Raw genomic sequence first — 56,814 nt, forward strand, 5'->3', positions numbered from 1 at the left:
TGTCTATTCAGTTGTGCTTTGGTTTCCCCCCAAAGGGCGGCCGATCAGATCAGATGCTCTTGCGGCCCGTGACTGCACGAAGCAACCAGGCGATGATCGCGAGGACCAGGAGGACGACGCCAACCCACAGCAGGAAGTTGAGGGACTGCACGAACCCACCGGTCACAAGGAGGACAACGGCAATGACTGCAATGACGATAAGAAGAATGTTCATATCTGGACGCTATCAGCCGCAGACTTGCGGGGCTTTCAAAGCAGGGGGCCTTGACTCTGCACGATTTATGATGTTATGAGAGCGATGTGACGACGGATGCCGCGGCGCTCCTGATGGGGCGCCGCGGCATCCGTCGGTCAGCTGATCAGCGCCCGTGCAGCGTCGACTCCACGGCCGTCAGCAACGCACGGCGGCGGAGCAGACCGGCGCCTGCGAGCGTCAGAAGCACGCCGAGGAGAGCGAGTACTCCGACGTTCGCGCCTGTCGCCGCCAAGTCGGCGGGAGAGCCGCCACCGGGAGGGGTTGCCGCTGCCGCGAGCACGGTCAGCGCCGTCGGAATCGGCTCGAGTCCGACGGACGACACCTCGAGCGTGTGGGCGCCTGGGACGAAGTCCAGCGGCACCGTGACGGTGAACCGGGCGGTCCCCGTCGCATCCGCCGCAGGGATATCGTCGATGACGAGCGGCTCGGAGAACAGCGTGGCACTGATCTCCTGACCCTCTGTGAGACCGGTCACCACGACGTCGACGGACTGACCCTGGACGACGGTGGTCGACTCGACCGAGACAGTGGCCCAGTCCGTGCCCGCGACGACGGCGCGGCCCAGCGGGGCCGGGTCGACGACGTCGTGGGCGTCGAAGTATGCGACCGTCGCGGCGAGGTCGGCCTGTCCGGTGTCTGCCGCGTTCGCGCCCTGCGTGAAGGTCCCGAAGTTGTCGCCGCCACCTGCCAGGAACGAGTTCGTGGCGACCCGGTACACGTCGTCGTCAGCGATCTCGTCGCCGTTGAAGGTCATCGAGAGGATGTGGCTGCCGCGCGGGGCATCCGGGTCGTAGACGTAACCGAAGCCGTCAGAGATTCCGAGGTGCAGCTTGGGCCTGGGAGCACCGTCCGGCTGCCACTGTTCCTCGAGGATCGTCCTGAGTTGCGCACCAGTGAGGTCGAGCGTCCACAGCGTGTTCGCGAACGGCTGCACCGCTGCGGCTTCCTTGTATGTCACCACTCCGTCCGTGCCGTAGAGCAAATCGTCGCGCAGCCCGCCGGAGTTCATGATCGCGATCTGCGCCGGCTTTCCTCCGAAGTCCTCGTTGGACGTCGCCCAGAGCTGGATGTCGGCGACGAGGTTCCCGAGCGTCGATTCGACACCCCGGTCCGATCCAGCGGTTCCCCCTCGGAGGATGTCCCCGCTGATGCGGCCGACCGTCGTCGCACCGACGACGGCTGCGTCAGCTGCTGCCGCAGCGACGATAGCTGCCACGTCGGCGTCCGCCGAGTATGCCGCCTTGCCATCGACCACAAGTGGGAGCACTTCGGCCGAGAGGGACGCGACGGACATGTCTGCCTCATCCACCTCGATCGTGAGGCGGTCGAGGGCCGCGCCGTACTGACCGGCCTGGACGACGGGTCGTTCGAGGCCGTCTGCCCAGCCAGCGACGGGGTATGAGCAGGCGTACTCCTGGTGCGTGTGGCCGGAGAAGATGGCGTCGATGTTCGTGGATGCTCCACGCACGATCTGCGCGTAGTCGCTCGTCCCCGTCGCGATCGAGTCGCAGTCGGCGACGGCGGCACCGTCGTGGGTGAGCAGGACGATCACGTCTGCTTCACCGTTTGCCGGGTCGCCGTCCTGCAGTGTGGAGGCGACACGGTTCGCAGCCTCGAGTTGGTCACCGAATTCGATCGCGGCGATGCCTGCAGGCGACACCATGGTGGCCGTCTGTTCCGTCACTGTCCCGATGAAACCGATGGTGACTCCTCCGACGGTCTTGAGTGCATACTCGTCGAGCGCAGGCGTGGTCGTTCCCTTGAGGTAGACGTTCGCACCGAGAGCGAACTCCGGGCCACCGAAGGCCGGGATGACACGGTCCGTGAGGTCGTTCCAGCCGGCGTCGAACTCATGGTTGCCGACGGCCGACACCGAGAGTCCCGAGGCGACGAGCGCCTCGATGGTCGGCGCGTCCTGCTGTGAGAACGACGTGAAGGTCGAGGCGCCGATGTTGTCTCCCGCCGAGACGAACACCGTGTTCGGGTTCTCCGCCGTGAGAGCGTCCACCGCACCGGCGAGGACGGCGGCACCCGCTTCGCGCGAGCCGAGGTTCTGTTCGATCCGGCCGTGGAAGTCGTTGATCCCGAGGACCTGGACGGTCGTGGTGCCTGAACCGAGTGTGTCGATACTGAACAGGGTCGTCGTTCCCGATACCTCGTTGCCGACTGCGAGCATCGGTTCGCCGGTGGGTGAGGCGGTGGCAGGGATGAAGGCGAGGCCCTCGGGGCCGAGGTCGCCCGCTTCGGCGAGGTTCCCGCCGTCCTCGACGGACTCGTCGAAGTTCCGGTTGTTCTCGTAGGTCACGAACGTGGCGTCAGCTGGGTCCGTGATGTCGTACACAGCGACGCCACCGACGCGCTCCAGTCCGATGAATGCGTATGTGCGACCGTCGACGGTTCCGATGGTGAGATTCTCCGGCTCCGGTCCCTTGTCGTCGCTCCGGCCTTCGGCGTTCGACTCGGAGTGGTTCGAGTTGAAGAACGCCGGGTTCGCTTCTGCGGTGAGCCGTTCGAGGCTGTCGCCCGAGTCGTAGACGAGGTTCCCGTCCGTGGTCCAGACCGAGAAGGAGCGCCCGCCGAACGCGACGAGTTCCTCGTAGCACTCCCCGGATTCGCTGAGGCCGAGATCGGTGATGATGTTCAGGCGGCCGAGGTCGGCGTCCCCCGTGAGCCCGGCCAGCGAGCTGTCCTCACACACCGGTGGAAGGTCGTCGCCGAGGTCCTTGACCCTGGCTGCGTCGATGAAGTCGCCCCACTCACGCGAGTCGCCTTCGTTCGCGGTGACGAGGTACGTGGTTCCGTTCGAGTCGAATGCGTTGATCCCGTCCGGCATGTATGCGCCACGGAGTCCCTGGTACGACTCGATGTTGATCGTCGGAGCATCGCGCGGGTCCCGGTCGGACGCGTCGAGGCCGTTGCCTGCAACGCCATGGTCCTTGTAGCCGAGCGGCCAGATGTCGGTCACCGTCGCGCTGGCCAGGTCGATCACGGCGACAGCGTTCGCCTCCTGGATGGCCGCATACGCGGTTCCGCCGTCGATGGCGATGTACTCGGGCTCGAGGTTGCGTGAGATCGGGTTCCCAGCCTCAGGCGTGGGGCCGAAGACGCGCACGAGGGGGTCGAGGGTCCTGGACCCGCCGGCCTCGAAGTCGTGGAAGTCGGCGATCGCCACGGCATCCTGTGCGGGTGCTGCGACGGCGCCGGGAAGAGCCACAACGCCGACCGAGCCCTCGGGGTCGACCGTGAAGTCGTCGCTGGGCTCACCCTCGTTCGCGACGACCGCGTAGGTGCCGTCTGCCGAGATCGTGACCATGTCGGGCAGTGCGCCGACCTCGACGTCGCCGAGGACTGCATCCGACGTCGCGCTGTTGGCATCGAAGAAGACCAGCGATCCGGCGTCCGTCTTGACCGTCGACTCAAGGGCGATGACACCGAGCCCGTCCGACCGGATGGCGATCGAGTTGGCGATGCCGTCGCCCTCGATCGAATAGAGCTTCACGGGCTCTTCCGGACGGCTGACGTCGAGGACGTCGACGGCACCGGCCTGCGCGTTCACTGTGAAGACGCGCTTCCCGTAGTAGGCGACGATCTCCGCTGCCGACTCGTCGAAGAGCCCCGTCTCGTAGCTGCCGACGGCGGAGAGTCCCAGCGCGGCGTCGGGAGCCGAGAAGCTGATCGGCTCTGCGACGACACCGGCGACGGCCGGAGGGGCGAGGACGAGCGAGCCCCCGACGGCGAGGACGATCGCCGAGGCCAGGACGGGAGCGGGTGGGCGACGGCGGTGACGCCGGGATGCAGGCATGGGGACTCCGTGAAAGGGATGGAAGTGACGGGTGCCTGTCATGTCTATTGAGCCCAGGTGGCGGCAGGGTGAACGCACGGTGTCCGCATGGGGCACAGTCCCTTGAACCTGACCCCACAGCCGGGAACAATAGGCCGGACGCACACCGATGTGGAGGAGTTCAGATGGTCACCGTTGTCAGATCCGCCGACCTCGTGGTCGGCTCAGGTCGCACCGCGCGATTCGAGGGAGAGGGCTACGGTTCCGGGGTCTCCTTCTTCCTCGTCGACAACGAGCCCGGTCAGGGTCCCGGCCTTCACCGGCATCCGTACACCGAGACGTGGATCGTCCGTTCAGGCTCGGCCACCATCGTTGCGGATGGGGAGAGTGTGGATGCCGTCGCCGGCGACATCGTCACCGTGCCTGCGGGCGCGGCCCACAAGTTCACGAACACCGGCACCGGGCGACTCGAGTTGGTGTGCATCCACGCGTCACCGCGGATGATCCAGGAAAATCTGGAATAGGGCGTCGACATACGGATGCCGCCGGTCGCGGAAGGCGATCGGCGGCATCTCTCCTGTGCGTACCCGCCCCAGTCACCGTGTTCCCGCCTGATCCATCGACGCAACGAGGCACACCTCGATGTCGTGCTCGAGGCGGTCGGCGGGCCGGAATCCGCCCTGCCGTGCATCCCGGACGCATCCGGCGAGCGCGAGCGCGCGCGCCGAGAACTCCGCATCGGCGAGTTCTCGCACGTCCGATGCATCCTCCCGGCACCGTTCGAGAGCGCGTTCGACGCGATCGGCGACGATCGGCCCTGACGAACGCACCTCCTCCAGGCAGGTTCCGGGCCCTTCAGCCGCCGACGCCGTCGTCGGAATGAGCACGATGGCGCAGGCGACCGACATCCATCCGGCGGTCAGTGCACTTCGACTGGTCATGACATCTCCTGTTCGTTGATCTGGTCACTTTCCACCTCCATACCAATCCCGAATTGGTATTCAAACAAGAGACCAATTGCGATAAACTGGTCAGATGTCGGCAACATCGGTTTCGCTGCATCACCTCACCGAACTGCTTGGCGAGTGGCGCAGCACCGCGGGCAGCGACTACTCGGCCCTGGCGGAGCGGATCCGCCTGCTCGCCATCGACGGCCGCATCAAGGCGGGGATGCGGCTCCCGTCTGAGCGTCAACTCGCGGACCACCTCGGGGTCAGCCGCACGACAGTGAATTCCGCGCTCGAGCAACTCCGGCGCGCTGGATACGCGCAGAGCCGGCAGGGCTCAGGCACCGAGATCGCCATACCGGGAAGAACCGGCGATCTCCCGATACCGGGGGCTGGCGACCTCCTCGACCTCAGCCGCGCGACATCGCCCGCCGCGCCCGGCGTGCACGCAGCGGCTGAACGCGCGTTGGCGCATCTGCCGGCACGTTTGGCGACAGACGGTTATGAGCTGGCGGGTTTGCCTGCCCTGCGGGAACTGCTTGCCGACAAGTACAGCGCCGACGGCGTGCCGACGTCACCGGATCAGATTCTCGTCACCAATGGCGGCGCCGGAGCGATCTCTCTGATCGCGCGGACCCTGATCTCGATCGGTGACCGGGTAGTCGTCGAGACGCCAGGCTATCCGCACTCCAATGAAGCATTCCGCTCCGCAGGGGCCCGGCTCGTCCCCACGATCGTCGATGGCGACGACGGCTGGGACACAGCGAATTTCACGCAGACGCTCGCCCGGTCGCTTCCGACGATCGCCTACCTCATGCCCGACTTCCACAATCCGACGAGCCGCAGCATGACGACCGATGTCCGCGAATCGGTGGTGAACGCGGCCAGAGCGCACGGCACGATCATCGTCTCCGACGAGACCACCGCCGACCTCGACATCGACCGGGGGGCCGGTGGCGCGCCACTCGCCGCTTTCGACACCCTGGGCGGCACCGTGATCAGTGTCGGGTCCGCCAGCAAGACCATCTGGGGCGGACTCCGCGTCGGGTGGATTCGCGCGTCGCACGACCTCATCAATCGCCTGCACGCGGCCCGCTTCTCCTACGATCTCGGGGTCGGGGTTCTCGACCAGCTCACCGTCGCCGAGGTGCTCGAGGACTTCACCGCCATCGTCGACTACCGCCGCCGTGTGCACCGGGAGTCCAGGGGCGCCCTCGCCGGTGCGCTGCGAGAGCACCTCCCTGATGCCCGGCTCCATCACGTCGCCGGGGGTGTCGCCGCGTGGATCGACCTCGACGCACCGATCAGCTCGGCTCTCACGATCGCAGCCCGCACCCACGGGCTCCTCATCGGCGCCGGCCCCTGGTTCGGCCTCCACGGCGAGTTCGAACGCAACATCCGCATCCCGATCACAGCCTCACCCGACGATATCGAGCGGGCCGTCGCCATTCTCGCGAGGGCCCGCTTCGACCTTCCGCAGGCCTCAGGGCAGCCCACCCGGCACGTTCTCTGACCCCCGGACGCACGGATGCCGCCGTTCGCGTTGGCGAGTGGCGGCATCCGGCGGTGTGGCTGGTTGCGCTGACGGCTACTTCTGGACGAAGGCGAGCAGCGCGGCGGTGACCTCGTCGGCGTGCGTCCAGAGCAGACCGTGGGGAGCACCCTCGATCTCGACGTAGTCGGCGTCCGGGAGCAGCTTCGAGAACGGGCGGGCGGTCGAGTCGATCGGGAGGATCTGGTCGGCCGTACCGTGCAGGATCAGCGTCGGCACGTCGATCTTCGGGATGTCGCCCCTGAAGTCGGTGAGCCAGGACGGAACGACGGCTGATGCCGCGAACCACGACGACGTCACGGCGACGTTCCAGCTGCCACGCACTGCGGCTTCGCTGATCCGGGAACCGAGGGTGTCGTCGAGGTTGTAGAAGTTCTTGTAGAAGTCGTCGAACCAGGCGAACCGGTCGGCCTTCGCCGCTGCGGAGATTCCGTCGAAGACCTCCTGCGGAACGCCGGTCGGGTTGTCGTCGGTGTGGAGCAGGAACGGCTCGAGCGACGCGAGGAATGCGGCCTTCGCGACGCGACCGGTTCCGTAGGTGCCGATGTACCTTCCGACCTCACCCGTGCCCATGGAGAAGCCGACGAGGATGGCGTCGTTGAGGTCGAGCGTCTCGAGGAGCGTGTTCAGGTCTGCGGCGAACGTGTCGTAGTCGTACCCGATCGTGGGATGGCTCGACTGGCCGAAGCCGCGTCGGTCGTACGTGATGACCCGGTAGCCCGCGTCGAGGAGGGCGGCCGACTGCTTCTCCCAGGAGTGGCCGTCGAGGGGGTAGCCGTGGATGAGAACGACCGGCTGGCCTGAGCCGTGGTCTTCGTAATAGAGGTCGATGTTCGTCGAGTTCTCCTGGCCGACGGTGATGTACGCCATGAACTGTCTTCTTTCTCTCTAACCGCCTTGCGGCGTTTGGGTGGTTGTGAGGACATCCAAACACGAAAAGACCCAACCTGTCAAGACGTTTGATATGGTTAGGTCATGAACATCCCGGAAACGTTCGCCGCGACACCTCTCCTTCTCGACCTGGTGAACTCCCGGCTCGTGCTGGGGGACGGCGTCTACGACGAACTGGCCGACGAGACAGAGGCAGGGGCATGGCTCCGTGCCCGAGGCGGCACCGGCTCTTCTGCGGAGATCGCCGGCGCTCGGCAGGCGCGCGACGTCCTCGTGCCGTTCCTGCGTTCCGAGGCCCCCGCAAGCGCCCTCGATCCCTGGCTGACCCGGATGCACAAGTCAGCCACCCTCGCCGACGGCCGGCTGGCCTGGGGGCTCGACGTGCCGGAAGACATCGCCGTCGGAGCGCGCGCGATCGAGGAATGGTCAGCCCTGCAGACCCCGACCGGGTCGAGAATCAGGCCGTGTGCGAACCCCGAATGCCAGCACTTCCTCGTCGACAACAGCAAAGCCAATACGCGCAAGTGGCACTCGATGGAGTCCTGCGGTAACCGGATGAAGTCGCGCAGGCACTACGCCAGGACCCGCGACCTCTCGGCATAGGACCTTCTCGGCTGACGGCCAGCGACCGGGTGGCAGACTGGGGAACGGCGGACCCAGCCGCCACCGGAAGGAACCGCTGCAATGGCCGATGTCCATCGGGAGCTGAACGACTTTCGCACGATCACCGACGAGTTCACCCGTTTCATGCTGTCGTACAAGTTCGGCATCGACGAGGTGATGACGAAGATCAACATCCTCAAGGAGGAGTTCGCGCACCGGCACGATTACAGCCCGATCGAGCACGTGAGCTCCCGGTTGAAGTCGCCGGAGAGCATCCTCTCGAAGGCAGCGCGAAAGGGATGCGAGCTCACCCTCGACGGCATCCGGTCGGAACTCCACGACATCGCCGGCATCCGAGTGACCTGCAGCTTCATCTCTGACAGCTACAAGATCTTCGACATGATCGCCGCGCAGCGTGACGTGACCGTGCTCCAGGTGCGCGACTACATCGCCGAGCCGAAGGCGAACGGCTACAAGAGCCTGCACATGATCATCGAGGTCCCTGTGTTCATGTCCGACCACGTCGAGCAGGTGAAAGTCGAGATCCAGATCCGCACGATCGCGATGGATTTCTGGGCCAGCCTCGAGCACAAGATCTACTACAAGTACAACCGCGACGTTCCCGAGCGACTGCTCGGGGAGCTCCGCGAAGCGGCGCTGGCCGCGAACCGCCTGGACGTGAAGATGGAACGGCTGCACGACGAAGTCGTCGCACTCAGCGACGTCACCGGCACGGACGACGGAGTGATCGAGACGAAGGACATCGGCCGGATGGAACTACCGGACGCCCTGCTCAGGATGCTCGGAGCAGCGCGATCCGAGAGGCAGCAGTGAGCACGACGCGGATCAGGTAGGGGCTCCTACCCGCTCAGTTCGGCAAGGAATCCGGTCTCCAGCGCCACCCAGACCGTGCCGTCGGCCGCGACCGCGAGCCCATGGGGTTCACTCGACGGTGTCGGCAGGTCCGTCAGGTCGACTCCCCCGTGTGCGTCGATGAAACCGACCTGATTCGAGGCCCACAGCGTGAACCAGCATCCACCCGCCGGTGCCGCCGCAATGGCATGGGGCTTGCTCGTTCGGTCGGGCAGCGGGAACTCCGTGACCCGCCCGTCGCTGTCGATGCGTCCGATCTGGCCGGCGCCGATCTCGGTGAACCAGGCCGCACCGTCGTCAGCCACGGTGATCCCCACCGGTGCTGCTGCGGCTGTCGGCAGTGCGGTGACGACCACGGCGGAGTTCCCGCCACGGATGTAGCCGATGGCATCGGCCTGGTTGAGGGTGAACCAGACGTTCTCACCCTCGCACGCCACCATCGAGACCATGCCGCCGGCGGCACCGGTGGTGAATTCGTCCACGCGGCCGAGGATGCCGATCCGGCCGAGTGCGTCGCCGCCCATCTCGGTGAACCACACCTCGCCTCCTGCCGAGGCGGCGATGCCGAACGGGCGGGCGCCGGCGGTCGGCAGATCGGTCGCTCCACGGATGCCATCAGGGCCGACCCGCAGAATCCGGTCGCCCGCGGCATCCGTCACCCAGACCGAGTCCTCTGTGGCCGCGGCGAGAAGCGAGGGCTCGGTCCCCGCGCCGAGGGGCAGGGTTGTGAATGTTCCGTCCGAGTCGCGACGAACGAGTGCCTGTCCGTGGATGAGCGTGACCCAGATCGCGCCGTCCCTGGTCGTCGCGACACCGTACGGGCGGGCCTCAGGTCCCGAGATCCGATGCTCGGTGATGCGAGAAGTCATGGCTCCAGCGTATGCCGATCGTGCAACTCTCCGCCTTGCAGCGGCGTCTTTGTATTGCGACAATTGATGTCCATCGAAGGAGCGAACATGGGTTCACGATTCGTCATCGACGCGACCTCCTCGACGCCTCCTTTCGAGCAGTTGCGGATGCAGGTGATCGAGCGTGCGCGCTCAGGAGACCTCGTGCCTGGAGACAAACTACCGACGGTGCGCCGGCTGGCCGAGGAACTCGGTCTCGCCGCCAACACTGTCGCCCGCGCGTACCGCGAACTGGAACACGACGAAGTGATCGAGACGAGAGGACGCAACGGATCGTTCATCGCCGCGAGCGGTGACGCGGGGCATCAGCAGGCGCAGCTGGCCGCCGTCGCCTACGCTGACCGGGTGAAGTCCCTCGGGCTGGACCCGGATGAAGCGCTGGCCATCGTGACCGCCGCCCTCGGCATCCGCTCCTGACCCCTCACGCAGGCGTCGCTCAGGACGGCGGCGACTGCGCCTCGGTGAGCACCGGGTTCCTGATGCCTACGAACGAGACGGCACCGCCGAGAATGAGCATGATCGCTGTGGCGATCATGGCGCGGTGGAATCCGGCCAGGTCGAGGACGCCACCGAGGATGAGCCCGGCGCACGCGACGGCCACGAGGCCGGCGACGCGAGCGACGGCGTTGTTGACCGCCGAGCCGATGCCGGCCTGGCTGGGGTCGATCGCCCCGAGGATCGCGCTGGTGAGCGGAGCGACGGTGATGGAGAGCCCCAGGCCGAAGATCACAAGCCCGGGGAGCAGCTGCAGCCAGTAGTTGACATCCTCGGTGACGGAGAGCATCAGCAGGAAGGCGATCCCGGCGACCAGCGGTCCGACGGTCATGAAGAACCGCGGGCCGTACGTGCCGGCGAGGGAACCGATGCGGCTCGAGAGCAGGAGCATCACCAGGGTGGGCGGCAGCGTCGCCAGCCCGGCGAGGGTCGCCGGCCAGCCCGCGACCTGCTGGAGGTAGATCGCGATGACGAAGAAGCCGAAGCCGAGCGCGCCGTAGATGAACACCGTGGCGATGTTGCCTGCGGAGAAGTTGCGTGAGCGGAACAACGACAGCGGCATCATCGGGTCACGCGTGCGACCCTCCCACCAGATGAAGAGGACGAACGCGACCACGCCCACGACGAACGGGACCCACACCACCGGGCTCGACCAGCCGAACCTGGCCTGCTCGATCAGCGCGAACACCGGTCCACCGAGACCGATGGCCCCGAGGAACGCGCCGACCACGTCGACCCGGGGGCGGGTGAGTTGCGCCGGCTCCTTGTCCATCTTCATGAGCAGCCAGAGGGTGACCGCGATCGGCAGCACATTGATGCCGAAGACCAGCCGCCACGAGATCGTGTCGACGAGCAGCCCTCCGAGCAACGGGCCGACGATCATGGCGGTACCGGTCCACGCCGTCCATGTGCCGATGGCCTTCGCCTGGGCCTGGCCGTGGAACGTCGAAATGATGATGGCAAGCGAGCTCGGCACCAGAAGCGCAGCCGCCGCACCCTGCAGCGCCCGAACGACGATGAGGAACTCAGCGCTCGGTGCGAAGGCGCACAACAGCGACGTGACGCCGAATCCGATCAGGCCGATGGTGAGGATGCGTACGCGACCGAAGGCATCCGACAACGACCCGGCCAGCAGGATGAAGGCGCCGAGCGTGAGCAGGTAGGCGTCGACCACCCACTGCTGGACCGGAAGCCCGCCGCCGAACTCGCGGGTGATCGCCGGCAGGGCGACGTTGATGATCGTTCCATCGAGGAAGGCGACGAACGACGCAAGAATAGCGACGAGCAAGACGATGCGCTGCGTGGCCTGGTCGGTGCGGGGGACGGATGCCATGGCACAAGTATGCTCCGAAGAGCGCTCCGTCTGTCAGCCCCCGTGGCCTCTGCCATCGTTCCCCGAGTCTGACGAAAGGCTCTCCAGACGAGATTCGGGATCGTCAGCGCGGGAAGCCCCGATGAGAGCGAATTTCTGTGATCATAGGCATCGAGAACCCGGCCTTCGACGGGAAACACCGACCGAAAGGCCGTCATGGACGACACCTCATCGAAATTCACCCGCGCCCGGACGGCGCTCGGGCTCGATGATTCCCGCCTCATCGGCATGCTCGTTCTGCTCTGGACGACGACCGCCGCCTACATCGCGCTGCACCTGTCGCACCGGCTCGTCGGCGCACCGTGGAGCCCGTTGTTCGACCTCTCCTCCGAGCGGGGCTACGGCGAGGTGTTCTTCCAGACACTCACGGCGTGGACGATTCTCCTGCTGCTGATCGCGGCTGTCCGGCTGCGCGCAGGCGTCCTCCTGATCTGGGCGGGCGCTGCCGCGTATCTGCTCGCCGACGACTACTTCCTCATCCACGAACGCATTGGAACCTGGTTCGCCAGCACGGTGCTCTACGTCGGCAAGCTGTCCACTCACATCGGTGAGACGCTCTGGCTGGGCGTGGTGGGCGTCGTTCTGATCATCGCGCTCGCTGTGGGCTACAAGCTCGCGCGCCGCGAGGTGCGGCGGATCACCGTAACGGTCGGAATCCTCTTCGCCGCACTCGCCGGCTTCGGAGTGATCGTCGACGCCGTTCACAGCCCGTTCATCGACGTGCCGTTCTTCGACCCGCTCTTCATCGCACTTGAGGACGGCGGCGAGATCGCGGTCATGAGCGTCCTTGTCGTCTACCTCACCTCACTGGCGTTCCCCGCCGCCCAGGTGTCGGAAGCTGCTGGCGTCCTCGACTCTGCCGAACAGGACGCTTAGGCGACCGTCCTTCAGGCGAGGTGCCTTCCGGTTCGCACCAGGCGACCGTCGTCGATGCGGAGCACCCGGTCTGCGGATCCCTGCACGGAAACATCGTGAGTGGCGATGATCGCTGTAGCCCCCTCTGCATGGACCGCCGTGCGAATGAGGTCCATGATCGCCGCCCCGGTTGCGGCGTCGAGCTGACCCGTCGGCTCGTCGGCGATCAGCAGTCTGGGCCGGCCCGCGAGCGCGCGGGCGATCGCCACGCGCTGCTGCTGTCCGCCGGACAACTGATCGGGCTTCACCCGGCCGCGACCGGCCAGGCCGACGAGGTCGAGGAGCTCGGCGACCCTCTCCTCGCGCCGCAGGGGTTCCTCGCGTCTCAGCCGCAGCGGCATCCCGACGTTCTCAGCGATGGAGAGGTGGGGCAGCAGGCCGAAGGTCTGGAAGATGAAGGCCATCGATTCCCGGCGAAGCCGGGTGCGGGCGTCTTCGCTCAGGCCGGTGATCGGCTTGTCGTCGAGCGTCACCGTTCCTGAACTGGGCACATCCAGCCCGCTCACACAGTTCAGGAGGGTGGTCTTCCCTGAGCCGGACCGGCCGGAGAGTGCGACGATGGCACCCTTCGGAATGCTGAAAGAGACCTCGCGGAGCGCGGTGACGTCACCGGCCGGCGTGGGAAAGGTGCGCGTGAGGTTCTCGACCCTGAGCACATCACTCATGACGGTGTCTCCGTCGACTCCTGGTCATGCTCTGGCCACACCCCGACGTGATCATCCTCGAGGGTGAGCCTGACGCGTTCGCTCAGGTTGAGCGCCTCGCGGTAGTCAGCGGGAAGCTGCAATCGCCCCACCCTGTCGAGCACCGCGAACTCCTGCTCGGACAGTGTGGTTTCGCCCTCGGCATCGAGACCCTCCCGGCGCAGGGTCTCCGACGAGATGCGGCCGTCGCGGATCGCCACGGTGCGTCGAACCTGACCAGCGACGGCGACATCATGCGTGACGATGACGACCGTGCAGCCGAATGCGGCGTTTGCCGCTCGCAGGGCGGCGAAGACCTGGTCCCCCGTCGCAGCATCGAGCTGACCCGTCGGCTCATCGGCAAGAAGCACCCGGGGCGCCCCCGCGAGCGCTACAGCGATCGACACACGCTGCTGCTCACCACCCGAGAGGTGCTCCGGCCGGCGATCACCCTTGTCGACGAGGTCCATCACCGCCAGCAGTTCCTTCACCCGCTCATCGCGCGCGCGGCGACCGGATCCGGCCAGTGCGAGCGGGAGAGCGATGTTCTCGGCCGCGGTCAGGGTAGGAAGGAGGTTGCGGGACGATTGCTGCCGAATGAAGCCGACGGTGGAACGACGGTAACGCACGAGTTCGGCTCCCCGCATGGTGAGGAGGTCGTGACCGGCGACGCGGGCTCGACCGGCCGTCGGCGTGTCGAGACCGGAAAGGATGCCGAGAAGCGTCGATTTGCCCGAGCCGGACGCCCCGACGATCGCCAGCACGTCGCCCTCCTCCACGAGCAGATCCAGACCCTGCAGAGCCTGCACCTCCACACCGCCGGCGCGAAAGACGCGCACGACGCTGTCGCAGGCGATCAGCGCGCCGGCTCCGAATTCTCCATGGCCGCCTGTCGACAGCGCACTGACCAGAGTCATGAGTCCTCCCCGGATCGCAGAATAGCGGTTGCTCGAGTACGTCGCGAGAGCGGCGTGTCGATCAGCACGGCCAGGGCGAGAGCGGTTGTCGATGCGGCGACGATACCCACGAGGGACCATCCGGGCACGACGATCCCGACGGGTACCCCTTCGCCTGGTCCGGCGGGTTCCCCCACCCCGAAGGCCTGCCCTGCCGCCACGAGGATCGCCGCGGATGCCACGGCGCCACCGAGCACCGCGCCTGCGACGACCGGGGTCAGTTCCCCGAACGCGGCGGCGATACCGGCTCGTCTCGGTACCCCGAGCGTGCCGAGCAGCGCCAATGTGCGCCCCCGGCGCCTGGCGCCGAGCACGGAGATGAGGAGCATACCGAACGCAGCGAGAACTCCCGTTCCAACAAGTGAGAGCAGCGTTGCGTCTGTCACACCAGCCGTCAGGGCGCCGGCGCGCGCGTCGTCGAGCACCTCCCGCCGGTCGACGATCTGAGACCCGGCGTCGGCCGCGGCGGCAGTCGAGCCGACGGCAAGCACTGACGTCTCTTGCGATGTCGCAGGCAACGCTGTTCCCTGGGCGGTGACGAACGCTGCAAGGGCCTCAGAATCGACCACCATGAGCAGCCCTGTCGGAAAACCAGGAGGGGCGAAAGGAGCATCGATGACCCGGATCGGCACGCGCAGGCCGTCGAGCTCGAGCCTGACCGTTTCGCCCTCGAACGACGAGCTGAGTCGGGGATCGAGGAGCACGGGAACGGGTTCCTCGCTTCCGGCAGCGGCAGAATCCGCGCTCTCGTCGACCAGCCTGGAGACCGACGCGGCATTCGCCCGGTCCGGCCGATCGTCGGGCAGCGCCTCGAGCAGTTCGGCGTAGCGGTCGTCGACGGCGAGCATGCGTACGGTCGACGAGTGTCCATCCCCACGCAGGTCGGCCCTGCCGATCACGGTCACGGCGGCCGCAGTGCCTCCCTCGCTCTCGAACGCGGCCACGGCGGCATCCGGATCGCTGACGCCGTCGAGTCGTACGTCTGCGCCGACGTACTTCCAGGCTGCGGCGTCCTGTGCCGCCGACACGCTCTCGGTGAGAACCAGGGAGGTGATGGCGACGCTGACCGCGAGGGTCAGTGTCGTCAGTGTGAGCACAGAACTGCTTCGCCCGGTGCCGGTGACAGCGACCAGTGGACCTGCCCCCCTGGTTCGCTCGACGAACCACCGGAGTGGTGGCAGCAGCAACGCCGGAACGGGCGAGAGAACGATGGCGACCACAGCGGCCAGGAGCACGGGGGCCACGAGGGCGAGCGGGTCGACGGTCGCCGCACTGTCCGGCTCCCTCGACCGGAGGGCGATCACGGCCGTGCCTGCGAGCGTGACGACGACGGCCACGGCGATGGCGGGAAAGAGCCGTCGTTTCGCCGAAACCGTGCCTGCCCTGGTGTCGGCCATGATGGCTTGCCTGACCGCAACGATCACAGGGGTCACCACGGCGATACCGACGACGACGAAAACTAGCCCAAGCGTGTCTGGGGGGCCGAGAGCCGCGATGGCGACACCGGCACCGACGCCGACGCCGACGAGCACGGCGACGACAGCTTCCACACCGGCGTGCGCGGCGGTGAGCCCGAGCGGCGCACCCCGGGAACGGAGGAGTTCGATTTCACGCTCACGACGACCTCCGACCGCGACGAACGCAAGGATGAGCAGCAACATCGCGACTCCGAACAATCCGGCGCCGAGCGCTGAGAGTTGCGCCGAAGCGGCGGCGGCGGCGGACGCGAACGGCGCGAGCTCCTCTTCGAAGCCGGATGCCACCGTCACGGTCAGCGGCGCACTCTCGGTGAGGCCGCCGCTCAACGTTTCAAGCGCGTCGATGCTCTCACTCACCCGTGACAGGGTCGCCGTGTCGAACCGTGCGGCGTCGAACGACACCCGGATCACACCCGAGACGGAACCAGTGAAACGGGTGGAGAGGTCGTCGTACGAGCCGGCATCCGTCAGCACGGTGAAACCGAGGGCATCGCGGTCGCTCCCCGACTCGCTGGGAATCCAGACGTTCGGCAGGTCGAGCCACGACGCCGGAGATTCGGTGACCTGGTCGATGACTCCCACGACGATCAGCCGGACCGGAGGGTTGGCTGATGCACCGGCCAGCTCGAGGGTGTCTCCGACGCCGAGTCCGGCTGAATCGGCCACAGCGGGCGAGAGCACGACGGGGGTGGGCGCTGCCGAGCCGTCCTGCGCGCCCTGGCTGCTCTCCTCCGGCAGCACTCCGGTCACCGGTTCGATCACGTCACGGGCGGCAGCATCGAGCACTCCGACCTGCACCTCGACGCGTCCGATCGTCGTCGAACCGGCCAGAGTCGGACCGAGGATGCTTGTGGTCACCTCGCCGAGCACCTCTGAGAGCGATCGCGGGAGGCGCGACGGCAACTCCCCGCCGAACGTCGTCAGCCGCTCTGCTGTCGTGATGCCCGGCTCCTGTGTGCTTCCGACGGGTGCAGCGAGGAGAAGATCGGCCTCATGGCCGGCGACGGAGACGGCCTCGCTCGCCGCCTCATCGAGGGTCGTTTCGATCGTGCGCGGCACACCCACGGCGATCGACGAGGTCAGGGCGATGAGGGCGATCACACCGACGAGCGGAAGCGCATCCTGCCGCATACGGCGTATCACGAGCCGCCTGGTGCCGGTGAATGCGTTGAGGGCACCGCGGAGACCGCCGCCCTGACCGGCATGCCGCGTGCCACGACTGAACATCATTCCGAGGCTCCTGACCGCAGGAGGTCGGCGAGGGGGAGACCACGCTGTGCTCGCTGAATCACGAAGAGCGTGACCACCAGGACCGCAGCACCGAGCACAGGGAGCACGGCGATCATCTGCCACGGCAGCACGAGATCGACGGCCGTCCACCCCGGAGCGGTGACCAGGCGGGTTCCGACGAACGCCAGCGTGACCAGCCCGGCCACGAGTCCGATGACGGCGCCGGCGACGGCTGCCAGAGCTGCGTCTGCCAACGCGACGGCAGTCATCGCTCGCTGCGACATCCCGAGCGCCCGCAACTGCGCCGACTCGAGCCTGCGCGCCCGGATGGAGGCCGCGGTCTGCGCCGCGAATCCGACGAGAGCGAGAAGGAACCCCGCAGCGACGACGAGGACGAACGAGACCGGAAGCACCGCGCGAAGGGGGGCGTCGAGCATCCGCTCACCGAACGACTCGGCGTCGACCGCCCCCGTCCCGTCGAGGGATTGCGACGATGCGGCGGTGCCGTCCGTCCACACCTCATCGACGAGACTTCCGGGCGCCGAGGTCTGCACCAGTTGGTGCACGAGTGCTGTGCCGTCCACGACGATCGTCGACTCGGCGCGGGAGGGTGCGGGGAGGCCGGCTTCCAGTGCGGCGAGGTCCCCTGTCGATGCCGCTCCTGGGACGCCGGCCGTCGTCCCAGCCATGCGGAACGTGACCCGGCTCCCGGCGACGAACGACGTGATGTCTGCGCCGGCCGTCACATCCAGGTGGTCGGCCATGCTTTCGGGCACGACGGCTGCGATCTGTGCCACCGGCTCCCAGCCCACGGCGCCGAGCGTTGTCGGGAAACCGCCGAGGACGACCGGCGCGGCAATCGTGACGCCCGTCGCCGTGGCCTCCACGCCGGTGAAGTCGTCACCGTTGCTGCTCGACCCTGCCCATCCCCCCGCCTCACTGAGGTCGAGTGGGGTCGACGAACTCCCCCCTGCTTCCTTCGCCGTCGCGATCGAGCTGAGGATGATGCTCACTCGCCCGGATCCTTCCACATCCGATGCGACACGGGCCACCACTCCGACCAGTCTCGTCCCGGCGACATCCGGATCCAGTGTGGCCGCCATTTCGTGGGGCGGGAGGTCAGGCGCCGTCTCCCCGAGGCTGCTGACGGTGAGCACTCCTTGGTCGCTCGCGGTGACGACCGAGACCTCCACGTACACCCCGGCGGGCGCTGTGACATCCACGATTGCCCGCACCTCGCCCGTTCCAGTCGGCAATGTCGGCCCACTGTCCGGCGCACCAGCGGGCGGAAGCGCACCGATGATGTCTGCACGTCCGCTCGCATCGGTCGGGAGCAGCGACTGTGCGGCAGGGGACAGTCCGAGGACCTGGGCGGAGGCGAACGGGACGTCGATCTCGAGGCCGGGAATGATCACCCGCGAAATGAGCGATTCGCCGCGGGTGACGGGGGCACCGACTCCGGACGCGACGGCCTCTGCGGCAGCGTCGCCATGCAGCCGCACCGGTGGGCCGACCGCCACAGTGGCGAGCTCGCGGAGTGACTGCTGCCAGGTGGCCGCTGATCCGGCGACGACCACGGCCGCCCCGATCCCTGCCGCGACCACGAGAAGACCGACGCCGCGACCCGGCCTCCGTGCTGCGTACCAGCCTGCTACCGGTGCGACGGCCCCTCGCGTCCGCCCGAGGGCAGCCGCAACGGGCCGTAGAGCGGCCGAGACGATCCGTACTCCCATCATGCCGGACGCGAGGACGAGAGCGGCCGGAGTGGCGGCGAGAAGCGGGTCGCCCACCGTCGACGCCTGGGCGGCCGCTCGCCACAACAGGACGATCGACGAGACCACGGCGATCGTCTCCAGCGCGACCCGGGTGCTCGCACCGCGATTGGCGGATCTCCCGTCCCCCCGCCGAGCTGACGGCACACAGACAAGCACAGCCACGACGGCAGCCAGGGCGGCAACCGCCATCCACTCGTCTCGGCCCGGCTGCACCCACCGATCAAAGCCGGCTGTCGACAGAGACGGAACCGCGCTGACCATCGCGTGGACGACCGCCCCACCCCACGGACTCACTGCGGCAACGATCGTCCCCACAACCAGGGCGTCGACGGCGACCGCCCCGGCTCGCTGACCGACGGATGCACCCCTCTCGCCCAGCAGTTCGAACTCCGGCGCCCGCGCATCGGCGAGGAGCCGCGTGGCCGTCGAGAGGACCATCACCACAACGACCAGCAGCAGGAGGAGGACGGTGAGAGCGGCGGCTCGTGTGGCCTCCAACCCGGCGGACACATCGCTGAGTGCAGTCCCCAGGCTCGTGTCGATGATGACAGCGCCACGGGGCTCCGATACGGCAGCGCCGATCGTCGACTCCGCGTCGGCCAGCCGCACAGCCAGGGAATCGAGTCCCTCGACACCGACGCCGACGAAGGACGGATGTTCGGTGACTCCGAGCTGGGTCGCCCCCACCCCTGAGGCGTCGGCGCCGCCCGCCGGCAGAAGGAGTGGTCCCATGGCGTGGACGATGTCGCCGAAGGATTTCCCGGGCTCGCCGAATTGTGGCTTGTCGCCCGCCGCGAGGAGCGGGTCGTTCTCCCAGAAGATCCCGGACGCCGTGTCTGCGCGATAGATGCCGTCGACGCGCACGGCGAGCGACCGGTCGTCGTCATCGAACGAGAGGGAATCTCCGACCGATAACCCCAGTGACAGCGCCGCAGACTCCGGCACTGCAACCCCGGGCCAGGTGTCCGGCCAGACGCCGTCGACGAGAGAAGCTGCCGCCTGCGGATCGTCGATCTCGGCCAGATAGGAGAACACGTTCGACTCCGTGGTCACCCACGCCGTGGTGACCCACGCGGTGGATGACCACTCCGTCCCGGAACCGAAGGCGTCGGCCGTTGCGTCATCGACAGCGGTTCGGGTCCCCGAGACCGGTGTCGGCGGGTTCAGGACACGCACAGTGACGTCGACGTTTTCAGCTGGGATGGACGACAGCGCAGCGCGCACCCCGGCTTGCTCGCCGGAGCGGACGAGCAGAAGTGTTCCGGCCAGCACGGATCCAGCAACGATGGCGACGACCAGGACGAGGGCGAAGAGTTTCCATTGCGACGCCCACCGCCGAGCCGCAAGCGACAGCACCCACGTCTGAGAACCCGGGAAATGAGAGGAGATGACCGCGCACCTCCATTGGCGATGGTTCGAACCGTTCCGGGAAAGTATAGGTCCGGTCCGACGGTCGCGACCTAGATGACTCTCTCACTCCACGGGTCGAGGTTGCCGAACCGATGCGCGGTGATCGAGATCGCCTGCTCGTGGAGGAACGGCAGCAGCTCGATCCGTCCGGCCTGGGTGACCGCACCGGAGTAGATCGCGAGGTCGGGGTTGCCGTCCGCAGCGACCGCGAGCTGCCGGTGCAGGGAGGAACGGGATGCGTCGGCGCCGATCAGGCGGACCCGGGGAACATCGCTGGACGCTGTCCTGGTCACCCACTCGTCGTCGCTCTCGACGGACACCGACACACCGAGATCGCCGAGCACTCCGCGGATGGCGGTCGGAAGCCCGGATGCCACGCTCAGGGTGAACGCCGAACGGGAACGAACGGCGGAGAGCACGACCCGCAGCACCTCACCGAGGTCGGCATCGACTGTGGCGCGGACGGCGACGGGAACCGGGCGGTACCGGAAGAGATTCCGCTCGACGGCGATACCCGATGCGTCCTTCGTCTCGCCGTATTCGTTGCCCCAGGCGATGGCATCCGACAGCGCGGAGCGACGCAGGAGGTCGAACTCCTCGTAGCCGAGCGACGGCTGGGCGGCTTCGATCAGCTGGGTGACCCGGGCGTCGAGCCCACGGAGATGCAACGTCTTGCTGCTCGAACCGGTGTCCGGCAGCCACGAGCCGAGCGTGAGCAGGTAGTTCGGGCCACCCGCCTTGGCACCCGCGCCGACCGCTGACCGCTTCCAGCCGCCGAACGGCTGACGCTGGACGATCGCCCCTGTGATGCCGCGGTTGACGTAGAGGTTGCCTGCTTCGACGGTGTCGAGCCACTCGGCCAGGTCATCCTGGTCCTGGGTGTGCAGGCCGGACGTCAGTCCGTAGTCGATGGCGTTCGTCAGCCGGATCGCCTCGGTCAGGGTCGCCGCGTGCATGACGCCGAGGACCGGACCGAAGAATTCGGTGAGGTGGAAGTAGGAGCCGGGGGCGACATCCGCCCGGATCCCAGGGGACCACAGCCGGCCGGTGTCGTCGAGCTTGCGTGGCTCGACGAGCCACTTCTCGCCGACGCCGAGTTCGGTGAGGGCGTGCAGCAGTTTGCCGTCGGCCGGTTCGATGATCGGACCCATCTGGCTCGTCGCGTCGTCGGGGTAGCCGACGCGAAGCGACGTGGCTGCGTCGACGAGCTGGCGGAGGAACCGCTCGCTCCTGGCGACGGACCCGACGAGGATGACGAGGCTGGCAGCAGAGCACTTCTGGCCGGCGTGGCCGAAGGCGCTCTTCACGACGTCGGCTGCGGCCAGGTCGAGGTCGGCGCTCGGGGTGACGATGATGGCGTTCTTGCCGCTGGTCTCCGCGAGCAGGGGCAGCTCAGGGCGCCAGGAGCGGAACAGTTTCGCGGTCTCCCAGGCCCCGGTGAGGATGACCCGGTCGACGGCGGGGTGCGAGACGAGCTTCTGCCCGAGTTCGCGCTCGTCGAGGGAGACAAGGGTGAGCAGCTCCTGCGGGATGCCTGCCTCCCAGAGCGCCTCCACCATAACGGCGGCGGAGCGGCGGGCCTGGTGGGCCGGTTTGATGATGACGCCAGACCCTGCGGCGAGCGCTGCGAGCACCCCGCCTGCCGGGATCGCGACAGGGAAGTTCCACGGCGGCGTGACGACGGTCAGCTGCGATGGCACGAACCGCGCACCGCGGACGGCGTCGAGTTCACGGGCCTTGGCGGCGTAGTAGTGGGCGAAGTCGATCGCCTCGCTGACCTCGGGGTCGGCCTCGGCGATGGTCTTGCCGGTTTCGGATGCCATCACTTCGATCAGGCGGTCCCTGTTGGCAGCGAGGGCGAGCCCCGCCCGGTCGAGCACTGCAGCGCGGTCGGCTGCGGGCAGCGCGCCCCACGCTGCGCCGCGGGCGCGGACGCCCTCGACGATGAACTCGAGCGTCTCAGCATCCTCGACCGTGCAGGCGGTGATCGTCCTGTTGCCGAGTTCGCTTCCTGGCACGCGAGCGAGGATCCGGCCCGCCCACGCACGGTTGGCCGGAAGGGCCGGGTCGGTGTCCCTCGTGTTCACGAACCCGGGTGCCCCGAGGTCGGTCGCTGGGACGGTGTTGAGCGTGGTCGTGTCGAATACTCGGACGGTGTCGAACGGCGACTCCGTCTTCGAGCCGCGCGACAACCCGAGCACCTGCTGGGTCATGCCGAGTTCCTCGGTCTCCGGCCTGGTGAAGGAATCCGCCTGCTTCGGCGTGACGAGCTCGTCGGCCGTGCCGAGGGTCCACTCCGTCTCACGGTTCTGGGTCCGGCGGGGCGACGGAATCTCGTGCGGCGTGGCATCGAGCTGGGCGGCAGAGGCGAGGAAGCGCTGCTTCTCACGCTCGAACAACGCGGTGTTCTCGTGCAGCTCGAACACAGCGGACATGAAGTTCTCCTGTGACGCGTTCTCTTCGAGACGGCGGATCAGGTAGGAGATGGCGACGTCGAATTCGCGCGGATTCACGACGGGTGTGTAGAGCAGGAGGTTGCCGACGTCACGCTTGACAGCCGCGGCCTGGCCTGTGGCCATGCCGAGGAGCATCTCGAACTCCACCCCGTCGGTGACGCCGCGGGACTGAGCGAGGAGCCACGCGAACGCGAGGTCGAAGAGGTTGTGACCGGCGACACCGACCCGCACGTTCTTCGCGCGCTCAGGGGTAAGTGCCCACATCAGCACGCGTTTGTAGTTCGCGTCGGTGTCCTGTTTGGAGTCGTACGGCGCCGTGGCCCAGTCATGGATGGCGGCGTCGACGCCTTCCATCGCGAGGTTGGCTCCCTTGACGAGCCGCACCTTGATCGGGGCCCCACCGGATGCCACGCGCGCAGCGGTCCAGTCCTGCAACGTCTGCATCGCGGCGAGCGCGTCAGGCAGGTAGGCCTGCAGAACGATGCCCGCCTCGAGGTTCTTCAGCTGCGGCTGGTCGAGGATCCGTGTGAAGACGGCGACGGTGAGGTCGAGGTCGCGGTACTCCTCCATGTCGAGGTTGATGAACTTCTCGGAGCCGGAGCTCGCGGCCAGCTCGTAGAGGGGGGTGAGGCGTTCGACGACCCGCTCGACGGCATCGTCGAACGACCACATCGAGAGCTGCGATGCGATGGCGGAGACCTTGATGGAGACGTAGTCCACGTCGTCGCGGGCGAGCAGTTCGCGGGTTCCCGCGAGGCGCTTCGCCGCTTCCTGCTCGCCGAGGACGGCCTCACCGAGCAAGTTGAGGTTGAGGCGGGAGCCCTCTTCCTTGAGGTGGGCGATGGCCGGGCCGAGCTTCTCGGAGGTGGCGTCGACGACGAGGTGACCGACCATGTTCCGCAGGACGCGACGGGCGACCGGAATGACCACCCATGGGATGACAGGCCCGAGGATCCCACCGGCGGTGATCGCCGCACGCAGGTACCAGGGCAGGAACGCCGGGGTGAGCTTCGCGACACGCTGCAGGTTGTATCCGGCGACGAAGAGGTCCTCAGGTCGCATGACACCGTCGACGAAGCCGACGGTGAAGTCCAGGCCGTTCGGGTCCTTGAGGACTTCGGCGAGGCGCTGGGCTGCCGGGGCGACGGGGGCACCTGCGCTCTCGTCCACCCATTTGCGGGCGAGGGTGACGGCATCCGTTGCGAGCTGGTTGGCGCTCAAATCGGCGCCGGCCGAGGTGTGAGGCATGATCACGAGACTATTCCCTCTGAAGGTCGTGGACGGTGAGTCGCTTCGGTCTGGCGGCAACTCTCAGTCTCAGTGTGCGCCCCCGCCTCGATTCAGAAAAGCGAATCTTTCTAATGGATATTCATCACTTCCTCTGACGGGTAGGCTGGCGCCATGCTCGACATGAGACGGCTCCGTCTGCTCCGTGAGGTCCAGTTGCGCGGCACGCTCGCCGAGGTCGCCACCGCCCTGGCCTTCAGCCCGTCGTCGGTCTCCCAGCAACTGGCACAACTGGAGCGCGAGGCCGGAGTGAAACTGCTGCAGAAGAGCGGCAGGCGGGTGCAACTGACCCCGCAGGGTGAGCTGCTCGCTAACCGGGCGGCTGAGCTGCTGGACGGGCTGGAACGGGCGGAGGCCGAACTGTCCACCTCCCTCGACGCGGTGGTGGGAACGGTGCGACTGGCCGTGTTCCAGTCGGCGGCGCACGCGGTGATCCCCGAGGCCCTGTCGCTGCTGCGGGTCGAGCACCCGCAGCTGCGGGTCGAGATCGTCGAGCGCGAGCCGGAGGCGGGTCTCTTCGACCTCGCCGCCCGCGACTTCGACCTCGTGCTCGCGGAGCAGTACCCGGGGCACACCCGGCCTCACCTCCCCGACCTCGATCGGGAATTCCTCGCGACGGATGCGCTCAGGCTCGCCCTGCCACCGGCATCCGCCGCAGGTTCGCTCGCGGATGCCGCGACGCTCCCGTTCGTGATGGAGCCGGAGGGCACTGTTGCCCGGTTGTGGGCGACACAACTGTGCCGCGCCGCCGGGTTCGAGCCCGACGTGCGGTTCGAGACGGCCGACCTGATCGCGCACATCCGGCTGATCGAGTCAGGCAACGCCGTCGGCATGCTGCCCGACCTGGTCTGGGCCGGCCGCGAACCCGGCCTGCGGCTCGCCGACCTGCCAGGGACCCCGTCGCGGACCGTCTTCACGTCGGCCCGGCTGGTGAGTGCGGCGCGGCCTGCGGTCACCGCCGTGCGGGGGGCGCTCGCGCGGGCGACGGGCTTCCTGGTCTGATCCGACCCCGCGAGTTGCTGGGTTTGTGGGGGTCCTCCCGTGGCCGCACCCCTGCAAAGTCAGCAACTCGCGGTCGGTGCCCGGCGTGGAAGAATCGCAGCATGACGACAACGAAGACGTACGACGCGATCATCGTCGGTGGGGGCCACAACGGGCTCGTCGCCGCCGCATACCTCGGCAAGGCCGGCAAGCGGGTGCTGCTGCTCGAACGGCTGGATGCCGTCGGTGGCGCCGCCGTCTCCGCGCAGGCCTTCGAGGGCGTCGAAGCATGGCTGTCGCGCTACTCGTACCTCGTCAGCCTCCTCCCGAAGCGGATCATCGACGACCTCGGACTCGACATCACCCTCGTGCGCAGGCGTTACTCCTCGTACACGCCTGACCCGGCCGACCCGACGCGCGGACTACTCATCGACAACGACGATGCCGCTGCCACCAAGGCATCCTTCGACCGGATCGGCGCGCCGGCTGACGAGTTCGAGCTCTTCGAGTTGTTCTACGAGCACTGCAGGCGGCTCACCGAAGTGCTCTGGCCGACGATGACCGAGCCGCTGCCGACCCGGTCGGAGGCGAAACGCCTCGTGACGGATGCCGGAGGGGCGCGCGAGTGGAAGGCCATGATCGAGACGCCCATCGGCGACGTGATCAGGCACCTGCACACCGACCTCGTGCGCGGCGTGCTCCTCACCGACGCGCTCATCGGCACCTTCGCCCGCGCGGACGACACGGATCTGCAGCAGAACATCTGTTTCCTCTACCACCTCATCGGCGGCGGGACGGGGGACTGGGATGTCCCTGTCGGCGGCATGGGCGCCGTATCGGCGGAACTCGCCAGGGCCGCCCGCGACGCCGGCGCCGACCTGGTCACGGGCGCGGAGGTCACCGCCGTCGACCCGGCCGGCACTGTGCGGTTCTCCGCGGATGGCGTCGACCGCGAGGTGACGGCCGACTGGATCCTCGCCAACGTGGCCCCTGCCACCCTCGACCGCCTCCTCGTCGCGGGCACAGAGGTGTCGTACGGCCGCGAGCAGCTCGCCGCAGGAGAACCATCCGCCGGCGTCTTCGAGGCCCGCCCGTTCGGCATCGGCTCAGACCCGAACCCGAACCACGCCCGCGAGGGAGCCCAGGTGAAGGTGAACCTGCTGCTGAAGCGGCTGCCGCGCCTCCGCGATGAGACGGTGAGCCCTGAGGCCGCGTTCGGCGGGACGTTCCACATCAACGAGACCTGGACGCAGCTCGACGACGCGTACGTCACGGCCGCTGCCGGCGGCATCCCGAACCCGCTGCCGTGCGAGATCTACTGCCACTCGCTCGCCGACCCGACCATCCTCTCCCCCGCACTGCGCGACGCAGGCGCGCACACACTCACCGTGTTCGGGCTGCACGTCCCTTCACGCCTCGTCACCCCCGAGAACAACGAAGAGATGCGTGACACCCTGCAGGCCGCCGCACTCGCCTCACTGAACTCGGTTCTCGCGGAGCCGATCGAAGGAGTTCTCATGACGGATGCCACAGGGCAGGCCTGCATCGAGACCAAGACGACACTCGACATCGAACGGGCCGTCGGCATGCCGAACGGCAACATCTTCCACGGCGGCCTCGACTGGCCGTTCCTCGAGGACGATGCCCCCGCATCCACCCCGGCCGAACGGTGGGGCGTGGCGACGCCGCACCCGCGCGTGGTGCTCTGCGGCTCTGGGGCACGACGCGGCGGTGCCGTTAGCGGCATCGGCGGGCACAACGCGGCGATGGCCGTGCTCGAAAGCGAGTAGCCCGGCACGTCGGGGCCTGGGCGGCTCAGTGCCTGCGGTGGTCCTGGATCGTGATCTTCGGACCCCGCCTGGGTTTGTGGATACCGCTGGCGAGGATGAGCCGGAGCACGCGCTGACGCTGGCCGACCCACGGCGACAGCAGCTCGAGCATCCCGTCGTCGTCGACCGGTGAGCCGGTGAGCGCCATCCCGACGGTCGACGCGAGGTGGTAGTCGCCGACGCTCACGGCGTCCGGGTCTCCGTGCGCCCTGCTCGTCACTTCGGCGGCCGTCCACACACCGATGCCAGGCAGGCTGCGCAGCTTGACGGATGCGTCGGCCGCCTCGGCGACGACACCACCCGCTCCTGTGACGGTGCGCTCGAGCGCAGCGGCCACCCGTGACGCACGGACGGCGGTCTCCGAGCGTTGCGGCCCGACGCCTGCGGTGTGCCATTCCCAGCTCGGGATCCGGCGCCAGCTCTCGGCGGAGGGCGCGACGACCATTCCGTCTGGGGCGGGCCCTGGGGCCGCTTCGCCGTGGCGACGGACGAGCAACCGCCAGGCCGCCCACGCCTCGACGGCCGTGACCTTCTGCTCGAGGATCGACGGGACGAGCATCTCGAAGACGAGGCGGTTGCGGCTGAGTCTCAGCCCTGGGTTGCGGCGACGCACCTCGGTGAGCAGCGGGCTCCGCGACAGGTCGATGTCGTCCCAGTCGTCGCGTGAGCCGAGAAGCTCGGGGACACCGTCGGCGGCCCACGCGGCACCAGGACCCCAGGCGAACACGTCGACGCCCGAGGCGTCCTGGTCGAGCCGCAGTGTCGCGGGGCCGTGAGGGGTACGCATCGTGATCCATGCGCCGGTGGCCGTGCGCCTGAAGCAGGGACCGTCACCTCCGCGAGCCAGCGGGGTGAGCGTGCGATGCAGCTGAAGCGGATGCCTCGGTGTGTACCGCATGCGGATCGCCTGCACCCCTGGGTCGACCGCATCGTCGGGCGCGATGCGGGATGCGACGAGTCCATCCATCCCGTTCACCCTACGTCAGCTCCCCCGACATTCCCGTGGCATGAGGATTCCTCAGATACCACTGGCACAGACCCGACGGCGTGCGTAAAGTGTGGCGCATGACATTCTCCGACCACGACCTCAGCGAATTCCGAGCCGCCATCAGCGGCGACGTCATCGAGCGGAACGACCCCGCTCTCGCGGCCGAGGTGGCCGCCCAGAACACCCGGATCCTGCACTCGCCAGACCTCGCGGTGATCCCCCATTCCGAAGCAGATGTGCGGGCGGCCGTGCGGTTCGCGTCCACGCACGCGCTCGTGGTGCGCATCCAGGCCACCGGGCACGGAGCCGAGGTCCCGGTGACCGACGGCCTGCTGCTGCTCACCAAACGGATGCTCGACGTCACCGTCGATCCGACCACGCGCATCGCGACCGTCGGCGCAGGCGTGCGCTGGGAGGCGGTCATCCGCGCGGCCGCCGAACACGGTCTCGCTCCGATCACCGGGTCATCCACCCACGTCGGCGCCATCGGCTACACCCTCGGAGGAGGTCTCGGGCCGCTTGCCCGCAGCCACGGTTTCACCTCCGACTGGGTACGCGGGTTCCGCGTGGTGCTCGCCGACGGATCTGTCGTCACCGCGGACGCCGACGAGCACCCCGACCTGTTCTGGGCTCTCCGCGGCGGCAAGGGCGGACTCGGGGTGGTCACCGAGATGCGGGTCGAACTCGTCCCGATCCGCACCCTGTACGCGGGGAGCCTCTTCTTCGACGGCCCGCACGCCGAGACCGCGCTGCGGGCGTGGACGGACTGGCTGCCGAGCGCACCGGCCGCAGCCACGACATCCGTGGCCCTGATGAACATGCCACCGATCGAGGAGATCCCCGAACCCTTCCGCGGCCGGTTCCTGCTCAGCCTCCGTTTCGCGTGGGTCGGCGACCCGGCAGAGGGCGCGCGGATCCTCGCGCCCCTCCGTGCGGCCGCACCCGTCTACATCGACACGGTCTCCGAGATCCCGGCATCCGCCGTCGGCGCGATCCACGGGGATCCAGACGAACCCGGGCCGGTGTGGACGCGTGGTTTCCTTCTCAAGCCGATCGACCAGGACTTCATCGACGAGCTCCTCGCCCACTTCGGGCAGCAGGCAGGGGCGCCGTTCGCCGGCGTCGAGGTGCGGCACCTCGGTGGCGCGACAGCGACGGACGTCTCGGGCGGTTCAGCGGCAGGAGGCAGGAAGAGCGCGCACACCCTGACGATGATCGGCGTCGCCCCGCCCCTGTTCGAACGGATGCCTGTGGCAGCGGATGCGTTCCTGGCTGCTGCGGCGCGCTGGGTGTCGCCGGAGACGAACATCAACTTCGCCGGCACCGTCGCCGATTCCGAACACTTCGCCAGCGCGTGGCCAGGGGACACCTTCGAACGCCTCGCGAAGACACGGGCGCAATACGACCCTGACCGGCTCTTCGCCTACGGACCGGCCGCGGTCTGACCCGTCGTCGACGACCGGTCAGGAATCCGAACCGGCCGGAACCGCATCCGGCCATTCGCTCGGCGCCGCTGCCGACGTCGACGGCAGGGCGACGTCCTTGCCCCACCGCACCTGCCAGTCCGGAATCCGGAGCTCGGGAGGCACCGTGCCGATGGCGTCGATGAGTTCCGCGACGGCGACGGTCCCACCGGTCTTCCTGAGGAACCGGGCGCGGATCACCGCCTGCGCGAAGATCTCGCCGTCGACCACGATGCGCTGGTCGACGAACACGGCCCTGTCGTCGTAGCCGGACACCCGGGTCTCGATCACGAACTTCTGCCAGAGCGTGAGCGACTTGCGGAAGGTGATCGTCTCCGAGACGACGACGGGGTACCACCCCTGCTCCCGGACGATGTCCCAGATGCCGTTGCGGATGAGCAGGTCGAACCGGCCGAGGTCGAGAACGGAGAGGAACACACCGTTGTTCATGTGGCGGTTGAGGTCGAGGTCGGTGGGGAGGACACGCATCTGCAGACGGCCGACGTCGTAGTGGCCGAGCGCCGATCCGCCGCGCCTGGCCCTCCTGGCACGGGCGAACAGCAGGAGGGTGCGGAAGATCATGTGCATTCCCGGATGCTACGCGCTCACCCGCCGACAGGCATCCGACCTGTAGGTGACGGACAAGCCGTCACGACCCGGCCGGGCGCGGTGCTGCACCCAGCCGACAAACACCCGCTCTCCTGCGGTCAGGAGGGCAGGTGGCGTTCGTCAGGCCCGTTGTACTCGGACAACGGGCGGATGAGCGCGTTCGAGGCCGCCTGCTCCATGATGTGCGCCGTCCAGCCGACGACGCGCGACGCTACGAAGAGCGGGGTGAACGTCAGCGTGTCGAACCCCATGAGGTTGTAGGCCGGACCGGACGGATAGTCGAGGTTGGGCTTGATGTTCTTGCGCGACACCATGGCCTCTTCGAGCGTCGAGTAGAGGTCGAGGATGTCCTGGCGGTCGTAGTGATCGACGAGCGTCTCGAGCGCGGCCCTCATGGTGGGCACCCGCGAGTCGCCGTTCTTGTAGACGCGGTGTCCGAAGCCCATGATCTTGCGCTTGGTGGCGAGCGCGTCCTCGAGCCACGCCTCGGCCTTGTCGGCTGAGCCGATCTCGTCGAAGGTGTGCATGACGGCCTCGTTGGCGCCGCCGTGCAGGGCGCCCTTGAGCGCACCGATCCCGCCGACGACGGCGGAGTACAGGTCGCTGAGCGTGGAGGTGATCACGCGGGCGGTGAACGTCGACGCGTTGAAGGAGTGCTCGGCGTACAGGATCATCGACACGTTGAAGGCGTCGACGACGACCTGGTCGGGGACCTCGCCGAAGGTCATCCAGAGGAAGTTCTCGGAGTAGCCAAGGTCGTCACGCGGCGGGACGAGGTCGTCTCCGTGGCGGCGCCGCTGGTCGTAGGCGACGATGGCCGGGAGCTGGGCGTACAGGCGCGCGGCCTTGTTCAGGCTGGACTCCTCCGTGGCGAGCTCGGCGTCCGGGTCGGATGCTCCGATAGCGCTGACCGCGGTGCGGATGACGTCCATCGGGTGCGCCGTCGTGGGAATCAGGTCGATGACGGCCTTGACGTTGTCGCCGAGGGCGCGCTGCCCGCGCTCGACATCTTCGAAGGCCGCGAGTTCGTCATCCGTGGGGAGCTCACCATGCCAGAGCAGATACGCGACCTGTTCGAAGCTGCACTGGGCTGCAAGCTCCTGAACCGGGTACCCGCGGTAGAGCAGGGAGTTCGTCTCCGGGTTGACCTTGGAGACCGCCGTGTAGTCGACGACGACTCCAGCGAGACCCTTCTTGATGTCGGACTCTGTCATTCCGTGCTCCTTTGCTCAGGGCGGACGCTGAGTCTCTACCCTATTGACTGGCGGGGCGACCGCCTATGTCGTTGTGCGGTCGCGCTACCTGGCCACCGTGAAGTTGAACACCGAGGTGTCGAAGTGGTTGTAGCCCTCGTAGTCGATGAGCTCGTACAGGTCTGCACGGTGCTGCATCTCACCGAGCCTCGAGGTCAGCGACCCCTCGTCGGTGATCGTGTCGAGCGCGCGGCCGGCTGCGCCCATCGCGATGCGGAGCAGTGACACCGGCCAGATCACGATGTTGATGCCGACGTCCGCGAGCTGTGCACTCGTGAACAGCTCGCTCTTGCCGAACTCGGTCATGTTCGCGAGGATCGGCACGTCGACGGCGTTGCGCACCGCTTCGAACTCGCTGAGGTCGCGCATCGCCTCGGGGAAGATGGCATCCGCACCGGCATCCACGAGTTTCTTCGCACGATCGACGGCAGCATCGAGCCCGTCGACGGCACGGATGTCCGTGCGCGCCATGATGAGGAAGTTGTCGTCGCGACGCGCGTCGGCTGCAGCGCGGATGCGCTTGAGCGCCGTCGCTTCGTCGACGACCTGCTTGCCGTCGAGGTGACCGCACCGCTTCGGGTTGACCTGGTCTTCGATGTGCATGCCGGCCAGACCGGCATCCTCGAGCTCCTGGATCGTGCGGGCGACATTCATCGGTTCACCGAATCCGGTGTCGGCGTCGACCAGGGCGGGGAGTTCGGTCATTCTGGCGATCTGTTTCGCCCGGCCTGCCACCTCGGTGAGTGTGGTGAGGCCGATGTCGGGCAGGCCGAGGTCCGCGCTGAGCACGGCGCCGGAGATGTAGATCCCGTCGAAGCCCTTCTGCTCGATCAGCCGCGCCGACAGGGGATTGAATGCACCGGGGAAGCGGAGGAGCTCACCGCTGGCGAGCCGCTCACGGAAGATCCGCCGCTTGTCCTCTGGCGTTGTCGTCGAATACAGCATCAGAAGAGTCCCTTCGGCGACTCGACGGAGGAGAGTACCCCGGCGGCCGCATGGATGGTGAGTCCACCGAGCTCGTCGGCGGTGAGTTCGGGGAGACGCTGGACGAGGTCGAGGAACCGCTCGATCTCCTCCGGCTCGAGGACGTCCGCCGCGAGAGTGCGGAACTTGGCGATGTAGTCGTCGCGGGCGAACGGGCGGGCGCCGAGCGGATGCGCGTCGGCGACGGCGATCTCGTCGACGATCGTCGAACCGTCGGTCAGCACGATCTCGACGCGGCCGCCGAATGCCTTCTCGGCGGGGTCGATCGAGTGATACCTGCGGGTCCACTCCTCGTCCTCCTGCGTGGTGACGCTGTTCCACAGCGCGACGGTGTCTTCACGGCCAGCGCGGGCGGGAGCATACGAGTCGACGTGGTGCCAGCTGCCGTCCTGCAGGGCGACGGTGAAGATGTACGGGATCGAGTGGTCGAGCGTCTCGCGCGACGCCGTCGGGTCGTACTTCTGCGGGTCGTTGGCGCCTGACCCGATGACGTAGTGCGTGTGGTGCGAGGTGTGGATGACGATGTGGTCGATCGAGCCGGGCTCGAGGATCTCCGGATTTTCGTGATGAAGCTTCCTGGCGAGATCGATCCAGGCCTGGGCCTGGTACTCGGCCGAGTGCTCCTTCGTGTAACTGTCGAGGATCGCGACCTTCGCCTCGCCCTCCTCGGGCAGAGGAACCTCGTATGACGCGTCAGGGCCGTCGAGCAGCCACGCGAGCACGCCGTCCTCGCCCTCATAGATCGGCTCGGGTGACGTCTGGCCGCGCATGGCACGGTCGACGGCTTCTACGGCCATCTTGCCGGCGAAGGCGGGGGCGTGCGCCTTCCAGGTGGAGATCTGGCCCTTGCGGGACTGCCGGGTGGCTGTCGTGGTGTGCAGTGCCTGGCCGACCGCCTGGAAGATGGTCTCGACGTCGAGTCCGAGCAGCGTGCCGATACCGGCAGCGGCCGACGGGCCGAGGTGGGCGACGTGATCGATCTTGTGCTTGTGCAGGCTGATCGCCTTGACGAGGTCGACCTGGATCTCGTAGCCGGTAGCGACGCCGCGCACGAGGTCGCGGCCTGTCGCACCGACGTGCTGGGCCACAGCGATGATCGGCGGGATGTTGTCGCCAGGGTGGGAGTACTCGGCAGCGAGGAACGTGTCGTGGTAGTCCAGTTCACGCACGGCGACGCCGTTCGCCCACGCCGCCCACTCTGGGCTGACGCGACGGGCGGCATCCACACCGAACACGGTGGCGCCGTCACCTCCCGTGGTGCACGGATGCGCGAGCGCCTGCGACCGCGCTGCGACGACGGGCGCGCGGGTGAGGGATGCCGCTGCAACGGCCGCGTTGTCGATCACGCGGTTGATGATCATTTCGGTGACCTCGTCGGTGACCTCGACCGGGTCGGCGGCGACCTCGGCGATGGCCCAGGCGAGCTGGCCGGGGCGCTCGAGGTTCTCTTCGCTCTTGTGTACCCGCAGGTGGTGGGTCTTCATGGTGTTCCCTTCGTGGAGGACGAGTCTGAGGCGCCGAACGAGTCGGCGGAGTCGAGAAGATTGGCGAGGCTCCTGCGCAGGTGGACCGCTGTGGCCTGCGCAGCGAGCATTTCGTCGCGGTCGAGGATCGCCTGGACGATCAGGAGGTGCTCGGAGACGGACTCGGCGAGGCGTGCGGGGTTGTCCTGCGCCAGTCGGCGGGCCCTGGCGAGGTGGCTGCGCAACCCGGAGAGGGACGCGAGCAGGAACGGGTTGGCCATGGCGGCGTCGACGGCCGCGTCGAGGCGGGCCACGAGTTCGTAGTAGCCGGCAGTGCCGCGTTCGAGCACGGCTGGCGCGGCGAGGAAGTCGTCGCGGAGCGCCTGGAAGACCCGGGTGCTCCTGCGGCGCGCAGCCAGTCGCGCCGCCTGCGTCTCGAGTGCTTCGCGCAGCTCGAACAGTTCGGTGAGGTTCGCCGGAGACACGTCGGTGACGACGCCTGCCCGTCCGCGCTGGGTGTCGACGAGACCCTCTGCGGCCAGGCGGGTGATCGCTTCACGCAGGGGCGTTCGGGAGATGCCGAGTCGCTCGGACTGTTCGGTCTCTCCGAGCACAGTGCCGGGCGCGAGTCGCCACGACAGGATGTCATCCTTGAGGACGTCATAGGCCCGATCGCTTGCACGCACGGCCCCATCATACGCGGCTTCGTGAGCGCCGGTATACAGAGAGTAGACAATTCCTCAGAGAACAGGCTCGACGATGGCCTTGTGTATACCGGAGTCAGTGTCGGGGTGGGTGGTGATGCAAGGCTGCCTCGACCACTGTGGACGGGACCGCTGCGAGCGTCGACGGCATCCAGCGCGGTTTCCTGTCCTTGTCGATGACCTGGGCACGGATGCCTTCGGCGAGGTCGGGCTGTTCGGCCAGCCAGGCAGACACCCGGTACTCCTGCTCGAGTGCATCGCGGAGGGACCCGAGCGACCGTGCGTGCCGCACGACGGCGAGCGCGATCGTCAGCGCGAGGGGAGACAGCCTGGTGAGCTCGTTGGCGGCTGGACCGGCGGCCAGCTCGGACTCGGCACCGAGAAGTTCGATGATCCCCGCGACGGTGTCCGGTGCGTAGCAGCGGTCGATCCAGACCCGCTGTGCCTCGAGCTCGGACGGCGGAGGGGTCTCGTCGAAGAGCAGGACCACTTCGGCGGGCGAGCCGGGGTCCGCCCGTTCGCCGAGTGCCTGGTAGAGGTGCGGAAGCCGTTCGGACGGGACGTAGTAATCGGCGAAACCGCACGCGATGGCATCCGACCCGGTCATCGTCGCACCGTTGAGCGCGAGATACGTGCCGAGCTCACCGGGGGCGCGGGAGAGGAGGAAGGTGCCGCCGACATCCGGCGAGAAACCGATCCGGGTCTCGGGCATCGCCACCCGGCTGCGCTCGGTGACGATGCGGATTCCGGCGTGCGCCGAGACGCCGACACCACCGCCCATCGTGATGCCGTCCATGATCGAGACGATCGGCTTGGGGTACTCGGCGATGGTGGCGCAGAGCGCGTACTCGTCGTGCCAGAAGTGTCGGGACAGGTCGTTGCGGCCCGAGACCGCGTTGGCGTGCAGGGCCCGGATGTCTCCGCCGGCGCTGAGCCCGCGGTCGCCCGCTCCGTCGACGACGACGAGCGACACTTCCGCGTCGTCCAGCCAGAGGGCGAGGGCGTCTCGGATGCCGAGGATCATGCCGTGATTGAGCGCGTTGAGCGCCTCAGGGCGGTTCAGTGTGATGCGGCCGACGCCGTCGGACACGCTCGTCAGCAGCTCGCCCACACCTGCTCCCCTCACGTCGCTTCGAGCCTATCGCCCGGCGCACTCACCCGTTCCGGACCTACTCACCAGGTGCGCGGGGTGAGGAGGTCCGGAACGGGTGAGTGGATGGCTGATCAGTCCCCGCCACCACCGCCGCCACCGTCACCACCGCCATCACCGCCGCCGTCGCTGTCGCGGGAGTACCCGGCGCCCGATCCGTCGCCACCCGAACCGTCGCCGCCGTCCCGCCGGTGCTTCCCGAGCCGGTACTTCTTGCGAGGAACGTAGCGCCCGTGCAGCAGGATGCCCCAGCCGGCCCACGCGACCATGGCGCATACGACCGCGATGCCGAGGATCGCGCCACCGGCCGAATTGTCGGTATGACCGACCTGCTCGAAGTTCGCCGACCCGTTGGAGATGAACACGCCGATCACGAGGAGCGTCGTCAGGGCGCCCGCGACGAGAAGGACGGCACCCAGCGCCATGAGGCCGAGGCGGAGGATCAGCGGACGCGTATCGATCGCCGGTGCCGCCGTGCGTCTGCCCATCCCCGCAGCGTATCTGAGTTCAGCCGCTGATCAGCGACTCTGCAGCCGCCGCGCCGACAGCATCCGTTCCGGTCCAGGGTTCCCCGCAAGCCGGATACCGTCGTCCGGAACTGATGCGTGTCGGATGCCGTTACAGGAAGATGTCCGGGAACAGGTCCTTCTCGTCCACACCGGGCGAGTACTGCGCGAAGTCGGTCACCCCTGCGGCGATCAGAACGTCCTCGACGATGAGGGACTGGCCGGTGTACTCACGCGACGGCTTGATCAGGACCTCGTATGCGGCATCCGCGTAGATCTCCGGCGTCCTGCTCTTCGCGAGCAGCGCTTCGCCGCCGAGGATGTTGCCGACAGCAGCGGTCTTGATCGTCGTGCGCGGCCAGAGCGTGTTCGCGGCGATTCCGTCGCGGGCGAATTCGGCCGCGAAACCGAGGGTGGCCATCGACATGCCGTACTTGGCGAGGGTGTATCCGGTGTGCGCGCCGAGCCATTTCGGGTCGAGGTTGATCGGCGGACTGAGCGAGAGGATATGCGCGTTGTCGGCCTCCTTGAGGTGCGGGATCGCCGCCCTCGAGAGCATGAACGTCCCGCGTATGTTGACGTCCTGCATGAGGTCGAAGCGCTTGGGCTCGAGTTCGAGCGTGCGCGCCAGGCTGATCACGCTGGCGTTGTTGACGACGATGTCGATGCCGCCGAACGCCGAGACGGCCTGCGAGACCGCGTTCGCGATCGACTCGTCGTCGCGAACGTCGCCGACGACGGCGAGCGCCTGCCCACCCGCCCGGTGGATGGCATCCGCTGCCGTGTGGATCGTTCCCTCGAGCCGCGGGTCAGGGGTGTCCGTCTTGGCGAGGAGCACGATGTTCGCGCCGTCGCGGGCGGCCCTGAGGGCGATGGCGAGGCCGATGCCGCGGCTTCCGCCAGACATGAGCAGGGTCTTTCCTGCGAGGGGTGCATTCATGGGAGTTCCTTACGGGGTGGGGAGCGGGGGCGGATGCCGCGGTCGATGGCAGCGGTTCCGGCCGGAGCACCACGTGCGTGAGGTGCTCCCGGCCGGAAGTCGGGGCTGTCAGCGGCGGGCGGAGCGGGCGAGGAACGCGCCGATGCGCGCCTGGGCATCCGGCGTTTCGAACGCGGCGCCGATGGTGCGTGCCTCGTCGTCGAGGGCGGAGGCGTAGTCGCGACCGACCCCGCCTCGGAGCAGGCGCTTCGCCTGACCGAAGGCTGCGGTCGCACCCGAGAGCCAGCCCGCGGCGATCTCGCGGGCGCGGGCATCCGTCTCACCGTCGGCGACGACCTCGGTGACGAGCCCCCAGTCCAGCGCTTCGGCGGCCGTGAGCGACCGGCTGGTCAGGGTCAGCTGGAGGGCCCTGCGCATGCCGACCGCCTCGGGCAGGAGCGTCGAGACGCCGCAGTCGGGAGTGAGCCCGATGTCGGCGTACTTGGAGACGAACTTCGCCGATTCGGCGGCGACGATGTAGTCGGCGACGAGCATGAAGCCGAGCCCGCCGCCGGCGACGGCGCCGTTCACGGCTGCCACGATCGGCTTGGGCATGGCGGCGAGCGTGCGGTGACCTTCGTGGATGATGTCGGCGAATCCGCCGATCGAGCCTTCCCCGCCGTTCATGGCCGACATCTCGGCGACGTCGCCTCCGGCGCAGAACGCCGGTCCGACCGCATCGAACAGGACGGCACCGACATCGGACCTGTCGGCCACCTCCGCGGCGATGTCCCGCCAGGCCTGCGCGGCTTCAGCGTTGATGGCGTTGAGCCGCTGCGGCCGGTTGAGGGTGATGTGGGCGAGTCCGTCGTCGACGGACAGGAGGATGCTGTCGCTCATGAGCGGCCTTTCGGTTCGGGTCTGTCGTGGGGGTCGCGGGCGTGTCGGGCCGGCGCAGGTTCGCGTGCTACTTCGGCGCCATCCGGATGGCCCCGTCGAGCCGGATGGTCTCACCGTTGAGGTACGGGTTCTCGACGATGTGCTGCACGAGTGACGCGTATTCGTCCGGCCGGCCGAGGCGGGACGGGAACGGCACCTGCTGGCCGAGCGAGTCCTGGGCCGCCTGTGGCAGGCCCTTGAGCATCGGAGTCTCCATGATCCCAGGGGCGATGGTGTTGACCCGGATGCCGTACCGCGCGAATTCGCGGGCGAGCGGCAGCGTCATGGCGTGCACACCGCCCTTCGATGCGGCGTAGGCGGGCTGTCCGATCTGCCCGTCGAATGCGGCGACGGATGCCGTGTTGACGATGACACCACGTTCTCCTTCGGCGTCAGGCTCCAACTCGGACATGGCGGCCGCAGCGAGCCGGACGACGTTGAACGTGCCGATCAGGTTGACCTGGAGAACGCGGCTGAAGTCGGCCAGGGCGAGGATGCCGTCTCGCCCGAGGACCTTGCCCGGGGTGGCGACACCGGCGCAGTTCACCACGATCCTGAGCGGCGCCAGCGAGACGGCGGCGTCGACGGCAGCCTGCACATCGCTCTCGTTCGCGACGTCTGCAGCCACGAATCGGGCGTTCGCGCCCAGCTTCGCCGCGGCATCCTCCCCGGCCGATGACGGCAGGTCGACGATCACCACGGAGACGCCTGCTGCGGCCAGCCGGGTGGCGGTGGCGTTGCCGAGACCCGATGCTCCCCCGGTGATGAGGGCGGATGCTCCGTCAAGCTTCATTGCTGGATCCTCTCGATTCTGAGCGGTGTGCTGCGAGCCTAGGGGGCGGCGCGGTGGCGCTCCACCCCGGTTGTCGTCGGCGACGGTCGAGACCCTGCCTCCCCGCGGCGCCCTTGTGCCGTGTCTACAACGCCGTGTGGGACGCTCGACAGGAACCAGGGCCAGAAATCAGCGGTTTCGTCCTGTTGAGTGTGCGTCTGAACGGATTTCTCCTGTCGGGCGCCGGCAAGCCGGGTCAGATCCGCTCGATGAGGGTCGCGTTGGCCATGCCGCCGCCCTCGCACATCGTCTGGAGACCGAACCGGCCGCCGCCGGTCTGGAGCGAGTTCACGAGCGTCGCCAGGATGCGGGTACCGGACGCACCGAGCGGATGGCCGAGCGCGATCGCCCCTCCCCACGGGTTGAGCCGGGCAGCATCGACGTCGAACTCGCGCTGCCACGCGAGCGGTACGGAGGCGAAGGCCTCATTCACCTCGAAGACGTCGATCTCGTCGGTCGGGATGCCGGTGCGCTCGAGGATCCGCCGGGTGGCCGGGATGACGCCGGTGAGCATCTCGATCGGGTCGCTGCCGACCTGGGCGAATCCGACGAAGCGTGCCAGCGGGGTCAGGCCGAGCTCTTCGGCCTTCTCCTCGCTCATGATCAGGGCGGCCGAGGCGCCGTCGGTGAGCGGCGACGAGTTGCCCGCCGTGATGTCCCACCGGATCTCGGGGAACCTCTCCGCGTACTCATCGGTGCGGAACGCCGGAGGCAGGGTGGCGAGCGCGTCTGCGGTCGTGCCCCTCCTCACCGTCTCGTCGACGGTGACGAGGGACAGCCTGCCGTCGGCATCCGTCACGGTGACCGGCACGATCTCCTGCCCGAACAGGCCGCGGTCGATCGCCGACGTCGCGCGCGCATGGGACTGGGCGGCGAATGCGTCGAGCTCGGCCCGGTCGATGCTCCACCTGGCGGCGATGAGTTCCGCCGAGATGCCCTGGTGGACGAGGCCATCCGGGTACCTGTCCCTCACCATCGGGCCTGCCGCATCCTCGCCGAGCCTCGCGTAGCCGATCGGCTGCCTCGACATCTGCTCGACGCCGCAGGCGATGACGATGTCGCTCGTCCCCGCGAGGATCGCTTGCGCGGCGAACTGCGCGGCCTGCTGGCTCGATCCGCACTGCCTGTCGATGGTCGTGCCTGGCACGCTCTCAGGGAACCCTGCGGCCAGGACCGCGTTGCGGGCGATGTTGGAGGACTGCCGGCCCGCCTGGGTGACGCAGCCGGCGATGACGTCGTCGATGAGGGCCGGGTCGATCCCCGTCCGGGCGACGAGGTGCTGCAGGGTCTGCGCGAGCAGGTCGACGGGGTGGATGCCGCTCAGCGACCCGCCCGGTTTGCCGCGCCCCGAAGGGGTCCGGATGGCGTCGACGATGACGGCGGGTGACATGGTGCTCCGATCGGTCGGTTCCCTCCGAGCGTACGACGGATGCCGCGTGGCGGGCCAGCGCCCGATCCCCCCTTTGACCGAAGACGCATCCGGTGAGACGGTGGTCCGGACGACAGAATGCGAAGGAGCATCCGGATGGGCAGGATCATCGTTCAGCAGCTCGTGACCCTCGACGGTTTCGCGGCGGACAAGGACGGCGACGTCAGCTTCTTCGAAGCCGTCCCTGACTGGACCGACTCTGACAGGGACCAGCTCGATCGGCTCGACTCCGTCTCGCTCATGGTCCTCGGCAGCGTGACCTACCGGATGTTCGCGGGGTTCTGGCCCACGGACCAGTCCAGGGGCGAAATCATCGCCGACAAGCTCAACTCTCTCGACAAGGTCGTGTTCTCCCGCTCGCTCGATCGGGCACCGTGGGGTGAGCATCCGGATGCCACGATCGTGGCGGGCGATGCGGCGGCGACCCTGCGCCGGCTCGCGGACGAGACACCAGGAGACGTCGTCGTCTGGGGCAGCCTGTCGATCACCGGTCAGCTGTTCGAGGCCGGGGGTGTCGATGAACTCCAGTGGCGGATCTGCCCGATCGCGATCGGTGAGGGGCGCCGGGCGTTCCCTGACGGCTTCTCGACCGGTGCCATGCGGCTCGTACGAAGCAAAACGTACGACTCGGGCCTGCTCACCGCCGACTACGCCCTGACAGGATGAGCCCATGGCACTCCAGCTGAAACGCGTCTACGACGACCCTGACGACTCAGACGGATTCCGGGTGCTCGTCGACAGGTTGTGGCCGCGCGGTGTCACGAAGGATCGCGCCGCGGTCGACCTGTGGCTCAAGGACGTCGCGCCGAGTCCCGAACTGCGCACAGAGTGGCACCACCACCAGGACCGGTTCGTCGAGTTCGCAGACCACTACCGTGCCGAGCTCGCGCAGAACCCCGCCACCGCCGAGGTTCGTGAGCTGATCGCAACGCATCCCACCGTGACCCTGCTGTACGGATCGAAGGACCGGGAGGCCAACCACGCGCTGGTGCTGAAGGACTTCCTCGAATCGGCCTGATCCGCGCCCGGCCTGCATCCAGCGAGCAACGGCTAAAATCGAACCGTGGCCATCTCGAAGATCCTTCTCTACTACGTCTTCACGCCACTCGCCGACCCGGATGCCGTGAGGCTCTGGCAGCGAGACCTCGCCGAGTCCCTCAACCTGCGTGGCCGGATCCTGCTGTCAAAGGACGGTCTCAACGGCACCATCGGTGGCGAACTCGGCGCGGTGAAGAAGTACCTCCGCAAGACCCGCGAGTACCCGGCGTTCAAGAACCTCGACGTCAAGTGGTCGGAGGGAACCGGGCTCGACGCGAACGGGGCGAGCCTCGACTTCCCCCGGCTCGTGGTCAAGGTGCGCGACGAGATCGTGTCGTTCGGGGCGCCGGGGGAACTTCAGGTGGATGCCGACGGCGTCGTCGGTGGGGGAACCAAACTGCAGCCGGCCGAACTCCACGAGCTCGTGGCAGACCGCGGCGACGATGTCGTCTTCTTCGACGGCAGGAACGCGTTCGAAGCCGAGATCGGGCACTTCCGCAATGCGGTCGTCCCCGACGTGTCGAACACGCGGGAATTCGTCGCCGAGCTGGACAGCGGCAAGTACGACCACCTCAAGGACAAGCCCGTCGTCACCTACTGCACCGGCGGCATCCGCTGCGAGGTGCTCTCAGGGCTGATGAAGAGCCGCGGTTTCGGCGAGGTCTACCAGCTCGACGGCGGAGTCGTCCGCTACGGCGAGACCTTCGGCGATGACGGCCTCTGGGAGGGCTCGCTCTACGTCTTCGACAACCGCATGTCGATGGACTTCTCCGACCACGCGGCCGTCGTCGGCACCTGCGCGGTCTGCGGGACGCCAAGCAAGCACATGCAGAATTGTGCGGATGCCTCCTGCCGCACCCAGCTCGTCCTGTGCACGGAGCACGCGGCCGCGGCGCCCCTCTGCGAGACGCACGCGGCCGTCACGGGCTAACCGTCGGTACGGCCGTCGATCTGGTCGTTGAGGATCTCGTCCGCAGCCTCGGGGTCGGCATCGTCGGCGTTGTAGTGCTCCTTGAGCAGTTCGTTGTCTCCGCCGTACTCCTGGCCGCGCATCTCGGGCGATGAGACGATGTCTTCGCTGTAGCCCTGTTCGACGAACTGGGCGTCGACGACCTCGGGCGTGGCCGAGAGGCCGTCTGGCAGGGCGTTCTTGGGCGAACCGTTCTCGATGTCACTCATCTGGTGTCTCCTTCGTTTTCCCCGACGCTAGGCGCGTGGGCTCCGTGCGGGCAAGGCCTTGCGCTGTCGGCGGAACGTGACGGGACGGCGGGGCGGGCGGCGCACCGCGCGATTGTCAGGAGATCGCACGATTATCAGGATGCTTTCCCGACTTTTCGCCTGACAACCGTGCGATCTCCTGCAAAACGTGCGGCGGAATGCAGGCCGGGCGGCTACGCCGCAGCGAAGGCGGTCAACCGCGTGATCGCGGCCGGTTCGTCGACGATCTCTTCAACCCCGTCGAAGGCGGCATCCGCCGGGTAGACGAGAAGCGGAACGCCGGCCACGAACTGGGCGGTGACCTCGATGACCACGGTCGGGTCGGCCGTGTAGCAGCGCATGGTGAAGAACTGTCCCTGTGGCTGGCCCGTTTCGACGAGGTGGTTCAGGTAGCCGACCAACGCCTCTGCATAACGATCCGAGACGGTGAATGAGCGGCCGTAGTAGTCGATGCGTTTCATGTGGCAACCCTATCCGCGCCCGGTATCGCACTCTGGCCGTAGCCGAACTAGCGCCGCGCAGCGACCTCTGCACCCGCGTGCGACGGCATCCGCGCTGCCTCGATCGCCGGGAACAGCAACAGCACCGCGACGACCGCGAACGCCCAGCTGTAGCCGAGGTCCGGCTGCGCCGGGTCGACAGCAGACGCGGCCAGAGTGGTGACCCTCACGATGAGGGCGGCTGCCGCGATGCCGAGCCCGATCGCGACCTGCTGCATGGTCGACGCGAGCGTGTTCGCCCGTGAGGTGAGCTCGGGGGGCACATCCGCGAACTGGATCGAGTTGTACCCGCTGAACCCGATCGACCGGAACACGCCGCTGGCGAAGAGCACGAGCGCCGTGACCAGGAGCGGGGTGTCCGCCGTGAGAAACACACAACCGACGTAGACGAGTGCGCCGCAGAGGTTTGCGCCCACGATCACCCGGCGGAATCCGAACCGTCGGATCAGCGGACTCGTCACCGGTTTGATCAGGATGTTGCCGAGGAAGACCGCCATGACCAGGAGCCCGGCCTGCGACGCGCTCCAGCCGAATCCCGACTGGAAGAGCAGGACGAACAGGAACGGAGCGGCACCGATGAGGAGACGGTACGCGCCGCCTCCGACGTTTCCGACGCGGAACGTGTGCAGTCGCAACGCAGAGAGGTCGAGAAGAGGATGCCGCGCGCGCAGCATCCGCCGGACGGCCAGCACCCCGACACCGGCGGCGACGACGAGCAGGATGCCGACCAGCAGCCAGTCGGTCGGGCCGCCTCCCACCTGCTCCATGCCGAGGACGAGCGCAGCGAGAGCCACCCCCACGAGCACAAACCCCCACCAGTCGAGCCGGTCCGTCGAGCGTTCGTCGATGGCGGGCACGAACTTCAGCGCCGCCAGGAAGGCGATGACGCCGATAGGGATGTTGATGAGGAAGATCCACTGCCAACCGACGGTGTCGGTGAGGACGCCGCCGATCACCGGCGCGAGCACCGGTGCGAGAAGCGCCGGCCAGGTCAGGTAGGCCATGGCATCCAGCAGGTCGCGCTTGTCGATCGCCCGCAGCACCGCAAGTCGGCCGACGGGCACCATCATCGCACCGCCGATGCCCTGCAGCACGCGCATCGCGCACAGCATCGGCAGGGTGGTGCTGACCGCGCAGAGGGCAGACGCCACGGTGAAGATCACGATGGCGATGCAGAAGATCCGTTTCGTGCCGAACCGGTCGGCGAGCCAGCCGCTGACAGGCACACCGATCGCCAGGGTCAGCAGATAGGCCGTCATCGCCACGTTGATGTCTACCGCGCGCACGCCGAAGTCGGCGGCGATCGCCGGAGCGGCCGTCTGGATGATCGTGCCGTCGAGCGTCTCCATGAAGAACGTGCCTGCGACGAGCAGCGCCAGCGGCCGGTTGAGGGTTCCCGAGCGCGGCATCCACCCATTCTCCCCCGGCCTAGGCTGGCCGTATGACGACGACGTTCAAAGCCTGGTGGGTGGAGAAAGAGGATGCCTCCCTCCGCGACCTCACCGACAACGACCTCATGGCCGGAGACACAACCATCACGGTCGCGTACTCGAGCATCAACTTCAAGGACGGCCTTGCCCTCAACGGCCGGCCGGGCGTGGTGCGCACGTGGCCGCTCATCCCCGGCATCGACCTGGTCGGCACGGTGGAATCGTCGGATTCCGGCGACTGGTCCCCCGGCGACCGGGTCCTGCTCAACGGCGACGGCCTGGGTGAGAGCCACCACGGAGGCCTGGCGCAACGGGCACGTGTCGACGGCGCGAATCTCGTCCGTGTTCCGGATGCCGTCGGTCCCCTGCGCGCGGCCGCCATCGGGACTGCGGGGTTTACCGCCATGCTCTCGGTGCTCGCCGTCGAGCGCCACGGAGTCGAACCGGGTGACGGCCCGGTTCTCGTCACGGGTGCCGCCGGCGGTGTCGGGTCGGTCGCCGTTGCGCTTCTCTCCGCACTCGGCCACGAGGTCGTCGCGTCTACCGGCCGGGTCGAGAGCCAGGGCGACTACTTGCGCTCGCTCGGCGCCACCGAACTTCTCGACCGATCCACGTTGTCCGATCCGGGCAAGCCGATGCAGTCCCAGCGCTACGCAGCCGTCGTCGACGCGGTCGGCAGCACGACGCTCGTCAACGCCATCGCGCAACTCAGGTACGGCGGTGTGGCCACGGCATGCGGACTCGCCCAGGGAGCCGACCTGCCCGCTACGGTGCTGCCGTTCATCCTCCGCGGCGTCAGCCTCGTCGGGATCAACTCCGTCGACGCCCCGCTCGCCCTCCGGCAGGAGGCGTGGTCCAGGCTCGAGAGCGATCTCGACCTGAGCCTCCTCGACCGGATGACCGAGGTCGTTCCCCTCGACGCAGCGAAGGATGCCGCCACGCGCATTCTGGAGGGCGACGTTCGCGGCCGTACCGTCGTCGACGTCAACGCCTGACGGCCGGACCCGCCTCGTGGCGCGGGCGGATCGGCCTCACGCGGGTGGAAAAACACCCGCGCGACGCCGAAAGACCCGCGCGTGCAGCCCGGCCGTGCGACCAACCGGGTCGAGCCGGCGTCGTCAGATCGTGTCTGGCTGGGTGTCGACTGGTGCGGGAGGCTGCTCGGAAGATGCAGATGGCTTGCTTTTCCGTGGTGCGCGGGCCTTCGCGGCCGCCGTCGCCGTGTCTGTGGTCACGACGGCGTCGCCGTCTGCGGTGACCGGCGCTGCGGCATCCGTCAGGGCCTCGGCATCCGTCCTGGGCTTCACCACGCGCTTGGGCTTGGGCGTCACCTGCGGTGTGGTCTTGCGCACGCGCGGCGACTTCTTCACCGGCTTCACATCGTCCTGCAGTTTGGAGACGAGCTCCATCCCATGCTTCGTCGTGATGATGACCCTGGCGAATTCCTCGTCGGCTATATCGATGACCACTGAGGGCTTCGTGCCCTTGAGAACGAGAAAGTCCTTGCCTCCGTGGAACTTCCACTGTCCGACGGCGAGGGTCAGTGGGATGGCTGTTCCCGGCGCGCGGATGCCACGGACCCAGATCCAGGGATCGTCGGTGAGCGTGGCCGAACGGATCGACGAGCGAGGCACGATGATGTTCTCCCGGCGAAGTGCGAGCGTCTTCTCGGCCGTCGACAAAACAACTTCGAGACGATCGGAATGCAGCAGGAGGCGAGCCATCACCCTAGTCTGCCGGTGCCCGAAGGAAAACGCCGTCGTGAAACCTCACAAAGAGGTAACACCCAGCTTGTCGCCGTCCTCACGGCCGTAACCGGTCAGGCCGGTTTCACGGCCGACGCAGCAGCACGGGCCGCAGCGGGCAGGGCATCGACGATCCGGCCGATGACCCGCTCGTCGTGGGCGGCGGAGACGAACCACGCCTCGAACACGCTCGGCGGAAGCGACACGCCGCCGTCGAGCATGGCGTGGAAGAACGGTGCGTACCGCCAGCTCTCCTGCGCCTGTGCCTCGGCGTAGTTCCGCGGGCGTTCCTCGGCGAAGACGAAGCTGAAGAGGTTGCCCGCCCGCTGCACGACGTGGGCGACACCCTCATGGCTGAGAGCGTCGGAGACCGCGGCGGACAGTGCAGCGGATGCCTCATCGAGGCGGGCATAGACGGCCGGGGTAGCCCGCTCGAGCGTCGCGATGCCTGCGGCCACAGCCACCGGATTGCCTGAGAGCGTTCCGGCCTGGTACACAGGGCCGACAGGGGCGAGATAGTCCATGATGTCGGATCGGCCACCCAATGCCGCCAGCGGCATACCTCCGCCGATGACCTTCCCGAAGGTGAACAGGTCGGGCTGGTAGACCGGGCCGTCTGCGAGCGAGAGACCCCAGTAGCCGGAGGAGCTGACGCGGAAACCGGTGAGCACCTCGTCGAGAATGACGAGTGCGCCGTTGTCGTGGGCGAGCTCGACGAGCGCGGCGTTGAATCCGCGGTCGGGGGCGAGCACGCCCATGTTCGCGGCGGCCGCCTCGGTGATCACGGCGGCGATCTGGTCGCCGCGTTCGGCGAACACGGCGCGCAGGGCGTCGTGGTCGTTGTACGGCAGAACGAGTGTCTGGGCGGCTGTTGCCGCCGTCACTCCGGCAGAGCCCGGCATGGCGAGAGTGGCCAGGCCCGAACCTGCCTCCGCCAGGAGACCATCGGAGTGGCCGTGGTAGTGGCCGGCGAACTTCACAAGCAGGTCGCGGCCGGTGAAGCCGCGGGCGAGCCTGATCGCCGTCATGGTCGCCTCTGTGCCTGTGGAGACGAGACGCAGCTTCTCGATCGGCGAGACGCCGGCAGCGGAGACGCGTTGCTTCACCAGTTCGGCGAGTTCCGTTTCTGCGGGGGTCGATGCACCGAAGGAGAGCCCGCGGGCTGCTGCGTCCTGAACCGCGCGCACCACGTCGGGGTGGGCGTGGCCGAGGATCGCAGGTCCCCACGAACCGACCAGGTCGATATAGTCCCTGCCGTCGGCATCCGTCACCGTCGCACCTGCCGCCCTCACCAGGAAGCGGGGCGTTCCTCCGACCGAGCCGAAGGCACGGACGGGTGAGTTGACCCCACCGGGGATGGACTGCTTGGCGCGGCTGAAGAGCTCTTCGTTGTTCATCGGAGCCACCCGGCGAGCTCGGTCGCCCAGTAGGTCAGGACGGCATCGGCCCCCGCGCGCCGGATGCCGACGATCGACTCTTCGATCGCCCTCCTGCGGTCGATCCACCCGTTCGCCGCTGCGGCCTCGATCATGGCGTACTCACCGGAGACCTGGTATGCCCACACTGGAATATCACTCATGGCCGCGACATCTGCGAGCACGTCGAGGTAGCTCCCCGCCGGCTTCACCATGACGATGTCAGCACCCTCGGACATGTCGAGGGTGGACTCGCGCATGCCCTCACGCCGGTTGCCCGGGTCGAGCTGGTAGGTGCGCCTGTCACCGTTCAGCTGGGAGTCGACGGCCTCGCGGAACGGACCGTAGAACGCCGACGCGTACTTCGCCGAGTAGGCGAGGATCGCGGTGTCGAGAAAACCGGCCTCGTCGAGGGCGGTGCGGACGGCATCGACTTGGCCGTCCATCATTCCGCTGAGACCCAGGATGCTGGACCCAGCGTCGGCCTGGACCAGGGCCATCTCGACGTAACGCTCCAGGGTGGCGTCGTTGTCGACCCGGCCGGAATCGTCGAGCACACCGCAGTGCCCATGGTCGGTGAACTCGTCGAGGCAGAGATCCGTCTGCACGACGAGAGCGTCGCCGACCTCAGCGACGAGTGCGGCCGTCGCGACGTTGAGGATGCCGTTCGGGTCTGTCGCCTGCGAACCGATCGCGTCACGCGTGCTCGGAACCCCGAACAGCATGACTCCACCGACGCCGGCTTCCGCGGCTTCGGCCGCAGCGCGCTTGAGCGAGTCGAGGCTGTGCTGCGCGACGCCGGGCATCGATGTGATCGGAACGGGTTCGCTGACGCCCTCCCTGACGAACATCGGAAGGATGAGTTCGGCCGGGTGCACCCGCGTCTCGGAAACGAGGCGGCGCATGGCAGGGGTCTGACGGAGTCTGCGGGGGCGAATCACGGGTACGTTCACCCGCCAAGCCTACGCGCCCGCGGCTGGAACCCTGCCGAGTGGCCTGGGGCCCGACCGGGGTCAGGCGTCCCTGGCTGCCTCAACCGCCCTGGGTGCCTCGCCGGACTCGACGAGGGCCACCATCGTGTCGAGCAGCGCAGCCACCGTCTGGTGCCGCGAGACGACGTGGACGGTGAGCCCGTAGCTGGCAGCATCCTTCGCCGTTCGGGGTCCGATGGCGGCGACGAGCGTGGATTCGGGCAGGGCACCGAACTGGTCGACGACCTGCCGCGCCACGCTGCCACTCGTGACGAGGATGCCGTTGATCCTGCCGGAGCGGACGTCAGTGATGACCTTCTCAGACACCGGTTCACCGATGGTCCGATAGGCGACGACGGATTCGACGTCGTGTCCTGCAGCGACGAGCCCTTCGGTCAGGAGCGGCTTGGCGATCTCGGACCGCAGCGTGAGGAATCGTCTCGGTTTCGGTTCGAGACGGGTGAGTTCGCTGAGCATTCCCTTGGCCGAGTTGTCTTTGGCCGGGACGAGGTCGACCCGGTAACCGACGGCCTGCAGCGCGGCGGCGGTCGTCTCTCCGACGGCGGCGACCCGCGTCCGCTCGGGGATCCGGACCCCCTGCGAGTACATGACGTCGACAGTGGTGGCGCTGGTCACGGTGAGCCAGTCGAACTTGCCGTCTGCGAGGGCAGCGAGTGAGGACGTGAGCCGCTCGGGGTCCTCGGTCGGGGCGAAATTGATCATCGGGGCGACGACGGGAGTCGCTCCACGGGCGCGCAGGTCGGCGGCGACGCTGTCACCCCACGGACCGCCGCGGGGCACGAGGATGCGCCAGCCCTTCAGCGGTTTGGGGTGTGCGGGTGTGGACATCATGATTGCCTTCAGCTTTGCCTGAGTGGTGCGAGGTGTGCCGCTCCGTGGGCCAGGAGGTCGTCAGCCAGGGCACTGCCGACGGTCTCCGCCGTCCCCATGATCTCGTGTCCGGCTGAGGTCGCGAAATCGGCCTCCCCGGTGAGGGTCAGGGAATCAGAGCCATCGGGCGCATAGACGGCTGCGGTCAGCCGGATCCCGCCTGCCGTGATCACGGCGTGGGCGCCGATCGGCGCGGCGCAACCGGCCTCGAGTCGGTTGAGGACGGCACGCTCCGCTGTCGCCGTCGCACGGGTCTCGAGGTGCTCGATCGCATCGATGGCGTCGAGCACGGCGACATTTCCTTCACGGTCGTCGAATGCCGCCGTCCGCACTTCGATGGCGAGGGCGCCCTGGGCGGGGGCTGTCGGCCAGGTTCCGAGGTCGAAGTACTCTGTCACGGCGTCGAGCCGGCCGAGTCGGCCCAGTCCGGCGGCGGCGAGGACGACGGCGTCGAGTTCGCCGTCCGTCACGAATCCGAGGCGGGTTCCGACGTTGCCGCGGATGTCGACGATCCGAAGGTCAGGGCGCTGCGACGCGAGCTGAGCCGCCCGTCGCGGTGAACCCGTGCCGACGCGCGCTCCGTCAGGGAGCGTGGCGAGGGTGAGTCCGTCGCGCGCGCACAGCACGTCACGTGCGTCAGCGCGCTCGGGCACTGCTCCGATCCGCAGCCCGGCGTACGCGACGGTCGGCAGGTCCTTCATCGAGTGCACGACGAGGTCGCACTCGCCGCGCAGGAGGAACTCGCGCAGCGCGGACGCGAACACCCCGGTGCCGCCGAGACTGGCCAGCGATTCACGCGACACGTCTCCGTGGGTCGTCACCGGCACGAGTTCGGTGGGAACACCGGTGGCACCCGTGATCGCATCGGCGATCTCGCCGGTCTGGGCCATCGCGAGAGCGCTGCCCCGCGTTCCGATGAGGAGGGTCATGGCTTCAGTCCGGCAAGAGCCGGCTTGAATCCGAGACGAACGTTCTCGCAGCATCCCGGACGGCACACGTCGTACCAGGGTCCGAGGTCGGTCATCGCCGGACGGTCGGCGACAGGGGTCCCGTCGCGCCGCTCGAGCACGAGGTCGATGAGCCCGGTCACGTATGCGGTGTGGGTGCCAGGGGTCGGGACGCGCACTGAGTAGAGGCCCTGCTCACCGGCGGTCTCCGTCGCCTCGTTGTCGAGGTCCCAGAGCACCTCCATGTGGTCGCTCACGAAACCGAGGGGCACGATGACGACGGCGCGGATGCCGCGGGCGGGCAGTTCGGCGATGGCGTCGTTGATGTCGGGCTCGAGCCACGGCATGCTCGGCGGGCCTGAGCGGGACTGGTAGACGAGCTGCCAGGCCAGCTCGCCGTCGAGGGAAAGTTCACGCTTCACCGACTCGATGACGACCTCTGCGACGGCGTTGTGCTGGGCGGCGTACGCCCCGCCTTCGCCGAAACCGCGCTCGGCGGGGCCGGACTTCGCGGCATCCGTGGACGGGATCGAGTGGGTGGAGAAGAGGACCTCGACCTCGCTGAACAGATCGATACCCGGGTTGTCGCGCTGGATCTGCGTGAGCCCGTCGCGGACACCGTCGATGAACGGTGTCACGAATCCTGGGTGGTCGAAGAACTGGCGCACTTTGTCGATCGAGATGTGGTCGAACAGATTCGTCTCGTCGAGGGCGATCGCGAAGTCCTCGCGGTACTGCCGGCAGCTGGAGTACGACGAGTACGCGCTGGTGGCGATGGCGATGAGCTTCGTGAAGCCGCGGTCGTTCGCCTCGGCGAGGGCGTCACGCAGGTATGGGTCCCAGTTGCGGTTGCCCCAGAGCACGGGCAGGTCGATGCCACGCGAGGCGAGCTCAGCCTCGAGTGCTGCCTTGAGCTGGCGGTTCTGGTCGTTGATCGGGCTCACGCCGCCGAAGTGGCGGTAGTGGTGCGCGACCTCCTCGAGGCGTTCCTCGGGGATGCCGCGGCCGCGGGTGACGTTGCGCAGGAACGGGATGACGTCGTCCTGACCCTCTGGCCCGCCGAAGCCGGCGAGCAGGATGGCGTCGTACGCGACAGGTTCGGTGACGTGCGCCTCACCGGACGCGGCGGCGTCGGACGCGCCGAGGACGAGTTCACTCACTGCAGGACCTCCGGGATTTCGTTGGTCGCGATGCGGCGACCGGTGTAGAACGGGACTTCCTCGCGGACGTGCCTGCGGGCATCCGTCGCGCGGAGTTCACGCATGAGGTCGACGAGCTCGACGAGTTCGTTGGATTCGATGGGGAGGATCCACTCGTAGTCGCCGAGAGCGAATGCCGAGACGGTGTTGGCGATCGCGCCGCGGAACGCCGCGCCCTTGCGCCCGTGGTCGGCCAGCATCGCGCTGCGTTCCTCGTCCGGGAGCAGGTACCACTCGTAGCTTCGGACGAACGGGTACACCGTGAGCCAGTCCTTCGGCTCGATATCGCGGAGGAAGCCGGGGACGTGGCGCTTGTTGAATTCGGCCTCGCGGTGGACGCCCATGGCGTTCCAGGTGGGGAGCAGAGGACGAAGGATGTTCGTCCGGCGCAACACGCGGAGCGCACGCTGCAGTCCGTCGGCAGTGTCGCCGTGGATCCAGATCATGAGGTCGGCGTCGGCCTTGAGCCCTGACACGTCGTAGAAGCCGCGGACGGTCACGCCGTCGGCCTGGACGCGGGCGACGGCACCGTCGAGTTCGAAGACGGCGTGGTCGCTCAGGTGCGCTCGATGATCGGGGTCACGGCGCAGAACGGCCCAGAGGGTGAAGCCGGTCGGGTTCTCTTCGGGTTCGGGATTATCCAGGGACGAGGGTGCCTCGGCAGAGGCCGGGTGAGTCATACCTAACATCATCACTCTTTATCTCGCCCTACCCAAATCTGTACGCACGCGGCAGGTCCGCGCGAAAAGGAGATCACACGCTTATCAGGAGAAAAACGCGGAAAGCATCCTAAATGCCGTGCGATCTCCTGAGAACCCTGCGCGACGGCGCCCAGCCGGATGCCACGAAAGAGGCGGCCGCTCCTAGCGGTTGACGATGGCCCGGGTGATCGCCCAGGCTGCTGTGCCTGCCGCGAGGGCGACGGCGGTGATCCCGGCGACGAGCGCTGTCGGGTTCTCCCGCTTCAGCCGCGCAACAGTGACCTTTCCGCGCGCGACGGCGCGGGACACCTTGCGGGGAACGTTGAGTTTGTCCTCGATGGCGTTGAGCGTGGAGGCGAGTTCGGCCCTGGCCTGCTCGGTCGACGGGATCGCCGGATTAGTAGCGGTCATATTCGCCCATTCCCTTCACGGCTCGGATGTCCTTCTTCACGCTTTCGATCGGGCCCGGGTCTTCGCCCATCTTCTTGAAGTAGCTGACGCCGATGAGCGCGAGCACGACCGCGATGAGCAGGAACACCACGAAGACGATCAGCGCCGCGAGCCAGGCCGGCATCACGAGCGCGAGGGCGAGGATACCGACGGCGACGAGCGTGCCGATGGCGAAGAACAGGAAGACCAGCGCGATGACGACGAAGATCGCGCCCTTGCCCGCATAGCTGCCGAGGTGCTTGGCCTTCGTCTTGAGCTGCTCGATCTCGGCCTGGATCAGGTTCGTCACCAGAGATGGCAGGGTGCCGATCAGAGTGATGAGCGATTCACGGCTCTTGTCGTTCACGGTGCGGTCCGTCATGTCGAACTCTCCCGACGTTTACTTGGTGGTGCGTGGCGTTGACGTGCTCGAGGATTTCGACGGCGTCGAGCTCTCCGGCTTGACCTTGTCGACCACGTCGTCGACGGCATCCTTCGTCTTGGCGATGGTGGCGTCGAGCTTCTGGCCCGGTGTCCCCTCGCCGCCGATGGCGGTCGAGACCTTCTTCACTCCGTCGAACAGCGCCTTCGGAAGCTCGCTCGCGCGTGCCTTGGCGAATCCTTCGACGAGTTCGACTTTGTCCTGGACGGCGTCCGTGTTCCAGACCTTCAGCCAGTTCTTCTTGATCTGTTCGTAGCGTGCACGACCCGCGCGGGATCCGAGCACATATCCGGTGGCCAGTCCGGCCACAAAAATCAGCTTGCCCCTCATGTTCACTCCGTTTCGTCGCGCTACCAGCGTGTCAAGCGTAGACCCTACTCGGCTCTTTCGTCCGGGGTGGTTTTGTCCATGCCTGTTCTGGTATGCCCGTCGCCCAGAAGTCCCGAGTCGAGGTAGGACGAGGCCACGAGGTGCCTGATCCGGCCAGAGGCGGCGAGCGCGTCCGGCACGACGGAGGCCAGTCCTGTGCCCGAGAGCCACGCTCCTGTGACGTCGATGTCGCCGATGGCGGCGGTCGCGGCGCGCAGGGTCTCCGCCCGCTCCCGCTGGCCCGTGGCCGCGCCGGGGAGCGTGCCCTTCCACACGGTTCTGGCGAAGCCGACGACGGCCGCGTCCTCGAGAGGGACGCCGAGGATCTCCGATGCGTCATGGAGGGCAAGCGACCGCACGTCCGCATCCGGCCGACCGACGGTGGGGTTCTCAGTCCCCTGTCGCCCATAGGACAGGCGGATGACGTGGCGGTGAGGATGCTCAGCGCGTGCCGCGTCTCTCAGCCACGCCCACTTGGCGGTGGAGTGGGTGAGCGCCTTCGCGGTGACGGACTGTCGGGCGGACTCGGCGACCAGGACGCCCGTTCCGCGGGGCGCTGCGTCGAGTGCCGGAGCGTCGAGGACGAACGTGACGAGTTCGACGGTCGGGGTGTCTGAGGGTTCCGCTGTCGCGATCTCCGCCGAGAACGGAGAAAGAAGCTCGAGCGCTCCCGCCTCCGGGGTAGCGACGATCACGAAGTCTGCGTCGATGACGCGCTCGTCATCGAGGGTCAGCTGCCAGTTCGGCGTGAATGACGCGGAGTCGTCGCCGTCGGGCGCGTCGTCGACGCGGGCGAGCGAGGTCACCGCCGTGCTGAGGAGCAGCTCACCCTCGCGCTCCCGCAGTTCGGCGGCGAGCGCGTCGACGAGCGTCGACATCCCGCCGCGGAGGCCCTCGACGGCCGAACCGGCCGGAGCATCCGCCCGCAGCAGGCCGACGGCGCCTGACAGCGAACCGGTGACGGTCAGTGCCCGGTTGAGGCCAGGGGCGGCACGGGTGACGTCGAGGTCGGCCGGGTCGGCCGAGTAGACGCCGCGGGTGACGGGGGCGACCAGGGATTCGAGGACCGCCTTGCCCATCCGGCGTCCGACGAGGTCGCCGAGGTTGTGCTCTTTGCCGATGGTGAGGACGGGAAGGAGACGATCCATGTAGGCGCGGATCGCTCCACGCCAGCCGATCACGCGGCGCACGTCCTCCGCGAGCGGGTTCGACGGGATGCCGAGCAGCCCGGCCTTCGGCAGCGGAGCCGAGCGGCCGCCCGCGAGTCTCACCCACGCTCCGGCGGCCGCAGGAGCGACGACGGCGTCCGAGAGACCGAGGCTGTCGACGAGGGACCGCACGGTCCCCCCACGGGTCGCGTAGCTCTCGGCACCTGTGTCCACCCGGATCCCGGCGACGGTCTCGGTGGCCACAGAGCCTCCGGGGGCTTCTGCGCTTTCGATCACGGTGACGCGGATGCCCACCCTGGCGCAGTCAAGGGCGGCGACGAGTCCGGCGACCCCTCCGCCGATCACGACGACGTGCCTGGGTTCGATCATTGCGCGTGAACGAACTCGACGAGGCGGGTGAGCACGGCGGGATCGGTCTCGGGCGGAACACCGTGGCCCAGGTTCAGCACGTGCGACGGCGCGTTCGTGCCACGCTCGAGCACGTCGCGGACGTGCGCTTCGAGCACGGGCCACGGGGCGGAGAGGAGGGCGGGGTCGATGTTGCCCTGGATGGGCACGACGCCACCGAGGCGACGCGACGCCTCGTCGAGCGGCACGCGGTAGTCGACTCCGACCACATCGGCCCCGATGTCATGCATGGCCTTGAGCAGTTCGCCCGTCCCGACTCCGAAGTGCACGATCGGCACGTTGTGCGTCTCGCGATCGCCAGGCTCGGCTCGAGCCGTCGTGTAGCTGAGGTCGCGGACGTGCTCGAGAGCACGGGCGGATGCCGGTGCCACGTGGCGCACGTAGTCGTCGAGTGAGAGGGCACCCGCCCAGGAGTCGAACAGCTGAGCCGCCGACGCCCCTGCGAGCACCTGCGCGCGGAGGAACCGGCCGGTGACCTCGGCGACCCATTCCATCAGGCGTGCCCAGGCATCCGGATCGGCGTGCATCAGGGTGCGTGCGTGGATGTGGTCCTTAGACGGCCCACCCTCGACGAGATAGGCGGCAAGCGTGAACGGAGCCCCGGCGAAGCCGATCAGTGGAGTCGAGCCGAGCTGGGCGACCGTGAGCCCGACAGCATCGACGACAGGGGCGAGCGTCTCGTCGAGCTGGGCGGGGTCGAGCGAGACGAGCCTGTCGACGTCGGCAGCGGTGCGGACGGCCGTGCCGAGCACTGGGCCTTTTCCCGGGACGATCTCGACATCGACGCCCACCTGCTTGAGCGGCACGACGATGTCGCTGAAGAAGATCCCGGCGTCGACACCGTGCCGGCGCACCGGCTGCAGTGTGATCTCACTGGCGAGTTCGGGGGTGAGGCAGGCATCGAGCATGGCGTTCCCGACGCGCAGTTCGCGGTACTCGGGGAGCGAGCGGCCGGCCTGGCGCATGAACCACACCGGGGTGACGTCGGGACGACTGCCGCCATACGCGGTGATCAGCCGGGAATCGTGGGTGAGTCCTGCTTCAAGCGGGTGGTTCTGAGAAAGCTGCACGCACTCATTGTGTCAAATTCCTCACCTCCCGCCAGATCCGGGGGTGGGTGGCGTATGGTCCTCGGCATGACAGCGAAGCATGTACTCGTCACCGGCTCGACCGGATACGTCGGCGGGCGCCTGGTCCCCCGGCTCCTCGACGCAGGACACCGGGTTCGCGTGCTCGTGCGTTCACCGCAGAAGCTCGTCGATGTGCCGTGGGCCGGGCAGGTCGAGATCGTCGAGGGCACGCTCGAGGACACGGATGCCGTGGCGAACGCCTGCGACGACATCGACGTCGTCTACTACCTCGTCCACTCGATGACCGGCAGGGGAGATTTCGAATCGGAGGAGCGCGCCGCTGCCGCGAGCGTGGCATCCGCCGCCGCAGGGGCCGGGGTCTCCCGGATCGTCTACCTCGGCGGACTGCATCCGGACACTCCCAAGCTGTCCCGCCATCTGCGTTCCCGGGTGCTCGTCGGCGAGACGCTGCTCGCCTCAGGCGTGCCGACCGTCGCGTTCCAGGCCGGGGTCATCATCGGCTCGGGTTCCACCTCGTTCGAGATGATCAGGCACCTCACCGAGGTGCTGCCGTACATGCCTGCGCCGAAGTGGGTGCGCAACCGGATCCAGCCGATCGCCATCCGCGACGTGCTGCACTACCTGCTGGCCGCCGTCGACCTGCCCCCCGAAATTCACAGGACGTTCGACATCGGCGGCCCCGACATCCTCCGCTACGGCCAGATGATGAACGGCTACGCCCTCGAAGCAGGACTCCCGCAGCGTGGAATCGCCGCCCTGCCGGTTCTCACGCCCTGGCTGGCGTCGCAGTGGGTGAACCTCGTGACACCGATCCCGCGGTCGATCGCCGTGCCGATCGTCGAGTCGCTCCAGTACGACTGCATCATGCGCGAGCACGACATCGACGATGTGATCGCTCCCCCTGATGGCGGCCTCACCGGCTATCGCCGTGCCG

General features: G+C 67.9%; 52 protein-coding genes (1 of these 52 running past the window's edge). 14 read left to right on the top strand and 38 right to left on the bottom strand.

Going from position 1 to position 56,814, the window contains the following annotated elements:
- Positions 1–49: 49 nt before the first annotated feature.
- Both AC1M2K_RS05085 and AC1M2K_RS05090 read right to left on the bottom strand, forming a co-directional pair.
- Positions 50–214, bottom strand: a complete 165-nt coding sequence (locus AC1M2K_RS05085) for a hypothetical protein (protein ID WP_480238310.1) — start codon at positions 212–214, stop codon at positions 50–52.
- Positions 215–359: 145 nt separating this feature from the next.
- Positions 360–4,058, bottom strand: coding sequence for a choice-of-anchor I family protein (locus AC1M2K_RS05090; RefSeq protein ID WP_480240091.1), 3,699 nt, complete (start codon positions 4,056–4,058; stop codon positions 360–362).
- A gap of 164 nt (positions 4,059–4,222) precedes the next feature.
- Between AC1M2K_RS05090 and AC1M2K_RS05095 the strand changes: the two genes are divergently transcribed.
- Positions 4,223–4,561 (top strand): cupin domain-containing protein, encoded by a 339-nt coding sequence (locus tag AC1M2K_RS05095; RefSeq protein WP_480240092.1) that lies wholly within the window; start codon positions 4,223–4,225, stop codon positions 4,559–4,561.
- A gap of 72 nt (positions 4,562–4,633) precedes the next feature.
- Here AC1M2K_RS05095 and AC1M2K_RS05100 read toward each other — a convergent pair whose 3' ends face one another.
- Positions 4,634–4,978: a hypothetical protein gene (locus AC1M2K_RS05100; protein ID WP_480240093.1), complete on the bottom strand. Its 345-nt coding sequence runs from the start codon at positions 4,976–4,978 to the stop codon at positions 4,634–4,636.
- Positions 4,979–5,072: 94 nt separating this feature from the next.
- Between AC1M2K_RS05100 and yczR the strand changes: the two genes are divergently transcribed.
- Entirely contained in the window at positions 5,073–6,497 is a 1,425-nt protein-coding gene (gene yczR, locus AC1M2K_RS05105; protein WP_480240094.1) for a MocR-like transcription factor YczR, read from the top strand.
- A 75-nt stretch (positions 6,498–6,572) separates the two neighbouring features.
- On the opposite strand, the gene AC1M2K_RS05110 is transcribed toward yczR, so the two are convergent.
- A complete protein-coding gene (locus AC1M2K_RS05110; protein ID WP_480240095.1) occupies positions 6,573–7,406 on the bottom strand; it encodes an alpha/beta fold hydrolase in 834 nt (277 codons plus the stop codon).
- 105 nt (positions 7,407–7,511) lie between these two features.
- On the opposite strand from AC1M2K_RS05110, the gene AC1M2K_RS05115 reads away from it, so the two are divergent.
- Both AC1M2K_RS05115 and AC1M2K_RS05120 read left to right on the top strand, forming a co-directional pair.
- Entirely contained in the window at positions 7,512–8,030 is a 519-nt protein-coding gene (locus AC1M2K_RS05115) for a CGNR zinc finger domain-containing protein (RefSeq protein ID WP_480240096.1), read from the top strand.
- An 81-nt stretch (positions 8,031–8,111) separates the two neighbouring features.
- Positions 8,112–8,864 carry a GTP pyrophosphokinase gene (locus tag AC1M2K_RS05120; protein ID WP_480240097.1) on the top strand — a complete coding sequence of 251 codons (753 nt, stop codon included), beginning with the start codon at positions 8,112–8,114 and terminating at the stop codon, positions 8,862–8,864.
- A gap of 26 nt (positions 8,865–8,890) precedes the next feature.
- Here the strand turns inward: AC1M2K_RS05120 and AC1M2K_RS05125 are convergent, their stop codons facing one another.
- On the bottom strand, positions 8,891–9,772 hold the full coding sequence (locus AC1M2K_RS05125) for a Vgb family protein (protein ID WP_480240098.1): 882 nt from the start codon (positions 9,770–9,772) through the stop codon (positions 8,891–8,893).
- Between the two features lie 87 nt (positions 9,773–9,859).
- Here AC1M2K_RS05125 and AC1M2K_RS05130 point away from each other — a divergent pair, with 87 nt between their 5' ends.
- On the top strand, positions 9,860–10,228 hold the full coding sequence (locus AC1M2K_RS05130) for a GntR family transcriptional regulator (protein WP_480238319.1): 369 nt from the start codon (positions 9,860–9,862) through the stop codon (positions 10,226–10,228).
- 19 nt (positions 10,229–10,247) lie between these two features.
- On the opposite strand, the gene AC1M2K_RS05135 is transcribed toward AC1M2K_RS05130, so the two are convergent.
- Positions 10,248–11,639, bottom strand: coding sequence for an MFS transporter (locus AC1M2K_RS05135; RefSeq protein ID WP_480240099.1), 1,392 nt, complete (start codon positions 11,637–11,639; stop codon positions 10,248–10,250).
- A 195-nt stretch (positions 11,640–11,834) separates the two neighbouring features.
- On the opposite strand from AC1M2K_RS05135, the gene AC1M2K_RS05140 reads away from it, so the two are divergent.
- A complete protein-coding gene (locus AC1M2K_RS05140; protein WP_480240100.1) occupies positions 11,835–12,554 on the top strand; it encodes a hypothetical protein in 720 nt (239 codons plus the stop codon).
- 11 nt (positions 12,555–12,565) lie between these two features.
- Here the strand turns inward: AC1M2K_RS05140 and AC1M2K_RS05145 are convergent, their stop codons facing one another.
- The 5 genes from AC1M2K_RS05145 to AC1M2K_RS05165 form a co-directional block, all read right to left on the bottom strand.
- Positions 12,566–13,258: an ABC transporter ATP-binding protein gene (locus AC1M2K_RS05145; protein ID WP_480238322.1), complete on the bottom strand. Its 693-nt coding sequence runs from the start codon at positions 13,256–13,258 to the stop codon at positions 12,566–12,568.
- A complete protein-coding gene (locus AC1M2K_RS05150) occupies positions 13,255–14,193 on the bottom strand; it encodes an ATP-binding cassette domain-containing protein (RefSeq protein ID WP_480238323.1) in 939 nt (312 codons plus the stop codon). The genes AC1M2K_RS05145 and AC1M2K_RS05150 overlap by 4 nt, the downstream gene beginning before the upstream one ends.
- Positions 14,190–16,940, bottom strand: coding sequence for a hypothetical protein (locus AC1M2K_RS05155; protein WP_480240101.1), 2,751 nt, complete (start codon positions 16,938–16,940; stop codon positions 14,190–14,192). Before AC1M2K_RS05155 ends, AC1M2K_RS05150 begins: the two co-directional genes overlap by 4 nt.
- Positions 16,937–20,071, bottom strand: coding sequence for an FtsX-like permease family protein (locus AC1M2K_RS05160; RefSeq protein WP_480240102.1), 3,135 nt, complete (start codon positions 20,069–20,071; stop codon positions 16,937–16,939). The genes AC1M2K_RS05155 and AC1M2K_RS05160 overlap by 4 nt, the downstream gene beginning before the upstream one ends.
- 104 nt (positions 20,072–20,175) lie before the next feature.
- Positions 20,176–23,829, bottom strand: coding sequence for a proline dehydrogenase family protein (locus tag AC1M2K_RS05165; RefSeq protein WP_480240103.1), 3,654 nt, complete (start codon positions 23,827–23,829; stop codon positions 20,176–20,178).
- Positions 23,830–23,982: 153 nt separating this feature from the next.
- On the opposite strand from AC1M2K_RS05165, the gene AC1M2K_RS05170 reads away from it, so the two are divergent.
- Together AC1M2K_RS05170 and AC1M2K_RS05175 are read left to right on the top strand one after the other, a co-directional pair.
- Positions 23,983–24,870: a LysR substrate-binding domain-containing protein gene (locus tag AC1M2K_RS05170; protein WP_480238327.1), complete on the top strand. Its 888-nt coding sequence runs from the start codon at positions 23,983–23,985 to the stop codon at positions 24,868–24,870.
- A gap of 101 nt (positions 24,871–24,971) precedes the next feature.
- Positions 24,972–26,639: a phytoene desaturase family protein gene (locus AC1M2K_RS05175; protein ID WP_480240104.1), complete on the top strand. Its 1,668-nt coding sequence runs from the start codon at positions 24,972–24,974 to the stop codon at positions 26,637–26,639.
- Between the two features lie 25 nt (positions 26,640–26,664).
- Here AC1M2K_RS05175 and AC1M2K_RS05180 read toward each other — a convergent pair whose 3' ends face one another.
- Positions 26,665–27,645, bottom strand: coding sequence for a DNA-3-methyladenine glycosylase family protein (locus AC1M2K_RS05180; protein WP_480240105.1), 981 nt, complete (start codon positions 27,643–27,645; stop codon positions 26,665–26,667).
- Positions 27,646–27,743: 98 nt separating this feature from the next.
- Between AC1M2K_RS05180 and AC1M2K_RS05185 the strand changes: the two genes are divergently transcribed.
- The gene (locus AC1M2K_RS05185; RefSeq protein ID WP_480240106.1) at positions 27,744–29,111 is read left to right on the top strand and encodes an FAD-binding oxidoreductase; all 1,368 of its coding nucleotides are present in this window, start codon (positions 27,744–27,746) and stop codon (positions 29,109–29,111) included.
- 18 nt (positions 29,112–29,129) lie between these two features.
- Here the strand turns inward: AC1M2K_RS05185 and AC1M2K_RS05190 are convergent, their stop codons facing one another.
- The 11 genes from AC1M2K_RS05190 to AC1M2K_RS05240 form a co-directional block, all read right to left on the bottom strand.
- Positions 29,130–29,717: an acyl-CoA thioesterase gene (locus AC1M2K_RS05190; RefSeq protein WP_480238331.1), complete on the bottom strand. Its 588-nt coding sequence runs from the start codon at positions 29,715–29,717 to the stop codon at positions 29,130–29,132.
- 119 nt (positions 29,718–29,836) lie between these two features.
- Positions 29,837–30,952, bottom strand: a complete 1,116-nt coding sequence (locus tag AC1M2K_RS05195; RefSeq protein ID WP_480240107.1) for a bifunctional 2-methylcitrate synthase/citrate synthase — start codon at positions 30,950–30,952, stop codon at positions 29,837–29,839.
- Between the two features lie 84 nt (positions 30,953–31,036).
- Complete coding sequence (gene prpB, locus AC1M2K_RS05200) at positions 31,037–31,936, bottom strand: methylisocitrate lyase (RefSeq protein ID WP_480240108.1); 900 nt, start codon at positions 31,934–31,936, stop codon at positions 31,037–31,039.
- The gene (locus tag AC1M2K_RS05205; protein ID WP_480240109.1) at positions 31,936–33,459 is read right to left on the bottom strand and encodes an MmgE/PrpD family protein; all 1,524 of its coding nucleotides are present in this window, start codon (positions 33,457–33,459) and stop codon (positions 31,936–31,938) included. Before AC1M2K_RS05205 ends, prpB begins: the two co-directional genes overlap by 1 nt.
- Positions 33,456–34,124 (bottom strand): GntR family transcriptional regulator, encoded by a 669-nt coding sequence (locus AC1M2K_RS05210; protein ID WP_480240110.1) that lies wholly within the window; start codon positions 34,122–34,124, stop codon positions 33,456–33,458. The genes AC1M2K_RS05205 and AC1M2K_RS05210 overlap by 4 nt, the downstream gene beginning before the upstream one ends.
- Before the next feature lie 94 nt (positions 34,125–34,218).
- A complete protein-coding gene (locus AC1M2K_RS05215) occupies positions 34,219–35,253 on the bottom strand; it encodes an enoyl-CoA hydratase/isomerase family protein (RefSeq protein ID WP_480240111.1) in 1,035 nt (344 codons plus the stop codon).
- Positions 35,254–35,366: 113 nt separating this feature from the next.
- The gene (locus tag AC1M2K_RS05220) at positions 35,367–35,780 is read right to left on the bottom strand and encodes a hypothetical protein (protein WP_480240112.1); all 414 of its coding nucleotides are present in this window, start codon (positions 35,778–35,780) and stop codon (positions 35,367–35,369) included.
- A 130-nt stretch (positions 35,781–35,910) separates the two neighbouring features.
- Entirely contained in the window at positions 35,911–36,738 is an 828-nt protein-coding gene (locus AC1M2K_RS05225) for an SDR family oxidoreductase (protein WP_480240113.1), read from the bottom strand.
- Positions 36,739–36,846: 108 nt separating this feature from the next.
- Positions 36,847–37,617, bottom strand: a complete 771-nt coding sequence (locus AC1M2K_RS05230; protein ID WP_480240114.1) for an enoyl-CoA hydratase/isomerase family protein — start codon at positions 37,615–37,617, stop codon at positions 36,847–36,849.
- 67 nt (positions 37,618–37,684) lie between these two features.
- Positions 37,685–38,449, bottom strand: a complete 765-nt coding sequence (locus tag AC1M2K_RS05235; protein ID WP_480240115.1) for a 3-hydroxyacyl-CoA dehydrogenase — start codon at positions 38,447–38,449, stop codon at positions 37,685–37,687.
- A gap of 235 nt (positions 38,450–38,684) precedes the next feature.
- Positions 38,685–39,878, bottom strand: coding sequence for a thiolase family protein (locus AC1M2K_RS05240; protein WP_480240116.1), 1,194 nt, complete (start codon positions 39,876–39,878; stop codon positions 38,685–38,687).
- Between the two features lie 135 nt (positions 39,879–40,013).
- Between AC1M2K_RS05240 and AC1M2K_RS05245 the strand changes: the two genes are divergently transcribed.
- Genes AC1M2K_RS05245 through trhO form a run of 3 tightly spaced genes read left to right on the top strand, consistent with a single transcriptional unit; the run spans position 40,014 to position 41,886 of the window.
- The gene (locus tag AC1M2K_RS05245; RefSeq protein ID WP_480240117.1) at positions 40,014–40,583 is read left to right on the top strand and encodes a dihydrofolate reductase family protein; all 570 of its coding nucleotides are present in this window, start codon (positions 40,014–40,016) and stop codon (positions 40,581–40,583) included.
- 4 nt (positions 40,584–40,587) lie between these two features.
- A complete protein-coding gene (locus tag AC1M2K_RS05250) occupies positions 40,588–40,935 on the top strand; it encodes a DUF488 domain-containing protein (RefSeq protein ID WP_480240118.1) in 348 nt (115 codons plus the stop codon).
- 45 nt (positions 40,936–40,980) lie between these two features.
- Positions 40,981–41,886 carry an oxygen-dependent tRNA uridine(34) hydroxylase TrhO gene (gene trhO, locus AC1M2K_RS05255; protein ID WP_480240119.1) on the top strand — a complete coding sequence of 302 codons (906 nt, stop codon included), beginning with the start codon at positions 40,981–40,983 and terminating at the stop codon, positions 41,884–41,886.
- Here the strand turns inward: trhO and AC1M2K_RS05260 are convergent.
- From AC1M2K_RS05260 to AC1M2K_RS05270, 3 genes are all read right to left on the bottom strand, one after another.
- Positions 41,883–42,134 (bottom strand): hypothetical protein, encoded by a 252-nt coding sequence (locus AC1M2K_RS05260; RefSeq protein ID WP_480238344.1) that lies wholly within the window; start codon positions 42,132–42,134, stop codon positions 41,883–41,885. The genes trhO and AC1M2K_RS05260 overlap by 4 nt on opposite strands.
- Before the next feature lie 212 nt (positions 42,135–42,346).
- A complete protein-coding gene (locus AC1M2K_RS05265) occupies positions 42,347–42,634 on the bottom strand; it encodes a hypothetical protein (protein ID WP_480240120.1) in 288 nt (95 codons plus the stop codon).
- 47 nt (positions 42,635–42,681) lie between these two features.
- Positions 42,682–44,082, bottom strand: a complete 1,401-nt coding sequence (locus AC1M2K_RS05270; protein WP_480240121.1) for an MFS transporter — start codon at positions 44,080–44,082, stop codon at positions 42,682–42,684.
- A 32-nt stretch (positions 44,083–44,114) separates the two neighbouring features.
- On the opposite strand from AC1M2K_RS05270, the gene AC1M2K_RS05275 reads away from it, so the two are divergent.
- Positions 44,115–45,098, top strand: a complete 984-nt coding sequence (locus tag AC1M2K_RS05275; protein ID WP_480240122.1) for an MDR family oxidoreductase — start codon at positions 44,115–44,117, stop codon at positions 45,096–45,098.
- A 123-nt stretch (positions 45,099–45,221) separates the two neighbouring features.
- On the opposite strand, the gene AC1M2K_RS05280 is transcribed toward AC1M2K_RS05275, so the two are convergent.
- The 12 genes from AC1M2K_RS05280 to hemE all read right to left on the bottom strand — a co-directional run bounded on the left by AC1M2K_RS05280 (position 45,222) and on the right by hemE (position 55,859).
- A complete protein-coding gene (locus tag AC1M2K_RS05280; protein WP_480240123.1) occupies positions 45,222–45,827 on the bottom strand; it encodes a hypothetical protein in 606 nt (201 codons plus the stop codon).
- Positions 45,828–45,922: 95 nt separating this feature from the next.
- Positions 45,923–47,245: a glutamate-1-semialdehyde 2,1-aminomutase gene (gene hemL / locus AC1M2K_RS05285; RefSeq protein WP_480240124.1), complete on the bottom strand. Its 1,323-nt coding sequence runs from the start codon at positions 47,243–47,245 to the stop codon at positions 45,923–45,925.
- Positions 47,242–48,168, bottom strand: coding sequence for a porphobilinogen synthase (gene hemB / locus AC1M2K_RS05290; RefSeq protein ID WP_480238458.1), 927 nt, complete (start codon positions 48,166–48,168; stop codon positions 47,242–47,244). Before hemB ends, hemL begins: the two co-directional genes overlap by 4 nt.
- A gap of 108 nt (positions 48,169–48,276) precedes the next feature.
- Positions 48,277–49,086: a uroporphyrinogen-III synthase gene (locus AC1M2K_RS05295; RefSeq protein ID WP_480240125.1), complete on the bottom strand. Its 810-nt coding sequence runs from the start codon at positions 49,084–49,086 to the stop codon at positions 48,277–48,279.
- Between the two features lie 8 nt (positions 49,087–49,094).
- Complete coding sequence (gene hemC, locus AC1M2K_RS05300) at positions 49,095–50,054, bottom strand: hydroxymethylbilane synthase (protein WP_480238351.1); 960 nt, start codon at positions 50,052–50,054, stop codon at positions 49,095–49,097.
- A complete protein-coding gene (locus AC1M2K_RS05305) occupies positions 50,051–51,232 on the bottom strand; it encodes a ferrochelatase (protein ID WP_480238352.1) in 1,182 nt (393 codons plus the stop codon). Before AC1M2K_RS05305 ends, hemC begins: the two co-directional genes overlap by 4 nt.
- Positions 51,229–51,951, bottom strand: a complete 723-nt coding sequence (hemQ, locus tag AC1M2K_RS05310) for a hydrogen peroxide-dependent heme synthase (RefSeq protein ID WP_480240126.1) — start codon at positions 51,949–51,951, stop codon at positions 51,229–51,231. Before hemQ ends, AC1M2K_RS05305 begins: the two co-directional genes overlap by 4 nt.
- A 183-nt stretch (positions 51,952–52,134) precedes the next feature.
- Entirely contained in the window at positions 52,135–52,383 is a 249-nt protein-coding gene (locus AC1M2K_RS05315) for a DUF3618 domain-containing protein (protein WP_480240127.1), read from the bottom strand.
- Entirely contained in the window at positions 52,370–52,783 is a 414-nt protein-coding gene (locus AC1M2K_RS05320) for a phage holin family protein (protein ID WP_480240128.1), read from the bottom strand. Before AC1M2K_RS05320 ends, AC1M2K_RS05315 begins: the two co-directional genes overlap by 14 nt.
- A gap of 18 nt (positions 52,784–52,801) precedes the next feature.
- Complete coding sequence (locus AC1M2K_RS05325) at positions 52,802–53,173, bottom strand: hypothetical protein (RefSeq protein WP_480238356.1); 372 nt, start codon at positions 53,171–53,173, stop codon at positions 52,802–52,804.
- A 44-nt stretch (positions 53,174–53,217) separates the two neighbouring features.
- Positions 53,218–54,750 carry a protoporphyrinogen oxidase gene (gene hemG / locus AC1M2K_RS05330; RefSeq protein ID WP_480240129.1) on the bottom strand — a complete coding sequence of 511 codons (1,533 nt, stop codon included), beginning with the start codon at positions 54,748–54,750 and terminating at the stop codon, positions 53,218–53,220.
- Entirely contained in the window at positions 54,747–55,859 is a 1,113-nt protein-coding gene (gene hemE, locus AC1M2K_RS05335; protein ID WP_480238358.1) for a uroporphyrinogen decarboxylase, read from the bottom strand. Before hemE ends, hemG begins: the two co-directional genes overlap by 4 nt.
- Positions 55,860–55,925: 66 nt before the next feature.
- Here hemE and AC1M2K_RS05340 point away from each other — a divergent pair, with 66 nt between their 5' ends.
- Positions 55,926–56,814, top strand: partial view of an SDR family oxidoreductase gene (locus tag AC1M2K_RS05340; protein WP_480240130.1) — the 5' portion only. It continues 584 nt past the right edge of the window; the window shows 889 of its 1,473 coding nt (coding positions 1–889); its start codon is at positions 55,926–55,928; its stop codon lies beyond the right edge, outside the window.

The organism is Mycetocola sp. Y171 (assembly GCF_056713165.1).

Bases quoted from the DNA above. Each gene is read 5' to 3' on its own strand.
- AC1M2K_RS05085 (WP_480238310.1), bottom strand. From the start codon at position 214: ATGAACATTCTTCTTATCGTCATTGCAGTCATTGCCGTTGTCCTCCTT.
- AC1M2K_RS05090 (WP_480240091.1), bottom strand. From the start codon at position 4,058: ATGCCTGCATCCCGGCGTCACCGCCGTCGCCCACCCGCTCCCGTCCTG.
- AC1M2K_RS05095 (WP_480240092.1), top strand. From the start codon at position 4,223: ATGGTCACCGTTGTCAGATCCGCCGACCTCGTGGTCGGCTCAGGTCGC.
- AC1M2K_RS05100 (WP_480240093.1), bottom strand. From the start codon at position 4,978: ATGACCAGTCGAAGTGCACTGACCGCCGGATGGATGTCGGTCGCCTGC.
- yczR (WP_480240094.1), top strand. From the start codon at position 5,073: ATGTCGGCAACATCGGTTTCGCTGCATCACCTCACCGAACTGCTTGGC.
- AC1M2K_RS05110 (WP_480240095.1), bottom strand. From the start codon at position 7,406: ATGGCGTACATCACCGTCGGCCAGGAGAACTCGACGAACATCGACCTC.
- AC1M2K_RS05115 (WP_480240096.1), top strand. From the start codon at position 7,512: ATGAACATCCCGGAAACGTTCGCCGCGACACCTCTCCTTCTCGACCTG.
- AC1M2K_RS05120 (WP_480240097.1), top strand. From the start codon at position 8,112: ATGGCCGATGTCCATCGGGAGCTGAACGACTTTCGCACGATCACCGAC.
- AC1M2K_RS05125 (WP_480240098.1), bottom strand. From the start codon at position 9,772: ATGACTTCTCGCATCACCGAGCATCGGATCTCGGGACCTGAGGCCCGC.
- AC1M2K_RS05130 (WP_480238319.1), top strand. From the start codon at position 9,860: ATGGGTTCACGATTCGTCATCGACGCGACCTCCTCGACGCCTCCTTTC.
- AC1M2K_RS05135 (WP_480240099.1), bottom strand. From the start codon at position 11,639: ATGGCATCCGTCCCCCGCACCGACCAGGCCACGCAGCGCATCGTCTTG.
- AC1M2K_RS05140 (WP_480240100.1), top strand. From the start codon at position 11,835: ATGGACGACACCTCATCGAAATTCACCCGCGCCCGGACGGCGCTCGGG.
- AC1M2K_RS05145 (WP_480238322.1), bottom strand. From the start codon at position 13,258: ATGAGTGATGTGCTCAGGGTCGAGAACCTCACGCGCACCTTTCCCACG.
- AC1M2K_RS05150 (WP_480238323.1), bottom strand. From the start codon at position 14,193: ATGACTCTGGTCAGTGCGCTGTCGACAGGCGGCCATGGAGAATTCGGA.
- AC1M2K_RS05155 (WP_480240101.1), bottom strand. From the start codon at position 16,940: ATGATGTTCAGTCGTGGCACGCGGCATGCCGGTCAGGGCGGCGGTCTC.
- AC1M2K_RS05165 (WP_480240103.1), bottom strand. From the start codon at position 23,829: ATGCCTCACACCTCGGCCGGCGCCGATTTGAGCGCCAACCAGCTCGCA.
- AC1M2K_RS05170 (WP_480238327.1), top strand. From the start codon at position 23,983: ATGCTCGACATGAGACGGCTCCGTCTGCTCCGTGAGGTCCAGTTGCGC.
- AC1M2K_RS05175 (WP_480240104.1), top strand. From the start codon at position 24,972: ATGACGACAACGAAGACGTACGACGCGATCATCGTCGGTGGGGGCCAC.
- AC1M2K_RS05180 (WP_480240105.1), bottom strand. From the start codon at position 27,645: ATGGATGGACTCGTCGCATCCCGCATCGCGCCCGACGATGCGGTCGAC.
- AC1M2K_RS05185 (WP_480240106.1), top strand. From the start codon at position 27,744: ATGACATTCTCCGACCACGACCTCAGCGAATTCCGAGCCGCCATCAGC.
- AC1M2K_RS05190 (WP_480238331.1), bottom strand. From the start codon at position 29,717: ATGCACATGATCTTCCGCACCCTCCTGCTGTTCGCCCGTGCCAGGAGG.
- AC1M2K_RS05195 (WP_480240107.1), bottom strand. From the start codon at position 30,952: ATGACAGAGTCCGACATCAAGAAGGGTCTCGCTGGAGTCGTCGTCGAC.
- prpB (WP_480240108.1), bottom strand. From the start codon at position 31,936: ATGCTGTATTCGACGACAACGCCAGAGGACAAGCGGCGGATCTTCCGT.
- AC1M2K_RS05205 (WP_480240109.1), bottom strand. From the start codon at position 33,459: ATGAAGACCCACCACCTGCGGGTACACAAGAGCGAAGAGAACCTCGAG.
- AC1M2K_RS05220 (WP_480240112.1), bottom strand. From the start codon at position 35,780: ATGGGCAGACGCACGGCGGCACCGGCGATCGATACGCGTCCGCTGATC.
- AC1M2K_RS05225 (WP_480240113.1), bottom strand. From the start codon at position 36,738: ATGAATGCACCCCTCGCAGGAAAGACCCTGCTCATGTCTGGCGGAAGC.
- AC1M2K_RS05230 (WP_480240114.1), bottom strand. From the start codon at position 37,617: ATGAGCGACAGCATCCTCCTGTCCGTCGACGACGGACTCGCCCACATC.
- AC1M2K_RS05235 (WP_480240115.1), bottom strand. From the start codon at position 38,449: ATGAAGCTTGACGGAGCATCCGCCCTCATCACCGGGGGAGCATCGGGT.
- AC1M2K_RS05240 (WP_480240116.1), bottom strand. From the start codon at position 39,878: ATGTCACCCGCCGTCATCGTCGACGCCATCCGGACCCCTTCGGGGCGC.
- AC1M2K_RS05245 (WP_480240117.1), top strand. From the start codon at position 40,014: ATGGGCAGGATCATCGTTCAGCAGCTCGTGACCCTCGACGGTTTCGCG.
- AC1M2K_RS05250 (WP_480240118.1), top strand. From the start codon at position 40,588: ATGGCACTCCAGCTGAAACGCGTCTACGACGACCCTGACGACTCAGAC.
- AC1M2K_RS05260 (WP_480238344.1), bottom strand. From the start codon at position 42,134: ATGAGTGACATCGAGAACGGTTCGCCCAAGAACGCCCTGCCAGACGGC.
- AC1M2K_RS05265 (WP_480240120.1), bottom strand. From the start codon at position 42,634: ATGAAACGCATCGACTACTACGGCCGCTCATTCACCGTCTCGGATCGT.
- AC1M2K_RS05270 (WP_480240121.1), bottom strand. From the start codon at position 44,082: ATGCCGCGCTCGGGAACCCTCAACCGGCCGCTGGCGCTGCTCGTCGCA.
- AC1M2K_RS05275 (WP_480240122.1), top strand. From the start codon at position 44,115: ATGACGACGACGTTCAAAGCCTGGTGGGTGGAGAAAGAGGATGCCTCC.
- AC1M2K_RS05280 (WP_480240123.1), bottom strand. From the start codon at position 45,827: ATGGCTCGCCTCCTGCTGCATTCCGATCGTCTCGAAGTTGTTTTGTCG.
- hemL (WP_480240124.1), bottom strand. From the start codon at position 47,245: ATGAACAACGAAGAGCTCTTCAGCCGCGCCAAGCAGTCCATCCCCGGT.
- hemB (WP_480238458.1), bottom strand. From the start codon at position 48,168: ATGCGCCGCCTCGTTTCCGAGACGCGGGTGCACCCGGCCGAACTCATC.
- AC1M2K_RS05295 (WP_480240125.1), bottom strand. From the start codon at position 49,086: ATGATGTCCACACCCGCACACCCCAAACCGCTGAAGGGCTGGCGCATC.
- hemC (WP_480238351.1), bottom strand. From the start codon at position 50,054: ATGACCCTCCTCATCGGAACGCGGGGCAGCGCTCTCGCGATGGCCCAG.
- hemQ (WP_480240126.1), bottom strand. From the start codon at position 51,951: ATGACTCACCCGGCCTCTGCCGAGGCACCCTCGTCCCTGGATAATCCC.
- AC1M2K_RS05315 (WP_480240127.1), bottom strand. From the start codon at position 52,383: ATGACCGCTACTAATCCGGCGATCCCGTCGACCGAGCAGGCCAGGGCC.
- AC1M2K_RS05320 (WP_480240128.1), bottom strand. From the start codon at position 52,783: ATGACGGACCGCACCGTGAACGACAAGAGCCGTGAATCGCTCATCACT.
- AC1M2K_RS05325 (WP_480238356.1), bottom strand. From the start codon at position 53,173: ATGAGGGGCAAGCTGATTTTTGTGGCCGGACTGGCCACCGGATATGTG.
- hemG (WP_480240129.1), bottom strand. From the start codon at position 54,750: ATGATCGAACCCAGGCACGTCGTCGTGATCGGCGGAGGGGTCGCCGGA.